This is a genomic window from Pseudomonas sp. 1912-s, from assembly GCF_029269205.1.
GTDB lineage: Bacteria > Pseudomonadota > Gammaproteobacteria > Pseudomonadales > Pseudomonadaceae > Aquipseudomonas.
Genome location: NZ_JARIXR010000022.1, coordinates 57,672 through 115,342, shown reverse-complemented (window position 1 = coordinate 115,342; position 57,671 = coordinate 57,672). Strand labels below are relative to the sequence as shown.

At 62.2% G+C, this 57,671-nt stretch carries 50 protein-coding genes (2 of these 50 cut by a window edge); 20 read left to right on the top strand and 30 right to left on the bottom strand.

The window, feature by feature from the left end; translation table 11 throughout:
• Nucleotides 1-91, bottom strand: partial view of an arginine--tRNA ligase gene (argS, locus tag P3C29_RS23860; protein WP_169386562.1) — the 5' portion only. The gene continues 1,646 nt to the left of window position 1, outside the view; only the first 91 of its 1,737 coding nucleotides appear in the window; its start codon is at nt 89-91; its stop codon lies off the left edge, out of view.
• Between the two features lie 215 nt (nt 92-306).
• Nucleotides 307-2,526, bottom strand: coding sequence for a primosomal protein N' (locus P3C29_RS23855; protein ID WP_201125959.1), 2,220 nt, complete (start codon nt 2,524-2,526; stop codon nt 307-309).
• Between the two features lie 297 nt (nt 2,527-2,823).
• On the opposite strand from P3C29_RS23855, the gene rpmE reads away from it, so the two are divergent.
• From rpmE to P3C29_RS23840, 3 genes are all read left to right on the top strand, one after another.
• Nucleotides 2,824-3,054, top strand: coding sequence for a 50S ribosomal protein L31 (rpmE, locus tag P3C29_RS23850; protein WP_003209330.1), 231 nt, complete (start codon nt 2,824-2,826; stop codon nt 3,052-3,054).
• Between the two features lie 41 nt (nt 3,055-3,095).
• Nucleotides 3,096-3,884, top strand: a complete 789-nt coding sequence (locus P3C29_RS23845; RefSeq protein WP_275965612.1) for a thermonuclease family protein — start codon at nt 3,096-3,098, stop codon at nt 3,882-3,884.
• 182 nt (nt 3,885-4,066) lie between these two features.
• Nucleotides 4,067-5,335 (top strand): malic enzyme-like NAD(P)-binding protein, encoded by a 1,269-nt coding sequence (locus tag P3C29_RS23840; protein WP_275965610.1) that lies wholly within the window; start codon nt 4,067-4,069, stop codon nt 5,333-5,335.
• A 71-nt stretch (nt 5,336-5,406) separates the two neighbouring features.
• On the opposite strand, the gene P3C29_RS23835 is transcribed toward P3C29_RS23840, so the two are convergent.
• Nucleotides 5,407-7,866 carry a penicillin-binding protein 1A gene (locus P3C29_RS23835; RefSeq protein WP_201125960.1) on the bottom strand — a complete coding sequence of 820 codons (2,460 nt, stop codon included), beginning with the start codon at nt 7,864-7,866 and terminating at the stop codon, nt 5,407-5,409.
• 217 nt (nt 7,867-8,083) lie between these two features.
• On the opposite strand from P3C29_RS23835, the gene pilM reads away from it, so the two are divergent.
• From pilM to P3C29_RS23775, 12 genes are all read left to right on the top strand, one after another.
• Nucleotides 8,084-8,737, top strand: a complete 654-nt coding sequence (pilM, locus tag P3C29_RS23830) for a type IV pilus assembly protein PilM (protein WP_201125961.1) — start codon at nt 8,084-8,086, stop codon at nt 8,735-8,737.
• Complete coding sequence (locus tag P3C29_RS23825; protein ID WP_201125962.1) at nt 8,737-9,288, top strand: PilN domain-containing protein; 552 nt, start codon at nt 8,737-8,739, stop codon at nt 9,286-9,288. Before pilM ends, P3C29_RS23825 begins: the two co-directional genes overlap by 1 nt.
• Nucleotides 9,285-10,298, top strand: coding sequence for a pilus assembly protein PilP (locus tag P3C29_RS23820; protein ID WP_275965609.1), 1,014 nt, complete (start codon nt 9,285-9,287; stop codon nt 10,296-10,298). The genes P3C29_RS23825 and P3C29_RS23820 overlap by 4 nt, the downstream gene beginning before the upstream one ends.
• A 69-nt stretch (nt 10,299-10,367) precedes the next feature.
• Nucleotides 10,368-11,705 carry a type IV pilus secretin PilQ family protein gene (locus P3C29_RS23815; RefSeq protein WP_201126264.1) on the top strand — a complete coding sequence of 446 codons (1,338 nt, stop codon included), beginning with the start codon at nt 10,368-10,370 and terminating at the stop codon, nt 11,703-11,705.
• Nucleotides 11,706-11,709: 4 nt separating this feature from the next.
• The gene (aroK, locus tag P3C29_RS23810) at nt 11,710-12,228 is read left to right on the top strand and encodes a shikimate kinase AroK (RefSeq protein WP_003209345.1); all 519 of its coding nucleotides are present in this window, start codon (nt 11,710-11,712) and stop codon (nt 12,226-12,228) included.
• A 147-nt stretch (nt 12,229-12,375) separates the two neighbouring features.
• Entirely contained in the window at nt 12,376-13,476 is a 1,101-nt protein-coding gene (aroB, locus tag P3C29_RS23805; protein WP_169386558.1) for a 3-dehydroquinate synthase, read from the top strand.
• A gap of 10 nt (nt 13,477-13,486) precedes the next feature.
• Complete coding sequence (locus tag P3C29_RS23800) at nt 13,487-15,040, top strand: AAA family ATPase (RefSeq protein ID WP_010169209.1); 1,554 nt, start codon at nt 13,487-13,489, stop codon at nt 15,038-15,040.
• A gap of 350 nt (nt 15,041-15,390) precedes the next feature.
• Entirely contained in the window at nt 15,391-19,836 is a 4,446-nt protein-coding gene (gene gltB, locus P3C29_RS23795; RefSeq protein WP_201125965.1) for a glutamate synthase large subunit, read from the top strand.
• A 32-nt stretch (nt 19,837-19,868) separates the two neighbouring features.
• Nucleotides 19,869-21,287 carry an FAD-dependent oxidoreductase gene (locus P3C29_RS23790; RefSeq protein WP_003209353.1) on the top strand — a complete coding sequence of 473 codons (1,419 nt, stop codon included), beginning with the start codon at nt 19,869-19,871 and terminating at the stop codon, nt 21,285-21,287.
• A 239-nt stretch (nt 21,288-21,526) separates the two neighbouring features.
• Entirely contained in the window at nt 21,527-22,594 is a 1,068-nt protein-coding gene (hemE, locus tag P3C29_RS23785; protein ID WP_003209355.1) for a uroporphyrinogen decarboxylase, read from the top strand.
• A 151-nt stretch (nt 22,595-22,745) separates the two neighbouring features.
• Nucleotides 22,746-22,997: a helix-turn-helix transcriptional regulator gene (locus P3C29_RS23780; RefSeq protein WP_169386556.1), complete on the top strand. Its 252-nt coding sequence runs from the start codon at nt 22,746-22,748 to the stop codon at nt 22,995-22,997.
• Nucleotides 22,990-24,261, top strand: a complete 1,272-nt coding sequence (locus P3C29_RS23775; protein WP_201125966.1) for a type II toxin-antitoxin system HipA family toxin — start codon at nt 22,990-22,992, stop codon at nt 24,259-24,261. Before P3C29_RS23780 ends, P3C29_RS23775 begins: the two co-directional genes overlap by 8 nt.
• 24 nt (nt 24,262-24,285) lie before the next feature.
• Here P3C29_RS23775 and P3C29_RS23770 read toward each other — a convergent pair whose 3' ends face one another.
• On the bottom strand, nt 24,286-25,563 hold the full coding sequence (locus tag P3C29_RS23770; RefSeq protein ID WP_275965608.1) for an MFS transporter: 1,278 nt from the start codon (nt 25,561-25,563) through the stop codon (nt 24,286-24,288).
• Nucleotides 25,564-25,687: 124 nt separating this feature from the next.
• Between P3C29_RS23770 and P3C29_RS23765 the strand changes: the two genes are divergently transcribed.
• The gene (locus tag P3C29_RS23765; RefSeq protein ID WP_275965607.1) at nt 25,688-26,587 is read left to right on the top strand and encodes a LysR family transcriptional regulator; all 900 of its coding nucleotides are present in this window, start codon (nt 25,688-25,690) and stop codon (nt 26,585-26,587) included.
• 103 nt (nt 26,588-26,690) lie between these two features.
• Here P3C29_RS23765 and P3C29_RS23760 read toward each other — a convergent pair whose 3' ends face one another.
• The 19 genes from P3C29_RS23760 to P3C29_RS23670 form a co-directional block, all read right to left on the bottom strand.
• A complete protein-coding gene (locus P3C29_RS23760; protein ID WP_201125969.1) occupies nt 26,691-27,140 on the bottom strand; it encodes a hypothetical protein in 450 nt (149 codons plus the stop codon).
• A 26-nt stretch (nt 27,141-27,166) separates the two neighbouring features.
• Nucleotides 27,167-28,393 carry a beta-ketoacyl-ACP synthase gene (locus P3C29_RS23755; RefSeq protein WP_010169219.1) on the bottom strand — a complete coding sequence of 409 codons (1,227 nt, stop codon included), beginning with the start codon at nt 28,391-28,393 and terminating at the stop codon, nt 27,167-27,169.
• Complete coding sequence (fabG, locus tag P3C29_RS23750; protein ID WP_169386553.1) at nt 28,393-29,121, bottom strand: 3-oxoacyl-ACP reductase FabG; 729 nt, start codon at nt 29,119-29,121, stop codon at nt 28,393-28,395. Before fabG ends, P3C29_RS23755 begins: the two co-directional genes overlap by 1 nt.
• The gene (locus P3C29_RS23745; protein ID WP_275965606.1) at nt 29,118-29,579 is read right to left on the bottom strand and encodes a hotdog family protein; all 462 of its coding nucleotides are present in this window, start codon (nt 29,577-29,579) and stop codon (nt 29,118-29,120) included. Before P3C29_RS23745 ends, fabG begins: the two co-directional genes overlap by 4 nt.
• Nucleotides 29,576-30,742, bottom strand: coding sequence for a beta-ketoacyl-[acyl-carrier-protein] synthase family protein (locus P3C29_RS23740; protein ID WP_275965605.1), 1,167 nt, complete (start codon nt 30,740-30,742; stop codon nt 29,576-29,578). The genes P3C29_RS23745 and P3C29_RS23740 overlap by 4 nt, the downstream gene beginning before the upstream one ends.
• Entirely contained in the window at nt 30,739-31,221 is a 483-nt protein-coding gene (locus P3C29_RS23735) for a hypothetical protein (RefSeq protein ID WP_275965604.1), read from the bottom strand. The genes P3C29_RS23740 and P3C29_RS23735 overlap by 4 nt, the downstream gene beginning before the upstream one ends.
• A complete protein-coding gene (locus tag P3C29_RS23730) occupies nt 31,218-31,952 on the bottom strand; it encodes a class I SAM-dependent methyltransferase (protein WP_275965603.1) in 735 nt (244 codons plus the stop codon). The genes P3C29_RS23735 and P3C29_RS23730 overlap by 4 nt, the downstream gene beginning before the upstream one ends.
• Nucleotides 31,949-34,267, bottom strand: a complete 2,319-nt coding sequence (locus tag P3C29_RS23725) for an MMPL family transporter (protein WP_275965602.1) — start codon at nt 34,265-34,267, stop codon at nt 31,949-31,951. The genes P3C29_RS23730 and P3C29_RS23725 overlap by 4 nt, the downstream gene beginning before the upstream one ends.
• Complete coding sequence (locus P3C29_RS23720; protein WP_275965601.1) at nt 34,257-34,847, bottom strand: outer membrane lipoprotein carrier protein LolA; 591 nt, start codon at nt 34,845-34,847, stop codon at nt 34,257-34,259. Before P3C29_RS23720 ends, P3C29_RS23725 begins: the two co-directional genes overlap by 11 nt.
• Nucleotides 34,844-35,269: an acyl-CoA thioesterase gene (locus P3C29_RS23715; protein WP_010169234.1), complete on the bottom strand. Its 426-nt coding sequence runs from the start codon at nt 35,267-35,269 to the stop codon at nt 34,844-34,846. Before P3C29_RS23715 ends, P3C29_RS23720 begins: the two co-directional genes overlap by 4 nt.
• Nucleotides 35,262-36,803, bottom strand: coding sequence for an aromatic amino acid ammonia-lyase (locus P3C29_RS23710; RefSeq protein ID WP_169386547.1), 1,542 nt, complete (start codon nt 36,801-36,803; stop codon nt 35,262-35,264). The genes P3C29_RS23715 and P3C29_RS23710 overlap by 8 nt, the downstream gene beginning before the upstream one ends.
• Nucleotides 36,787-37,722 carry a glycosyl transferase gene (locus P3C29_RS23705; RefSeq protein WP_010169238.1) on the bottom strand — a complete coding sequence of 312 codons (936 nt, stop codon included), beginning with the start codon at nt 37,720-37,722 and terminating at the stop codon, nt 36,787-36,789. Before P3C29_RS23705 ends, P3C29_RS23710 begins: the two co-directional genes overlap by 17 nt.
• Entirely contained in the window at nt 37,719-38,453 is a 735-nt protein-coding gene (locus P3C29_RS23700; RefSeq protein WP_275965600.1) for a glycosyltransferase family 2 protein, read from the bottom strand. The genes P3C29_RS23705 and P3C29_RS23700 overlap by 4 nt, the downstream gene beginning before the upstream one ends.
• Nucleotides 38,454-38,620: 167 nt before the next feature.
• The gene (locus tag P3C29_RS23695) at nt 38,621-40,291 is read right to left on the bottom strand and encodes an acyl-CoA synthetase family protein (RefSeq protein ID WP_275965599.1); all 1,671 of its coding nucleotides are present in this window, start codon (nt 40,289-40,291) and stop codon (nt 38,621-38,623) included.
• The gene (locus P3C29_RS23690) at nt 40,288-40,833 is read right to left on the bottom strand and encodes a membrane protein (RefSeq protein ID WP_010169241.1); all 546 of its coding nucleotides are present in this window, start codon (nt 40,831-40,833) and stop codon (nt 40,288-40,290) included. Before P3C29_RS23690 ends, P3C29_RS23695 begins: the two co-directional genes overlap by 4 nt.
• The gene (locus P3C29_RS23685) at nt 40,830-41,084 is read right to left on the bottom strand and encodes an acyl carrier protein (protein WP_003209389.1); all 255 of its coding nucleotides are present in this window, start codon (nt 41,082-41,084) and stop codon (nt 40,830-40,832) included. The genes P3C29_RS23690 and P3C29_RS23685 overlap by 4 nt, the downstream gene beginning before the upstream one ends.
• Nucleotides 41,085-41,093: 9 nt before the next feature.
• The gene (locus P3C29_RS23680) at nt 41,094-41,363 is read right to left on the bottom strand and encodes a phosphopantetheine-binding protein (RefSeq protein ID WP_008439197.1); all 270 of its coding nucleotides are present in this window, start codon (nt 41,361-41,363) and stop codon (nt 41,094-41,096) included.
• Entirely contained in the window at nt 41,341-42,153 is an 813-nt protein-coding gene (locus P3C29_RS23675) for a lysophospholipid acyltransferase family protein (RefSeq protein ID WP_201125979.1), read from the bottom strand. The genes P3C29_RS23680 and P3C29_RS23675 overlap by 23 nt, the downstream gene beginning before the upstream one ends.
• On the bottom strand, nt 42,129-42,851 hold the full coding sequence (locus P3C29_RS23670) for a beta-ketoacyl synthase chain length factor (RefSeq protein WP_201125980.1): 723 nt from the start codon (nt 42,849-42,851) through the stop codon (nt 42,129-42,131). Before P3C29_RS23670 ends, P3C29_RS23675 begins: the two co-directional genes overlap by 25 nt.
• A gap of 347 nt (nt 42,852-43,198) precedes the next feature.
• Between P3C29_RS23670 and P3C29_RS23665 the strand changes: the two genes are divergently transcribed.
• Nucleotides 43,199-43,969: a ParA family protein gene (locus P3C29_RS23665; RefSeq protein ID WP_003209397.1), complete on the top strand. Its 771-nt coding sequence runs from the start codon at nt 43,199-43,201 to the stop codon at nt 43,967-43,969.
• A gap of 303 nt (nt 43,970-44,272) precedes the next feature.
• On the top strand, nt 44,273-44,509 hold the full coding sequence (locus tag P3C29_RS23660) for a DUF6124 family protein (RefSeq protein WP_201125981.1): 237 nt from the start codon (nt 44,273-44,275) through the stop codon (nt 44,507-44,509).
• On the opposite strand, the gene trxC is transcribed toward P3C29_RS23660, so the two are convergent.
• From trxC to P3C29_RS23635, 5 genes are all read right to left on the bottom strand, one after another.
• Nucleotides 44,497-44,931, bottom strand: coding sequence for a thioredoxin TrxC (gene trxC, locus P3C29_RS23655; RefSeq protein ID WP_275965598.1), 435 nt, complete (start codon nt 44,929-44,931; stop codon nt 44,497-44,499). The genes P3C29_RS23660 and trxC overlap by 13 nt on opposite strands.
• A 200-nt stretch (nt 44,932-45,131) precedes the next feature.
• Nucleotides 45,132-46,595, bottom strand: coding sequence for a protein adenylyltransferase SelO (locus P3C29_RS23650; RefSeq protein ID WP_275965597.1), 1,464 nt, complete (start codon nt 46,593-46,595; stop codon nt 45,132-45,134).
• Between the two features lie 50 nt (nt 46,596-46,645).
• Nucleotides 46,646-49,996 carry a mechanosensitive channel MscK gene (gene mscK / locus P3C29_RS23645; RefSeq protein ID WP_275965596.1) on the bottom strand — a complete coding sequence of 1,117 codons (3,351 nt, stop codon included), beginning with the start codon at nt 49,994-49,996 and terminating at the stop codon, nt 46,646-46,648.
• 55 nt (nt 49,997-50,051) lie between these two features.
• A complete protein-coding gene (locus P3C29_RS23640; RefSeq protein WP_008439183.1) occupies nt 50,052-51,794 on the bottom strand; it encodes a potassium/proton antiporter in 1,743 nt (580 codons plus the stop codon).
• A 232-nt stretch (nt 51,795-52,026) separates the two neighbouring features.
• Nucleotides 52,027-53,652, bottom strand: coding sequence for a methyl-accepting chemotaxis protein (locus tag P3C29_RS23635; RefSeq protein ID WP_010169254.1), 1,626 nt, complete (start codon nt 53,650-53,652; stop codon nt 52,027-52,029).
• 277 nt (nt 53,653-53,929) lie between these two features.
• On the opposite strand from P3C29_RS23635, the gene P3C29_RS23630 reads away from it, so the two are divergent.
• Both P3C29_RS23630 and P3C29_RS23625 read left to right on the top strand, forming a co-directional pair.
• Entirely contained in the window at nt 53,930-54,160 is a 231-nt protein-coding gene (locus P3C29_RS23630; RefSeq protein WP_010169256.1) for a hypothetical protein, read from the top strand.
• Entirely contained in the window at nt 54,157-54,450 is a 294-nt protein-coding gene (locus tag P3C29_RS23625; RefSeq protein ID WP_003209415.1) for a cell division protein ZapA, read from the top strand. Before P3C29_RS23630 ends, P3C29_RS23625 begins: the two co-directional genes overlap by 4 nt.
• Here the strand turns inward: P3C29_RS23625 and P3C29_RS23620 are convergent.
• Together P3C29_RS23620 and putA are read right to left on the bottom strand one after the other, a co-directional pair.
• The gene (locus tag P3C29_RS23620) at nt 54,447-56,249 is read right to left on the bottom strand and encodes an acyl-CoA dehydrogenase (protein WP_275965595.1); all 1,803 of its coding nucleotides are present in this window, start codon (nt 56,247-56,249) and stop codon (nt 54,447-54,449) included. The two genes, P3C29_RS23625 and P3C29_RS23620, sit on opposite strands and share 4 nt — an antisense overlap.
• Before the next feature lie 255 nt (nt 56,250-56,504).
• Nucleotides 56,505-57,671: the 3' end of a trifunctional transcriptional regulator/proline dehydrogenase/L-glutamate gamma-semialdehyde dehydrogenase gene (gene putA, locus P3C29_RS23615; protein WP_275965594.1), read on the bottom strand. It continues 2,787 nt past the right edge of the window; only the last 1,167 of its 3,954 coding nucleotides appear in the window; its start codon lies off the right edge, out of view; it ends in the stop codon at nt 56,505-56,507.

Here is a 57,671-nt window from a genome sequence, read left to right as displayed (position 1 = left end):
GGATCGCCGGCGTCAGGCCTTCAGGCAACACACCTTCGTTGACGAGTTGGGTGAGGGCTTGTTGGATCAGCTGGCGAATGGTGTCTTTCATCGTGTTCTCTTTCGACCGCAAGCGGTGGCGCGCGATGCGCAGGTGGAAAAACTGGGCATTATCCGTGGCGCGGGCGGGCTTGCCAACCTTCGCTGGACCTTGACGGACGATTAACCTGTGGCGAGGGAGCTTGCTCCCGCTGGGCTGCGAAGCAGCCCCACACTTTTGGGAGCGTTTCGCACTCCAGCGGGAGCAAGCTCCCTCGCCACAGGGGGTTAGTACAAATCTACCGGGTCTACGTCCAACGACCATCTCACCTGGCGACCGCTCGGCATTTGCTCCAGGGCAAGTAACCAGCTGCTTAATAAACGATGCAGCGGGGCACGGGCACTGGCTTGCAAGAGTAGCTGGGCGCGGTAGCGGCCGGCGCGGCGTTCCATCGGAGCGGGCACGGGGCCCAGCAGCTCGATGCCGGTCAGACCCAGTTCCCCCAGTAAACGTTCAGCCTCGCTGCACGCTTCATCGAGGAAACCTTCGGCCTGCCCGGGTTTGTGCGCCTCGGCCCGCAGCAGCGCCAGGTGCGCAAACGGCGGCAAACCGGCGGAGCGGCGTTCGCTCAAGGCTTGTTCGGCGAACGCAAAGTAGCCTTGTTCTGTCAGTTGAATCAGCAATGGATGGTCGGCCAGGTGCGTCTGGATGATCACCTTGCCCGGCTCTTCGGCCCGCCCGGCCCGGCCTGCGACCTGCACGATCAGCTGGGCCATGCGCTCGCTGGCGCGAAAATCTCCGGAGAACAACCCGCCGTCGGCATCCAGGATCGACACCAGGGTCACCCGTGGGAAGTGATGCCCCTTGGCAAGCATCTGGGTGCCCACCAGGATGCACGGCTGGCCTTTCTGGATCGTGGCGAACAGCTGATTCATCGCGTCCTTGCGCGAGGTGCTGTCACGGTCAACCCGCAATACCGGGTAATCCGGGAACAGAATGCCCAAGCGCTCCTCGGCCCGCTCGGTGCCGGCGCCCACCGGCCGCAAGTCCACTTTGCCGCACTGCGGGCAGTGACGCGGCACCCGCTCCACATGGCCGCAGTGATGGCAGCGCAGCTCGCCGGAGCGCTGGTGCACGGTCATCCGCGCATCGCAGCGGTTGCACTCGGACATCCAGCCACAGTCATGGCACAGCAGCGTCGGCGCAAAACCCCGGCGGTTGAGGAACACCAGCACTTGCTGGCCCGCCGCGAGGGTTTGCCCGATGGCTTGTTGCATCGGCCCGGAAATGCCGCTGTCCAGCGGGCGACTTTTTACATCCAGGCGCAGGAAGCGTGGCTGCTTGGCACCGCCGGCCCGCTCGTTGAGGCGCAGCAGGCCGTAGCGGCCGGTGTAGGCGTTGTGCAGGCTTTCCAGGGAGGGAGTGGCCGAACCCAGCACAATCGGGATGTTTTCCTGGCGGGCGCGCACCAGCGCGAGGTCGCGGGCGTGGTAGCGCAGGCCTTCCTGCTGTTTATAGGAGCCGTCGTGTTCTTCGTCGATGATGATCAGCCCGGGATTTTTCATCGGGGTGAACAGCGCCGAACGGGTGCCGATAATAATGTCGGCCTCGCCGTCCCGGGCGGCGAGCCAGGATTCCAGGCGCTCGCGGTCGTTGACCGCCGAGTGCACCAGGGCGATGCGCGCGTTGAAGCGCTGTTCGAAACGCGCCAGGGTTTGCGGGCCGAGGTTGATCTCGGGGATCAGCACCAGCGCCTGTTTGCCGGCTTCGAGGGTTTCGCGGATCAACTGCAAATACACTTCGGTCTTGCCGCTGCCGGTCACGCCGGCCAGCAGGAACGCGTGGAAGCTGTCGAAACCGGCGCGAATCGCCTCGCAGGCGGCGCGTTGTTCCGGGTTGAGTGGCAGCTCCGGCTGGGCCAGCCAGTGTTCGTGGCGCTCACCGGGCGCGTGCTTGCGGATCTCCACTTGCACCATGCCCTTGGCCAGCAGCAAATCCAGGCTGTCCTTGCTCAGCATCAGCTTGCTTAATAGCTGATGGGCGACGCCGTGGGGGTGCTGGGCCAGCGTCGCCAGGGCTTCTCGCTGGCGCGGGGCGCGGGCGATGCGCGGGTCGTCCATGCGCGCGCCCGGCACCATCGACCAGAAACGCTCCTGGCGCGCCTCGGCCAGTTCGCCCTGGCGCAACAGCACCGGCAGCGCCCAGCTCAAGGTGTCGCCGAGGCTGTGCTGGTAATACTGCGAGGTCCACAGGCACAGCTTGAACAGCGCGGGCGGCAGCGGGGGCGTGGTGTCGAGGATGGCCACGGCGGGCTTGAGCTTCTCGGCGGGCACTTCACTGTGATCGGCGACCTCTACCAGGATGCCGATCATCTCCCGGCGGCCAAACGGCACCCGCACGCGCATGCCGGGCTGCAACTGCGACCGCAATACGCCGGCAGGTGCCCGGTAATCGAACAGGCGGCGCAGGGGCGAGGGCAGGGCGAGGCGCAAAATGGCGTCGGGCACGCGGGGGTTCTCATATGACGGGCGGCGAAGAAGGGCGGGAGCCTAGCAGACCAGCGGTGGATGTGGGAGCCGGGCTTGCCCGCGACAGTATCGACACGGTGCGCCTGAGACACCGCAGCGCCTGCATCGCGGGCAAGCCCGGCTCCCACAGTGCCTTGTGTATGCCGCGCTTTTCTGATGAAAGGGGCCGTAGTGCTTCTTGCGCGTTTAAAAAGGTCTGGTAGAATCCGCGGCCTAATTACGTGCGGTATTCAACAATAGTGTTGATTGGCGGCACGCTAGCCTGAGGAATACACCATGAAAGCCGATATCCATCCAAACTATGTTGCCATCGACGTTACCTGCAGTTGCGGTAACAAGTTCGAAACCCGTTCGACTTTCGGCAAAGCTCTGCCAATCGACGTGTGCAACGAGTGCCACCCGTTCTACACCGGCAAGCAGAAGACTCTGGATGTTGGCGGCCGTGTTGATCGCTTCAAGACCCGCTTCGGTGCTTTCGGCGCTAAAGCTGCTCCTAAAGCCGAGTAAGGCTGGTTCGCTTGGATGGCCTGTATGGCTTGTCCTCGCTGATGAAAAAGGCGTCCCTGGTGGGCGCCTTTTTTGTGTCTGCGATTTGGCTCGCGCCCGCCCAGGCCGAGGTGTTCTGCCCGGCGCCCACGACCGTGGCCACGTTCGACGTGCAACGGGTGGTGGATGGCGACACCGTGCGCCTCAAGGACGACCGCAGCGTGCGCATGATCGGCGTCAATGCCCCGGAAACCGGCAAGAAGGGCCGCACTGACGAGCCTTTCGCCGTGGCTGCTCGCGAGCGTTTGCAAAGCCTGGTGGATGCGAGCAACGGGCGAGTGGGCGTGGTGCCCGGCCGTGAGAGCAAGGACCGGTACGGGCGCACCCTGGCCCATCTCTACGGCGCCAACGGTGCGAATCTGGAGGCGCAGTTGCTCGCCGAAGGCCTCGGTTTCCTGGTGGCGGTCGCGCCGAATGTGGAGCTGGTTACCTGCCAGCAGGCCGCGGAACGCAGCGCCCGGCAGGCCCGTTTGGGGGTGTGGCGTCAGTCACCGGTGGTCGATGCGGCGAAGATCCAGCGCTCGGGCTTTGCCGTGGTCAGTGGCCAGGTGAGCAACATCGAGCGCAATCGCGGCGGAATCTGGATTGAGTTGCAGGACTCACTGGTATTACGCATTGCACCCAATCTTGTGGACCAGTTCGACAGCGCGGTGTTAAACGGTTTGCAGGGCCAGTCCATCGAAGCCCGAGGCTGGGTGCTGGACCGTTCCCGACACGGCGGCCTGAAAAATGGCCAGGCGCGCTGGCTGTTGCCACTGACCGATCCCGGCATGCTTCAGCGGATGCCGTAAGAAAAAAATTGTAGACATTTTTTCGTGTGATTGTGAACAGTTGAGCCCTTGTATCCCGTGGCTCTTGGCCAAAAGTCGTAGGGCAGGGCCCTTGACACCTGTGACTGCCCAGTCTTGTGGGGACTTTGCGACACGCGTATCCTCGGCGGTCCGTCGACCAACAGTAAAAGCGGAATGCCGATATGTCTGATTTGAAAACTGCCGCTCTCGAATATCATGCCCATCCTCGTCCAGGAAAGCTGAGTGTAGAGCTCACCAAAGCCACTGCCACCGCCCGCGACCTGTCGCTGGCCTACAGCCCTGGCGTTGCCGAGCCCGTACGTGAAATCGCCCGCGATCCTGAACTGGCTTACAAGTACACCGGCAAAGGCAACCTGGTTGCAGTGATCTCTGATGGCACCGCGATCCTGGGCCTGGGTAACCTCGGCCCATTGGCTTCCAAGCCAGTCATGGAAGGTAAAGGCGTGCTGTTCAAGCGCTTCGCCGGCATTGACGTATTCGACATCGAAGTCGACTCCGAGAGCCCACAGGCTTTCATCGACACCGTAAAACGTATCTCCATTACGTTCGGTGGCATCAACCTGGAAGACATCAAGGCACCTGAGTGCTTCGAGATCGAAAAGGCCCTGATCGAACAGTGCGACATTCCGGTTTTCCACGATGACCAGCACGGCACCGCAATCGTTACTGCGGCCGGCATGATCAACGCCCTGGAAATCGCTGACAAAACCCTCGGCGAAGCCAAGATCGTGTGCCTGGGCGCCGGCGCTGCAGCCATCTCCTGCATGAAGTTGCTGGTGAGCATGGGCGCCAAGCTGGAAAACATCTACATGGTCGACAGCAAGGGCGTTGTTCAGTCCGAGCGTACCGACCTGAACCAGTACAAGGCGATGTTCGCGCATCCGTCCTCCAAGCGTACCCTGGCTGACGCCCTCGACGGTGCAGACGTGTTCGTTGGCCTGTCCGGCCCGAACCTGCTGAGCGCCGAAGGCCTCAAGTCCATGGCGGCCAACCCGATCGTGTTCGCGTGCTCCAACCCGGACCCGGAGATCTCCCCGGAACTGGCCCACGCCACCCGTAGCGACGTGATCATGGCCACCGGCCGTTCGGACTACCCGAACCAGGTCAACAACGTTCTGGGCTTCCCGTTTATCTTCCGTGGTGCCCTGGACGTTCGCGCCAAGCGCATCAACGAAGAGATGAAAGTGGCTGCCGCCAATGCCCTGCGTGAACTGGCCAAGCTGCCGGTGCCTCAGGAAGTGTGCGACGCCTACGGCGGTATCAAGCTGGAATTCGGTCGTGAATACATCATCCCGAAACCAATGGATAAGCGCCTGATCACCCTGATCTCCGATGCCGTGGCCAAAGCCGCGATCGAGACCGGTGTGGCCACCCTGCCGTATCCGAAGCACTACCCGCTGCAAAGCGTGGATGATGTGTTCAACGGCTAAGCCGTTGTAGCGCACCAACAAAAAGCCCCGGCTCTTGCGAGTCGGGGCTTTTTTTGTGGCTGGCGATTACGTCAGAACAAGTCGATCGGCGCCGCCTCATCCGCCGGCAGCGGGCTGCCCGGTGCAACACCGTTGCCCAGTTCGTTGACCGACGGTGGCGTGTCTTCGCTCTTGAACAGCTCGAAGTACGCATTTGGCGTGCTCGGTGCTGCCGCACGACCGCTGACCGGGTCGATCCGCAGGCTGAGAATGCCTTCCGGCTCAGGCTGGGTATGCAGCGGCATATCCTTGAGCGCGGCACCCATGTAGCTCATCCAGATCGGCAGTGCGACAGTACCGCCGAACTCGCGGCGACCGAGGCTTTCCGGCTGGTCGTAACCGGTCCATACGGTGGTCACGTAATCGGCGTTGTAGCCCGAGAACCATGCATCCTTGGAGTCGTTGGTGGTACCGGTTTTACCGGCGATGTCAGCGCGGCCCAGGGCCAGTGCGCGACGGCCAGTACCCTTCTTGATCACGTCTTCCAGGATGCTGTTGAGGATGTAGGTGGTACGGCCATCCACGACACGCTCAGCCACGGCCGGCGCTTGTGGCGCGGCGGGTGCACCGGCGGCCGGGGCTTCGCCTGGCGTCGGCTCGATGGTGATGCCGCCGTTGGTCGGTGCTGCCTGGCCGTCAGTGGCTGCGACGCCATTGACCACGTCGCCCGGAACCCGTGGCGGGTTGGCGGTGAACAGGGTTTCGCCGCTACGGCTTTCGATCTTGTCGATCAGGTACGGCGTGATCTTGTAGCCGCCGTTGGCAAAGGTGCTCCAGCCGGTGGCGATTTCCATCGGCGTCAGCGTGGCCGTACCCAGTGCCAGGGACAGGTTGGGCGGCAGGTCCGACTTGTTGAAGCCGAAGCGGGTGATGTAGTCGATGGTCTTGCCTACACCCATCGCTTGCAGCAGGCGGATCGACACCAGGTTACGCGACTTGTACAGCGCCTCGCGGATGCGGATCGGGCCAAGGAAGGTGTTGGTGTCGTTCTTCGGGCGCCAGACCTTGTCCAGGTACTCGTCGACAAACACGATCGGTGCATCGTTGACCAGGCTGGCGGCGGTGTAGCCGCTGTCCAGGGCGGCGCTGTAGATGAACGGCTTGAAGCTCGAACCTGGCTGGCGCTTGGCTTGGGTGGCGCGGTTGTAGTTGCTCTGCTCGAAGGCAAAGCCGCCGACCAGGGCACGGATTGCACCGTTCTGCGGGTCAAGCGATACCAGTGCGCCCTGTGCCACCGGCACCTGGCTGAATTTCAGGCTGTCGTCTTTCTGGCGCTGCACGCGGATCAGGTCACCGACCTGCGCCACGTCCGACGGCTGCTTGGGCATCGCGCCCATGCTGTTGGTGTTCAGGAACGGGCGAGCCCATTTCATGCTGTCCCACGACACATGTTCTTCGCCAGTGCGGGTCAGTACCTGCACGCCATCTTTCTTCACCTGGGTGACGATGGCGGGCTCAAGGCCGCTGATCGGGCGCTGTTTGCCCAGCTCGACGGTCCAGGCGCTCAGGGTCTTGCCCGGCAGGCGCGATTCAGGGCCACGGTAGCCGTGACGCTGATCGTAGGCGACCAGGCCATCGTGCACCGACTTGTTGGCGATTTCCTGCAGGTTGCTCGGAATCGTGGTGGTCACGCGGAAACCTTCGGTGTACGCCTCGCTGCCGTAACGGCCGACCATCTCGGCACGGGCCATTTCGGCGATATACGGGGCATTCACTTCCGGCGTTGGTACGTGGTAGCTGGCGTTCAACGGCTCGGCCACGGCACTTTCGTACGCGGCCTGGTCGATCTTGCCCAGTTTGTACATGCGGCCCAGGATCCAGTCGCGACGCTCTTTACTGCGCGCCGGGTTGGCCAGCGGGTTGAAGCGTGAAGGCGCCTTTGGCAGGCCGGCAATCATCGCCATCTGCGCCAGGCTGGCGTCACGAATCGACTTGCCGTAGTAAACCTGGGAAGCCGCCTCGATGCCGTAGGCACGGTTGCCGAGGTAGATCTTGTTGACGTACAGCTCAAGGATCTCGTCCTTGGTCAGCTGACGTTCGATCTGCAACGCCAGGAGGATTTCCGTGGCCTTGCGGGAAAAGCTGCGTTCGCTGGTCAGGAAGAAGTTCTTCGCCACCTGCATGGTGATGGTGCTGCCACCGGACTGAATGTGTCCGCTTTTTACCAACTGCGTGGCGGCCCGCACCAGGCTGCTTGGGTCGACGCCATAGTGATTGGCGAAGTTATCGTCTTCAGCCGACAGCAGGGCGTTGATGAAATTGGGTGGAATGTCGGCGAAACGGATCGGGGTGCGGCGCATTTCGCCGAACTCCGCGATCAGTTTTTCATCGCTGCTGTAGACCCGCAAAGGAATCTGCAACTGGATACTTCTCAGGGCCTCTACGGAGGGCAAACCCGGACTAAGGTAGAGATAGGCCCCGCTGAGCACGAGCATCAGCCCGCAGACGATCGCGACAATGGAGTACCCGAAAAACTTCAGCAGACGAATCAAGGCTTTTGGATTTCCAAGGAAAAGAATGGGTTAGGCGTCGGGGCATGCACGGCAAGCGGTGGATCGACCCGGCCAGCAGATAAACGCGGGAAAAAACGCTGGGCATTAAAGCATTTTTCGGCTTCGGGCGTCATTCGCGCCGCTCGTACAAGCCGACCGAATGCATGAAGCCTGGCAACAATCAGTCCGTAAGACAGGGAAAGTTTTGGGGAGTTTTATGCGAAAGGGATTTTTCAGGCGAAAAGCCGATGCCGTCCTCGGTGTTGATATCAATGACGCCGGTGTCAAGTTGGTGGAGCTGGAGGTTTCAGGCGGCGGCTACAGCGTCCGGGCCTATGGCATGCAGCAGTTGCCGGCCCATGCGGTGGTCGACAGCAGCGTGGTCGATTTTGATGCCGTCGCGCAGGCCCTTTCCCGGGCGCTGGCACAGGCCCATACATCACTCAGGCAGGCCGCCGTGGCCGTGGCCGGGCCTTCGGTGATTACCCGGGTGATCGAGATGGAGGTGGGGCTCACCGAGGCTGAAATGACGCGTCGAATCCACGTGGAAGCAGACCAGTACATTCCTTATCCGTTGGAAGATGTGGCCATCGACTTTCAGGTGCAGGGCCCGTCGGCCCATGATCCACAGCGAATCGAGGTGCTGCTGGTTGCCTGCCTCAAGGAGCAGGTGGAGGCCCGTGAGGCGGTTTTGGCCCTGGCCGGGCTGGCGACGCGGATAGTGGATGTCGAAGCATTTGCATTGGCTCGCGCGGGCAGGCAGGCTTCGGGCAGCATCACGCCGGGCCGTCGTGTCGATGGCGCGCGATGGGCCGTGGATGCCCAGGGAATGGGAGTGGCCTGTGGGTTGGCCCTGAGGAGTTTCGACTGATGACACGAATCAACCTGCTGCCGTGGCGCGCAGAACGGAATGAGCGGCGGCGCAAATACTTCCTGGTGTTCTTGCTGGGGGCTGCGGCTGTGGCCCTGGCTGCGGTATGGCTGGCAGACCAGGTGATCGATCGCGCGATTGACCGGCAAATGGCTCGCAACAGCCAGTTGAGCCAGGGTGTCACCGGGCTCGACTCCCGGATCAAGGCCATCGACGAGTTGCATGAACAGCGCCAGCAGTTGATGGAGCGGATGAAGGTCGTGCAGGGTTTGCAGGACGACCGTTCGAAGGGTGCCCAGTTGCTGGACCAGTTGGCCCGTGCCGTGCCGGACGGCGTGCAGTTGCGAGAGGTGAGCGTGGACGGTGGTTCTGTTTCGATCAGCGGCACTGCCGAGTCGAACCAGGACATTGCTCAGTTGATGCGTGGCCTTGAGGCCGCGGATGACTTGCAGGCGCCAAGGCTTCAACGGGTTCGGGGCGCGCAGGGCGGCGATGACAACGGCTTTCAACTGACGGTGCGCCATGGTCATTCGGATGAGGTGCGCCAATGAGAGGGGCGTCAGGCCTGCCAAGGCTGACGGAACTTGAAATTGCCCAGCTCTACCGAAACGCCGCCAACTGGCCCCTGCCTGCCAAGGCGTTGCTGGGTGGCGCGGTTGTTTGCCTGCTGTGGATAGCGGGCAGCACCTTCTACTTGAGCGGGTCACGGGCGCAATTGCACCAGCTAGAGGTGCAGGAAGGGGTACTTGAGCAGCAGGTAGCGCTGAAGACCAGCCAGGCAGCGGGTCTGGAATCTCAGGCCCGCGCACTGGAAACGATGCAAGGCCGTTTCGCCAACCTGTTGCGGCAGTTGCCAGCCGATACCGAAGTGCCCGGCCTGCTTGAAGATATCAGCCGCCTGGGTGCCGCCAATGGCCTGGTACTGGAGAGCATCGAACTTCTGGGTGAGCAGCCTCGGCCCCTCTACATCGAGCTGCCCATGCAGATTGGCGTCACCGGGGCTTTTCCTGATCTGGCGGCGTTCATCAACGGCGTGGCCGGTTTGCCTCGGATTGTTACGGTGCATGACTTGGCGTTCAGCCACGCAAATCCCTCGTTGTTGCGCCTCAGCCTGGTGGCCAAGACTTATCGCTACCACCAGCAGGCGGGTGATGACTTGCGCGATTCATCGCAGGCTTTGGCCGAATCCGGTCCGCCGCCAGTTGCCTACGATTTTGCGTCCTTGCGTGATCCTTTCCAGTCGCCCTCTCGCCAGCGTGTGCGGCCCGTTGGGCGACCGGCGACGGGCCCCGATCTCGCCAGGCCCCGAGGCGTGCTCGAAAGCCTCGCCGTGGAGCAGTTCGAGATGGTCGGCACCTTGTCCCTGGGGACGCAAACCTTCGCGCTGCTGCGTGGAGCCGCGTCTATCCATCGCCTGGCAATCGGCGATTACCTGGGCCCGGACCACGGGCGCATCACTGCGATTCATGACTCCCATGTCGAGCTGGCCGAGCTTTTCCCGGATGGCCAGGGCGCTTGGCTGGAACGCTCGCAAACCCTTGCCCTGAACGTAAACTCATAACGGAAACAAACAATGAAAAGGACTTTTTCGTCCTTCGGTGTGGCGCTATGGATAGCGTTCACGGCACCGATGGTCCTGGCTGTGCCCAATCGAATCGACCTGATTCACCTGCCGCCACCTGGCAACGTGCCCCTGAGCACCGCACGGGTTGCATTTACTGGCGACAAGCTGTCCCTCAATTTCCAGAACATAGAACTGCGTGCGGTGCTGCAGCAGATTGCCGATGTTGCCGGCCTCAATCTGGTGGCCAGCGATGAGGTGCAGGGTTCGATCACCTTGCGGCTCAAGGACGTGCCATGGGACCAGGCCCTGGACCTGGTGCTGCAAACCAAGGGGTTGGATAAGCGTGTGACGGCCAACGTGCTGCTGGTCGCGCCGGCGGAGGAGTTGGCCGCTCGGGAGTTGCTGGTGCTGGAGTCGCGCAAGCAAATGACTGAGTTGGCGCCGCTGCGCCGCGAGTTGTTGCAGGTCAACTATGCCAGGGCGGCGGACCTGGCCAAGCTGTTCCAGTCGGCCGTGGGCCTGGAAGGTGCAACCGATGAGCGCGGCTCGGTGGCGGTGGATGACCGCACCAACAACATCATCGCCTACCAGACCCAGGAGCGCCTGGAGGAGCTGCGCCGGATCGTCGCGCAGCTGGATATACCGGTGCGGCAGGTGATGATCGAGGCGCGGATTGTCGAGGCCAATGTGGATTACGACAAAAGTCTCGGCGTGCGCTGGGGCGGACAGGCCAACCGGGGGAACTGGGGCGCTGGCGGGATCAGAACCCCGCTGGCGGACGGAGCCGAGCCGCCCGAAAGTCCGCCCAGCTCACCGTTTGTCGATCTGGGTACGGTCAACGGCAGCGCCGGCCTGGGTGTCGCCTTCATCACCGACAACCTGCTGCTGGACCTGGAACTGACTGCCATGGAAAAAACCGGCAACGGGGAAATTGTCTCGCAGCCCAAGGTGGTCACCTCCGACAAGGAAACCGCGCGAATCCTAAAGGGTACCGAGATTCCCTATCAGGAGTCCAGTTCTACCGGGGCCACCTCGGTGTCATTCAAGGAGGCCTCGCTGTCGCTGGAAGTGACCCCGCAAATCACCCCGGATGGCTGGGTGATCATGGAGGTCAAGGTTACCAAGGATGAGCCCGACTACCTGAACAAACTCAACGACGTGCCGCCGATCAAGAAAAACGAGGTCAACGCCAAGGTGTTGGTCAAGGATGGGGAGACCATCGTGATTGGCGGGGTTTTCTCCAATACTCAAAGCAAAGTGGTAGATAAAGTGCCATTTTTGGGCGATGTGCCGTATCTTGGCCGCCTTTTCCGGCGGGATGTGGTTTCGGAGAAAAAATCCGAGCTGCTGGTATTCCTGACTCCGCGTATTATGAATAACCAGGCGATTGCTGTGAGTCGTTGATTCTGTGCGAAATTTGATTCTTGTTGGACCGATGGGGGCTGGAAAAAGCACCATCGGCCGTTTGCTGGCCAAAGAGCTGCGCCTGCCATTCAAAGATTCCGACAAGGAAATTGAATTGCGCACGGGCGCCAATATCCCGTGGATCTTCGATAAGGAAGGCGAACTGGGCTTTCGCGACCGCGAGCAGGCGATGATTGCCGAGCTGTGCGGCTGCGATGGCGTGGTATTGGCCACCGGCGGCGGCGCGGTGATGCGCGATGAGAATCGCCGGGCGCTGCACGCCGGCGGTCGCGTGGTTTACCTGCATGCCTCTGTCGAGCAGCAGGTGGGCCGCACCGCTCGCGATCGCAATCGCCCGTTGTTGCGCACCGCCGACCCGGCGAAAACCCTGCGGGACCTGCTGACGCTGCGCGACCCGCTTTATCGGGAAATCGCCGATCTGGTGGTGGAAACCGATGAGCGGCCGCCACGAATGGTCGTTCTCGACATTCTTGAGCGCCTGGCGCAGTTGCCACCCCGTTAAAGCCAGAGCCGAAATGCGCTATTCTCGGCGGCGCGTCATGACCGTCCGAGTTGTGGCGTAGAGCCATCAGGCGGCGTCAGATCCCGACGTTGCCGACAACGTTAATGTAGGGCAATACGCCTGCTTTCATCTTCAACGCGGGGACACATGCAGACACTTAAGGTCGATCTTGGCGAGCGCAGCTACCCGATCCACATTGGCGAAGGTTTGTTGGACCTGCCCGAGTTGCTCGCACCGCATATTGCCGGGCGACAAGTGGCGATCATCTCCAACGAAACGGTCGCGCCGCTGTATCTTGAGCGTCTGAGCCGCAGCCTGGCGGCGTACTCGGTGATCTCGGTGGTGTTGCCTGACGGCGAGGCCTTCAAGACCTGGGAAACCCTGCAACTGATCTTCGATGGCCTGCTGACGGCCCGTCATGACCGGCGCACCACTGTGGTGGCGCTGGGCGGTGGGGTGATCGGCGACATGGCCGGCTTTGCGGCCGCCTGCTATCAGCGCGGCGTGGATTTTATCCAGGTGCCGACCACCTTGCTGTCCCAGGTCGATTCGTCGGTGGGTGGCAAGACCGGCATCAACCACCCGCTGGGCAAGAACATGGTCGGCGCGTTCTATCAGCCGAATGTGGTGCTGATCGACACCGCGACCCTCAATACCCTGCCGCCTCGCGAGTTGTCCGCAGGCCTGGCGGAAGTCATCAAGTACGGGCTGATCTGCGACGAGCCGTTCCTGACCTGGCTTGAAGAGCATGTCGACGCCCTGCGCGCCCTGGACCAGGTGGCACTGACCGAAGCGATTTCCCGCTCCTGCGCCGCCAAGGCACTGGTGGTGAATGCCGACGAGCGTGAGTCCGGCGTACGCGCTACCTTGAACCTCGGCCACACCTTCGGCCATGCGATCGAGACCCACATGGGCTATGGTGTGTGGTTGCATGGAGAGGCCGTAGCGGCTGGCACGGTAATGGCACTTGAGATGTCGCAGCGCCTGGGCTGGATCAGCGCCCAGGAGCGTGATCGCGGGATCCGCCTGTTCCAGCGCGCCGGGTTGCCGGTCATTCCTCCCGAGGAGATGACCGAGGCAGATTTTCTCGAACACATGGCAATAGACAAGAAAGTGATCGACGGTCGACTGCGACTGGTGCTGTTGCGCCGAATGGGCGAAGCGGTAGTGACCGACGATTATCCGAAAGAGATTTTACAGGCCACGCTGGGAGCGGATTACCGCGCCCTGGCCCAGCTTAAAGGTTAATAAGATCCCGATGACTAGTTTGCATGCCGACGAGGCGTTCCTCGGCCATTACCAGTTAAGCCACGACCCTTTTGCTCCACGGGTGCCTGGTTTCAAATTTTTCCCTGCGCAACGCAAGCCGGTGCTGGGGCAATTGCACCACCTGGCGCGCTACAGCCAGCTGTTGCTGGTGGTCACCGGCCCATTGGGCAGCGGCAAGACCTTGCTGCGCCAGGCGCTGGTTGCCAGCACCAACAAGCAATCGGTGCAGAGCGTGGTGGTTTCCGCCCGTGGCGCCGGTGATGCGGCAGGTGTGTTGCGTCAGGTAGCCCAGGCCCTGGACGTGTCCACTGCCGAGCCGAACGCAATCCTCAAGCAAGTGGTGCAACTGGGCCTGACGGGCCAGGAAGTCTACCTGCTGGTGGACGACGCCGAGCAGCTCGACGAATCCGCCCTGGAGGCCTTGCTGGCCCTGGCGGCCGGTACGCCTGAAGGTCGCCCCCATGTGTTCCTGTTTGGCGAGTCTTCGCTGATTGCCGAGCTGGAGCAGATCAGCGGCGAGCAGGAGCTGTTCCACGTCATCGAACTGCAGCCTTACGAAGAGGAAGAAACCCGCGAATACCTGGCCCAACGGCTGGAAGGCGCAGGGCAGGGCATCGAACTTTTCTCTGCTTCGCAGATCTCTGATATTCACGAAAGCTCCGACGGCTGGCCTGGCACCATCAACCAGGTTGCCCGGGATGCAATGATCGAAGCCATGATTGCCAGCCGCTCAGCGGTTAAGCGTCCAAAGATGGGGTTTACTATGCCGAAGAAGCACGTATTGGCAATTTCTGCCGTTGTCGTGGTCGCTGTCGCCGCCGCCTGGTTGATTCCAGGTCGCAACAAGGCCCCGACCACCGCTGGCGCGCCAACCGAACAGGCGCAGTTGCCACTGGGCAAGCCAACACCGAACGTTGAATTTGCCAACTCCGGCCAACCCACCAACCTGCCAATGGTTGGCCAGCCTGTGATGCGTGGCCCGCTGGCCGAGGCTGCGGGCGGTATCAGCGAAGGGGATGACGGCGTGCCGGTTGAAGGCTCCAGCGCCACGCCACCGACCGTCACCACCACTGCACCACCGGCTGGCGTACCAGCGGGTCAGCCGGCTGCCAAGCCTGCGCCTGCACCGGCCCAGGTTGCCACCGCCAAGCCGGCGCCGGTTGCCAAGCCTGTAGCCCCGGCGCCGGTGGCCAAACCGGCTCCAGCCGCCAAGCCTGCTGAAAAACCTGTGACCGTGGCCAAGGCCGGCGCCACCGGCAGCAGCTGGTACAGCAGCCAGCCTACCGGTAACTTCGTGGTGCAGATCCTCGGCACCAGCTCCGAAGCCAACGCCCAGGCGTTCGTGAAAGAGCAGGGCGGCGAGTACCGTTATTTCAAGAAAGTACTCAACGGCAAGCCTCTCTACGTGATCACTTACGGCAACTTCTCCAGCCGTACCGCAGCGGAATCCGCTATCAAGGCCTTGCCAGCGAAGGTTCAGGCTGGTAAACCTTGGCCTCGCACTGTCGCCAGCGTTCAACAAGAACTGGCAACAACTCGCTGAAGATCCGGCGGCCTTACCCAGGCCGCCCTCTCGGCACCTCAAAAAAAACAACACAGCGTGCAGCCCTGAAGGCCGCGCGCTTTGTGGTGTCTGCGTCACAGTAGCTTTTGAGTCGTAGCGGTCAGAATTAAAAAAGTTTTGACTAGCACAGCATATCGCTTTAAACCTTTCATAAATGCGACATAGATTTGCGACATGTCGTCGCTAAATTTGTGAGCGTCTGTGTCGGTGTGTACAATGACCTCCCTTTTGCCCCCGCTAAGCCGGCGTACGTTCGGCGTGGAAGGTAACCGGTTGAATTGAAAAGAAATTTGCCTCGAAATAAGAGGCAGCCTGGTGAGAAAGTGTCTATGAAAGCAGGTCTGTACCAACCCGATGAATTCAAGGATAACTGCGGTTTCGGCCTGATAGCCCATATGCAGGGCGAGCCCAGTCATACCCTTTTGCAAACGGCCATCGAGGCCCTGACCTGCATGACCCACCGCGGTGGGATCAACGCCGACGGCAAGACCGGTGACGGTTGCGGCTTGCTGATTCAAAAGCCCGACCAGTTCCTGCGCGCTGTCGCCAAGGAGCATTTCGGCACCGATTTGCCCAAGCAGTACGCCGTGGGCATGGTGTTCTTCAACCAGGACCCGGTAAAAGCCGAAGCCGCTCGCGAGAACATGAACCGCGAGATCCTGGCCGCCGGCCTGCAGCTCGTCGGCTGGCGCAAAGTGCCAATCGACACCAGCGTACTCGGCCGCCTGGCCCTGGAGCGCCTGCCGCAGATCGAACAAGTGTTCATCGCCGGCGACGGCCTGAGCGACCAGGACATGGCGATCAAGCTGTTCACGTCCCGTCGTCGCTCGTCCGTGGCCAACGCTGCCGACACCGACCACTACATCTGCAGCTTTTCCCACAAGACCATCATTTATAAAGGCCTGATGATGCCGGCGGATTTGACCGCCTTCTATCCAGACCTGAGCGATGAGCGCCTGCAAACCGCAATCTGCGTGTTCCACCAGCGCTTCTCCACCAACACCCTGCCGAAATGGCCGCTGGCCCAGCCATTCCGCTTCCTCGCCCACAATGGCGAGATCAACACCATCACCGGCAACCGCAACTGGGCTGTGGCCCGTCGCACCAAGTTCGCCAACGACCTGATGGACCTGGAAGAGCTCGGCCCGCTGGTCAACCGCGTGGGTTCCGACTCCTCCAGCATGGACAACATGCTCGAGCTGATGGTCACCGGCGGCATCGACCTGTTCCGTGGCGTGCGCATGATCATTCCGCCAGCGTGGCAGAACGTCGAGACCATGGACCCCGACCTGCGGGCGTTCTATGAGTACAACTCGATGCACATGGAACCGTGGGACGGCCCGGCCGGCGTGGTAATGACCGACGGTCGCTACGCCGTGTGCCTGCTTGACCGTAACGGCTTGCGCCCGGCGCGTTGGGTGACCACCACCAACGGCTTCATCACCCTGGCGTCGGAAATCGGCGTGTGGAATTACCAGCCGGAAGACGTGATCGCCAAGGGCCGCGTCGGCCCGGGCCAGATCCTCGCCGTGGACACCGAAACCGGTCAGATCCTCGACACCGATGCGATCGACAACCGCCTGAAGTCCCGTCACCCGTACAAGCAATGGCTGCGCAAGAACGCCCTGCGCATCCAGGCGACCATGGAAGACAACGACCACGGTTCGGCTTTCTACGACGTCGACCAGCTCAAGCAGTACATGAAGATGTACCAGGTCACCTTCGAAGAACGTGACCAGGTGCTGCGTCCATTGGGCGAGCAAGGCTACGAGGCCGTCGGCTCCATGGGCGATGACACGCCAATGGCCGTGCTGTCCCAGCGCGTGCGCACGCCGTACGACTATTTCCGTCAGCAGTTCGCCCAGGTGACCAACCCGCCGATCGACCCGCTGCGTGAAGCCATCGTGATGTCGCTGGAAGTGTGCCTCGGTGCCGAGCGCAACATCTTCCAGGAATCGCCTGAGCACGCTTCCCGCGTGATCCTCAGCTCGCCGGTCATTTCCCCGGCCAAGTGGCGTTCGTTGATGACCCTGGATCGGCCGGGCTTCGACCGGCAGATCATCGACCTGAACTACGACGAGAGCCTCGGCCTGGAAGCCGCTGTGCGCAACGTTGCCGATCAGGCTGAAGAAGCCGTGCGCGCCGGTCGTACCCAGATCGTCCTGACCGACCGCCACATTGCCCCGGGCAAGCTGCCGATCCACGCATCCCTGGCTACCGGTGCGGTGCACCACCGCCTGACCGAAAAAGGCCTGCGTTGCGACTCCAACATCCTGGTTGAAACCGCCACCGCCCGCGACCCGCATCACTTTGCGGTGTTGATCGGCTTCGGCGCCTCCGCGGTGTACCCGTTCCTGGCGTACGAAGTACTCGGCGACCTGATCCGCACCGGTGAAGTCCTGGGCGACCTCTACGAGGTGTTCAAGAACTACCGTAAAGGCATCACCAAGGGCCTGCTGAAGATCCTGTCGAAGATGGGCATCTCCACCGTCACGTCCTACCGCGGCGCTCAATTGTTCGAAGCCATCGGCCTGTCGGAAGAAGTCTGCGAGATGAGCTTCCGTGGTGTGCCGAGCCGCATCAAGGGCGCACGTTTCGTCGACATCGAAGCCGAACAGAAAGCCCTGGCAGCCGAAGCCTGGAGCGCGCGCAAGCCGATCCAGCAAGGCGGCCTGCTGAAGTTCGTGCACGGTGGCGAATACCACGCCTACAACCCGGACGTGGTCAACACCCTGCAAGCTGCCGTACAGCAGGGCGACTACGCCAAGTTCAAGGAATACACCGCGCTGGTGGATAACCGCCCGGTGTCGATGATCCGCGACCTGTTCAAGGTGAAAACCCTGGACACGCCGCTGGCCATCAGCGAGATCGAACCACTGGAGTCGATCCTCAAGCGTTTCGACTCCGCCGGTATTTCCCTGGGCGCCTTGTCGCCTGAGGCTCACGAAGCCCTGGCCGAAGCCATGAACCGCCTGGGTGCGCGTTCCAACTCCGGTGAAGGCGGTGAAGACCCGGCGCGTTACGGCACCATCAAGAGCTCGAAAATCAAGCAGGTTGCCACGGGCCGTTTCGGCGTGACCCCGGAATACCTGGTCAACGCCGAAGTGCTGCAGATCAAGGTGGCCCAGGGCGCCAAGCCGGGTGAAGGCGGACAACTGCCAGGCGGCAAGGTCAACGGCCTGATCGCCAAACTGCGTTACGCAGTGCCGGGCGTGACCCTGATTTCGCCGCCGCCGCACCACGACATCTACTCCATCGAGGATTTGTCGCAGCTGATTTTCGACCTGAAACAAGTCAACCCGCAGGCGCTGGTCTCGGTGAAACTGGTCGCGGAAGCCGGCGTGGGCACCATCGCCGCCGGTGTGGCCAAGGCCTATGCCGACCTGATCACCATCTCCGGCTACGACGGCGGCACCGGCGCTTCGCCGCTGACCTCCATCAAGTACGCTGGCGCGCCGTGGGAACTGGGCCTGGCGGAAACTCACCAGACCCTGCGCGGCAACGACCTGCGCGGCAAGGTCCGGGTGCAGACCGACGGTGGCCTGAAAACCGGCCTCGACGTGATCAAGGCTGCGATCCTCGGCGCCGAAAGCTTCGGCTTCGGCACCGCACCGATGATCGCCCTGGGCTGCAAATACCTGCGCATCTGCCACCTGAACAACTGCGCCACCGGCGTGGCCACTCAGAACGAGAAGCTGCGCAAGGACCACTACATCGGTACTGTCGACATGGTGGTGAATTTCTTCACCTACGTCGCCGAAGAAACCCGTGAGTGGCTGGCCAAGCTGGGCGTGCGCTCCCTGGAAGAGCTGATCGGCCGTACCGATCTGCTGGACATCCTCGAAGGCCAGACCGCCAAGCAGCAGCACCTGGACCTGACGCCGTTGTTGGGCAGCGACCACATCCCGGCCGACAAGCCACAGTTCTGCCAGGTTGACCGCAACCCGCCGTTCGACAAGGGCCTGCTGGCCGAGAAGATGGTCGAGATGGCCAGTTCGTCGATCAACGACGCGAGCGGCGGCGAATTCGCCCTGGATATCTGCAACTGCGACCGTTCCATCGGCGCACGCATCTCCGGCGAAATCGCACGCAAGCACGGCAACCAGGGCATGGCCAAGGCGCCGATCACCTTCCGCTTCAAGGGCACCGCTGGCCAGAGCTTCGGCGTATGGAACGCCGGTGGCCTGAACATGTACCTCGAAGGCGACGCCAACGACTACGTGGGCAAGGGCATGACCGGCGGCAAGCTGGTGATCGTTCCGCCTGCGGGCAGCGTCTACAAGACTCAAGACAGTGCGATCATCGGCAACACCTGCCTGTACGGCGCAACGGGCGGCAAGCTGTTTGCAGCCGGTACGGCGGGTGAGCGTTTCGCGGTGCGTAACTCCGGTGCCCACACCGTGGTTGAAGGCACCGGCGATCACTGCTGCGAGTACATGACCGGTGGCTTTGTCGCGGTGCTGGGCAAGACCGGCTACAACTTCGGTTCGGGCATGACCGGCGGTTTCGCCTACGTGCTCGACCAGGACAACACCTTCGTCGACAAGGTGAACCACGAGTTGGTGGAGATCCAGCGGATCAGCGGCGAAGCGATGGAATCCTATCGCAACCACTTGCAGCATGTGCTGGACGAATATGTCGAGGAAACCAACAGCGAATGGGGTCGTAACCTCGCTGAAAACCTCGATGACTACCTGCGCCGTTTCTGGCTGGTCAAGCCCAAGGCTGCCAACCTGAAATCGTTGCTTTCCAGCATCCGTGCCAACCCGCAGTGATATGCGCCTGAAGAGTTTGATGAGGTTTTAACATGGCTGAACGTCTGAATAACGACTTCCAGTTCATCGATGTCGGGCGCAAAGATCCGAAGAAGAAACTGTTGCGTCAACGCAAGAAAGAGTTCGTGGAAATCTACGAGCCCTTCAAACCCCAGCACTCGGCCGACCAGGCCCACCGCTGCCTGGGGTGCGGTAACCCGTATTGCGAATGGAAGTGCCCGGTGCACAACTTCATTCCCAACTGGTTGAAATTGGTGGCCGAGGGCAACATCCTCGCCGCCGCCGAGCTGTCGCACCAGACCAACACCCTGCCGGAAGTCTGCGGCCGGGTGTGCCCGCAGGATCGTCTGTGCGAGGGTGCGTGCACCCTCAACGACGGCTTCGGCGCGGTGACCATCGGTTCGGTGGAGAAGTACATCACCGACACCGCGTTCGCCATGGGCTGGCGTCCGGACATGTCCAAGGTCAAGCCGACCGGCAAGCGCGTGGCGATCATCGGCGCAGGCCCGGCGGGCTTGGGCTGTGCTGACGTGCTGGTGCGTGGCGGCGTGACCCCGGTGGTGTTCGACAAGAACCCGGAAATCGGTGGCCTGCTGACCTTCGGCATCCCCGAGTTCAAGCTGGAAAAAACCGTACTGAGCCATCGTCGCGAAGTCTTCACCGGCATGGGTATCGAGTTCCGCCTCAATACCGAAATCGGCAAAGACGTGACCATGGAGCAACTGCTCGAAGAATACGATGCCGTGTTCATGGGCATGGGCACCTACACCTACATGAAGGGCGGCTTTGCCGGTGAGGACCTGCCGGGCGTGTACGACGCCCTGGATTTCCTGATCGCCAACGTCAACCGCAACCTGGGCTTTGAAAAGTCGCCGGAAGATTTCGTCGACATGAAAGGCAAGAAGGTCGTGGTGTTGGGCGGTGGTGACACCGCGATGGACTGCAACCGTACGTCGATTCGCCAGGGCGCCAAGTCGGTGACCTGTGCGTACCGTCGTGACGAAGCCAACATGCCGGGCTCGCGCAAAGAGGTGAAGAACGCCAAGGAAGAAGGCGTGAAATTCCTCTACAACCGCCAGCCGATCGCCATTGTCGGCGAGGACCGTGTCGAAGGCGTGAAAGTGGTCGAGACCCGTCTCGGCGAACCGGACGCCCGTGGCCGTCGCAGCCCTGAGCCGATCCCGGGTTCCGAAGAGATCATCCCGGCTGACGCCGTGGTCATCGCCTTCGGTTTCCGCCCAAGCCCGGCGCCGTGGTTCGAGCAGTTCGAGATCCAGACCGACAGCCAGGGCCGCGTCGTCGCCCCGGAACAAGGCCAGTACAAACACCAGACCAGCAACCCGAAAATCTTCGCGGGTGGCGACATGGTTCGCGGTTCTGACCTGGTGGTAACCGCGATCTTCGAAGGGCGCAATGCCGCTGAAGGGATCCTGGATTACCTGCAGGTCTGATCCTGATCCCGAGTTGAAATGGGATCAAAATGTGAGAGCTGGCTTGCCTGCGATAACGATGTTGAATTCACCACCGCCATCGCAGGCAAGCCAGCTCCCACACAAACCCCATTCCACATTGGGGTTTGTGATACCAGTCATTGCGACAAATTGACCCGATAGACAAAAGGCACGGCTCACTCCGTGCCTTTTGCGTCGCGCTCTGAGAAAATGCCCGCACTTTTTTTGCGGATGCCGACATGACTGCCCTCAAGAACGACCGTTTCCTTCGTGCCCTGCTCAAGCAACCCGTGGACGTCACCCCTGTGTGGATGATGCGCCAGGCCGGTCGCTACCTGCCGGAATACCGCGCCAGTCGCGCCCACGCCGGCGACTTCATGAGCCTGTGCATGAACCCGGAGTTCGCCTGCGAAGTCACGATGCAACCGCTGGACCGCTATCCACAGCTGGATGCGGCCATCCTCTTCTCCGATATCCTGACCATCCCCGACGCCATGGGCCAAGGCCTGTACTTCGAAACCGGCGAAGGCCCGCGTTTCAAGAAAGTCGTCAGCACCCTGGCCGACATCGAAGCCCTGCCGATCCCTGATCCGCACAAAGACCTGGGCTACGTGATGGACGCCGTCAGCACCATCCGCCGCGAGTTGAACGGCCGCGTGCCGCTGATCGGCTTCTCCGGCAGCCCTTGGACCCTGGCCACCTACATGGTCGAAGGCGGTTCGTCGAAAGACTTCCGCAAGACCAAGGCCATGCTCTACGACAACCCGCAAGCCATGCACCTGCTGCTGGACAAGCTGGCGCAGTCGGTCACTTCCTACCTCAACGGCCAGATCATGGCCGGCGCCCAGGCGGTGCAGATCTTCGACACCTGGGGCGGTAACCTGTCGGCGGCGGCGTACCAGGAGTTCTCCCTGGCCTACATGCGCAAAATTGTCAGCGGCCTGATCCGTGAGCACGAAGGCCGCAAAGTGCCGGTCATCATGTTCACCAAGGGCGGTGGCCTGTGGCTGGAAAGCATCGCCGACGCCGGCGCCGACGCGCTGGGCCTGGACTGGACCTGCGACCTCGGCGAAGCCCGTCGCCGTGTAGGCAACAAAGTGGCGCTGCAAGGCAACATGGACCCGACCGTGCTGTACGCCAAGCCGGAAGCCATCCGCGCTGAAGTCGGGCGTATCCTCGCCAGCTACGGCAAAGGCAGCGGTCACGTGTTCAACCTTGGCCACGGCATCACCCCGGAAGTCGATCCGGAGCACGCAGGCGCGTTCCTGCGGGCGGTGCATGAATTGTCGGCGCAGTATCACGAGTGATAATGCGGCAATGAAAAAGCCCGGCAGATGCCGGGCTTTTTTGTGGGTGATATTTTTTGCGAGAGCACCGGCAGTCGTATGGTGGTTGAAATGTCCGTAATGAAGGACATAATCGACGTATCAGTTAAAAATGTCCGTTATAGGTAACATTATGCTCATCGCGAATCCAACCGCTCTAGGCGAAAGAATACGCCAGTTGCGTCGCGCCAAGGACTATAGCCAAGAACAGCTTGCGACCAAGGCCAAGTGCAATCGCAAGACCATCATTGGCCTTGAGGCGGGCGAAAATGTAGCGATGTATTCGGTATTCCGGGTTATCGCGGCATTGGGAATGGCTTTGGAAGTGGTGGATAAACGCATCGACCTCAAATCCCTTGCCGACCTGGTAGAGCTTGATGAGTAGGGTCAAGTTGCTCAATGTGACGACCCCGCAAGGGCATTCCGGCGAATTGTCGAAAGGTTCGCAGTTCGCGTTTTCTTACGACTCTGCCGAGGCCGCGCGGGAAGTGTCATTGGTCATGCCCTATGACCCGACGCCCTCGGTCAGTAACGTGCTGCATCCGATTTTCGATATGAACGTGCCGGAAGGGTTTCTGGCCGATCAGATCAAACGGCGGATGGCCAAGCATATGCAGGTGGATGAAATGCGCCTGTTATCGGTCATCGGTGGCAATCAGATTGGGCGCCTCACCTACCAGAATCCCGCTGAGGTATCAGTGGCTGTTCGTGCACAGGTGGGACTCCATGAAATTCTCTCGGCAGATACCTCCCGAGGTGTTTTCGAGTTTCTGGTGGATACCTATTTCGAGTCAGGAATTTCGGGCGTGCAGCCTAAGGTGCTGGTCCCGGATCTGGACAAGCTGACCGGCAGCCGCAAAACCATGCTCAGCTCCGACCTTATCGTAAAGTCCGGTGCTGACGAGTATGCCCACTTGGCACAGAATGAGTTCCTTTGCCTCGAGGCGGCCCGGATGGCAGGTCTGGAGACGCCTCCTTTCTGGCTTTCCGAAAGGGGTGATCTATTTGTCATGGAGCGTTTTGACCTGACCCCGAGCGGCAGGTTGGGCTTCGAAGACATGGCCGTTCTGCTGAGCCTCAACAAAGACCCGCATGACAATTACAAGTACTCCCAAAGTTACGAAACCCTTGCGGCGGTGATCAATGAGGTCTGTCGACATGGGGACCCGTTGCGCGAGCTTGAACGGTTTTTCTCTTCCGTCTGCCTGTCGGTCATGGTGCGTAATGGTGATGCTCACCTGAAAAATTTCGGGGTGACTTACACCCATCCAGAGGCCCGTGAAACGGTGAAGCTGGCACCGGTGTTCGATGTCACCACAACGACGGTGTATGAGAACTACAACCCTAAGTCTGGCCGCTCACTGGTTGATCGGACATTGGCAATCAAGATGAACAAGGTGAAGGCTTATCCTGATCGTCAGCAACTGATTGAATTCGGGCGTAAGCACTGTGTGGTGGACAAACCGGCGTTAATCATTGAGCGCGTCGCGCAGGCGATGTCGCAGGCGTTGGCCACGCATCAAGCACGCATCGATGCGGAGCTGTTTTCGGCAATGCAGGCGGAATGGGATGCAGGGCGTGCCATGGCACTTCATGACTCAGTAACGCCGGGCATGAAGCGAAAGCCTGTCGTGAAAAAGCCGCAGTGACGCGGCTTTTTTATGGGGCACGGTTTAACTAACCTTGGCTTCCTGCAACGGCGGCAACTTCGCCAGCTTCAACGCCACCAGCAGCGCGACGATCAACAGCGCGACGATAAACCCGCCAATCCCGTTCCACCCGCCGTAGTGCCAGAAAAATCCGCCCGCTGTCCCCGCAATACTCGACCCCACGTAATAACTGAACAGGTACAGCGACGATGCCTGGCCCTTGGCTTTCAGCGCGCGGCGGCCGATCCAGCTGCTGGCCACCGAGTGGGCACCGAAGAAGCCGAAGGTGAAGATCAGCATGCCCGGAACCACCAGCCACAGCGGGGTGAACAGGGTCAGGGCGATGCCGCCGAGCATCAGCACGATCGTCCCCCACAGCACGCGACGGCGGCCGAGGCGGTCGGCCAGAGAGCCGATTTTCGCCGAGCTGTAGATACCCGAGAGGTACACCAGAGACAGCAGGCCTACCACCGCCTGGCTCAAATCGTACGGGGCAGCCAGCAAGCGGTAGCCGATGTAGTTGAACATCGTCACAAAGGCGCCCATCAGCACGAAGGCTTCGAGGAACAGCCACGGCAGGCCGGCATCCTTGAAGTGCATGGTGAAGCCGTCCACCAGGCTGCGCGGGTGCAGGGTGCTGGCGCGGAAGTTGCGCGATTCGGGGAGGATTTTCCAGAACACCGTGGCCGCGATCAGCGCCAGGGCGCCGATGATCAGCATCGCGGTGTGCCAGCTGACGAAGTCGATCAGCACGCCGATGATCAAGCGCCCGCTCATCCCGCCAATGGCGTTACCGCCGATGTACAGGCCCATGGCCAGGCCGATGTGTTGTGGGTGAATTTCTTCGCTCAGGTAGGTCATGGCCACCGCTGCCAGGCCGCTGAGGGACAGGCCCACCAGTGCGCGCATCAGCAGGATGCCTTCCCAGCTCGGCATCAGGCCGCTGGCGATGGTGCACAGCGCGGCGCAGAACAGCGCGGCAACCATCACCGGCTTTCGTCCCAGGGTGTCGGAAATCGGCCCGGTGATCAGCAGGCCAATGGCGAGCATGCCGGTGGCGACCGAGAGAATCAGGCTGCTTTGCGCGGCATTGATGGAAAATTCGTGGGACAGCGCCGGCATCATCGGCTGCACGCAGTAGAGCAGGGCGAAGGTGGCGAAACCGCCGGAAAACAGCGCCAGCACCGTGCGCATGAACATCGGGGTGCCTTTTTCGATGAACTGCTCGTTGAGCTGTGCCACCACGTCATCGAGGGCGGTGGGCGGTACTTCTTGAGCGAGCGGAGCGACAGCAGATTTCACGCGGGACCTCGGGGAGGAAAGACTGCCAGGGCTGGCAATGCAAAAAAGAATATAGCTCCCTAATGATTCTTTCCAATATATTGTTCGACCTGTTTAAGAGCTTTTGCGACCTAATGAGGTTTTCATGGAATTGCGCCACCTGCGTTACTTCATCGCCGTGGCTGAAGAGCTGCATTTTGGCCGCGCCGCGCAGGTGCTGGGGATCTCCCAACCGCCCCTGAGCCAGCAGATCCAGGCGCTGGAGCAGGAGATTGGTGCGCGTTTGTTTGAGCGTACCAATCGTCGGGTCGAGCTGAGCGAGGCGGGCCGGTTGTTCCTACAAGAGGCGCGTCTGGTGCTGGCGCAGGTGGATAAAGCCGCGGACGTGGCGCGTCGGGCGCAGCTGGGGGAACTGGGTGAGCTGAAGATTGGCTTCACGTCTTCTGCGCCGTTCAACTCCAGCATCCCGCAGGCGATCTTCGCGTTTCGCCAGGCATTCCCGGCGGTGCATTTGAATCTGCAGGAGATGAGCAGTACGGAAGTGGCCGAGTCGCTGGTGGATGAGTCGATACAGGTGGGGTTGATGCGGCCGTTGCCGTTGCCTGATTCCCTGAGCGTCGTGGAACTGATGCGCGAACCCTTGGTGGCCGTGCTGAACGCCGGGCATCCGTTGGTGGAAGGCAGCGAGCGCGGTTTGCACCTGGCGCAATTGGCTGAAGAGCCGTTTGTGTTTTTCCCGCGGACTTACGGCAGCGGCCTGTATGCCCAGTTGCTGAACCTGGCGCGTGATGCAGGGTTCAGCCCGCACTTCGCCCAGGAGGCCGGAGAGGCGATGACGATCATTGGTCTGGTGGCGGCGGGGCTGGGGATCTCGGTGCTGCCGGCGTCGTATCAGCGGATCCGCATTGATGGCGTGGTGTATCGCACGTTGCTGGACCAGGAAGCGGTGACGGCGGTGTGGCTGGTACAGCGCAAGGGCCAGCAGACGCCGATGGCGAAAGCGTTTGTCGAGTTACTTGTGGCGAGGGGGCTTGTCCCCCGTTAGGCTGCGAAGCAACCTCAATCAGTTATTAGGGCTGCTGTGCAGCCCAACGGGGGACAAGCCCCCTCGCCACAGGACAAGCGCCTGCCACATGGGCGCAAATACATCAGTTCTGCTTCGAAGTCCCGGTCTGCTGGAACAACTGCGCTGCCGACCCGGTGTCACTCACCCCATTGGTGCGCAGCGCCGCCAGGATGTCCTTGTCCAGCATGCTCACCCAGCGGTTGTAGTTGCGATGAATCTTGCCGTCCTTGTAGCCCAGGTCGCGGCTGTCGCGGTAGGTGATGGCGTAGCTGGTCGCGGTGTAGCGGATGTCGATTTCAGCGTGGAACTGGTTGCGCACGTTGATCTCGGCCTGGACCAGTTGCGGGCTCAGGCGCTGCACCACCCATTCGCGCTTGTTCAGGGCAGCCACGATGGTCTGCTTCATTTTTTCTTCGTTGATCTGCGGGTTCGCCGGCAAGTCGTGCTGGGTGTTGAGCACCGGTTTGTTGGTGCAGCCAGCGGTGGTGAGCAGGGCCAAAGCGACCAGTGTTGCGCGTAGCAGGGAAGACATTCCATTTCTCCAGTCAGTAAAAAAACTTACGCCCAGCGGCGGAAAATCAGCGAGGTGTTGACGCCGCCAAAGGCAAAATTGTTGTTCATCACGTAGTCGCTGTGCAGCTCGCGGAACTCACCTTGCAGGTAGTCCAGTTCGCCGCAGCGCGGGTCGATGTCGTCGAGGTTGAAGGTGTGCACGTACTGGTCGCGGTTCATCATCTCGATGCTGAACCACGACTCCAGCGCACCGCACGCGCCCAGGGTATGCCCGAGGAAACTCTTCTGCGAACTGATGGGCATGCGGCTGCCGAACAGGCTGCTGGTGGCCAGGGTTTCGGCGATGTCGCCCTGGTCGGTGGCGGTGCCATGGCCGTTCACGTAGCCGATGGCGTCGGGCTGCAGCCCGGCATCTTCCAGGGCCAGTTCCATGGCACGGCGCATGGTGGCCTGTTCCGGACGCGTGGTGTGCTGGCCGTCGGCGTTGCTGCCGAAGCCGACGATTTCGGCGTGGATATGCGCACCACGGGCCAATGCATGTTCCAGCTCTTCGAGCACCAGGATGCCGCCGCCTTCGCCAATCACCAGGCCGTCGCGCCCACTGTCGTAGGGGCGCGGGCTGGTTTGCGGTGCATCGTTTTTCAGGCTGGTGGCGTACAAGGCATCGAAGACCATGGCTTCAGTGGGGCACAGCTCTTCCGCGCCACCCGCCAGCATCAGTGGCAAGCGGCCAAACTTGATGGCTTCATAGGCGTAGCCGATGCCCTGGCTGCCACTGGTGCACGCGCTGGACGTCGGGATCAGCCGGCCGGTGAGGCCAAAGAAGATGCTGATATTCGCCGCCGTGGTGTGGGGCATCATCCGCACGTAAGAGTTGGCGTTCAGGCCCTCGGCCACCGAGTTCAGCAGCATGTTGCCGAAGGCCTTGATCTCGTCGGTGCTGCCGGTGGACGAGCCGCAGGCCACGCCCATGCGTCCGTCCTTGATCGACTCGTCGCCCAGCAAACCCGCGTCTTTCAGCGCCTGTTCCGCCGCCCATACCGCCAGGCGGGAAACCCGGCCCATGCTGCGCAGTTGCTTGCGGGTCCAGTGGGCGGGCACCACGAAATCATCGATCGGCCCGGCCAATCGCGTGTTCAACTCGGTGAAGCGATCCCACTCGTCCATGCGCCGAATACCGCTGCGGTTGGCGCGGAAGTTGGCCGCGATGGTTGCCCAATCGCTGCCCAGGGACGTAATGCCGGCCATGCCGGTGACCACCACGCGTTTCATCAGCACAGGCCTCCATTCACGGCCAGTACCTGGCGGGTGATGTAGCCGGCTTCCGCCGACATCAGGAAATTCACCGCCCCGGCCACTTCTTCCGGAGTGCCCATGCGTTGGGCCGGGATCATTTTCATCAGCTCTTCCACCGGCACATTTTCATCCAGCATCGCCGTGTCGATCAGCCCGGGGGCCACGCAGTTGACGGTGATCTTGCGCTTGCCCAGCTCGATGGCCAGGGCCTTGGCGGCGCCGATCAAGCCGGCCTTGGACGCGCTGTAGTTGACCTGGCCACGGTTACCGATGAGACCGGACACCGAGGTGATGCACACGATGCGGCCTGCCGCGCGACGACGAATCATCGGCATCATTACCGGGTGCAGTACGTTGTAGAACCCGTCCAGGTTGGTGCGCATCACCACGTCCCAGTCGTCTTCCGAGAGCGCCGGGAACGCGCCGTCGCGGGTCAGCCCGGCGTTGAGGACCACGCCGTAATACGCGCCATGGGCTTCCACGTCGGCTTCAAGGATCTCTTTGCAACTGGCGCGATCCGCCACATCGAATTGCAACACCCGCGCCTTGCGACCCAGGGCTTCGATGTCGACCTGCACTGCATCCGCCTCGGCACGCCCGTTGCGGCAATGCAGCACGATGTCGTGCCCCGCCTGGGCCAGGCGCAAAGCGATAGCGCGGCCGATGCCACGGCTGGAGCCGGTCACCAATACGGATTCAGTCATGGCGTGGTGTCCTTCGATTCATCTAAATAGTTGGCCGCCTGGGGCGGTCGAAATACGTTCAACCGTGCACTCGCCTGGATACCGTCACCGGTGAGGTGGCATTCGAACACACCCATGCCGTTGTCGTCTTCCAGGGAGCGCAGGCCGTGGATGGTCAGCTCGGTGCCGGCGGGAAAGTGCTCGACGTTGCACTCGAATTTGCGCGTGCCCAGCAGGAAGCCCAATTCCACGGCCTCGCCTTTCTGGCGCGCACGGCAACCGGCGTAGGCGGCGACGCTTTGCGCCATCAACTCAACGCCGACCCACGCGGGCAGGCTGCCGTCGGCACGGTTGAAGAGACCGCCGGGCCTGACCGTCAGGCGGGTGCGGATCTGTTCTTCATCAAAGCTCAGGATCTGATCGATCAGGATCATGTCACCGGCGTGGGGCAGCAGGTCGGCGAGCGGCCAATTGATCATGGGGCGTCTCCGATAATCAGGCTGACGTTGTTGCCGCCGAAGGCAAACGAGTTGCTCATCAGGCAGCGTTTTTCCAGGGTGTCGCCGGGCGACGCCCACTTCAGTACGGGCAACTCGGGGTCTGCCTGGCCATCCCAGACATGCGGCGGCACCACCCCTTGCGCCAGGCTCAGCCAGCAGAATGCCGTTTCCAGCGCGCCGGCGGCGCCCAGGGTGTGGCCGCTCATGGGCTTGGTCGACGAACAGGCCACGCCGTCCGGGAACAGGGCCGCGACCGCCAGGGCTTCCATGGCGTCGTTATGCTGCGTGGCGGTGCCGTGCAGGTTCAGGTAGCCGATCTGCCCGGGCGCCAGTTTTGCGCTGGCCAGGGCTTTGCGCATCGCCTGTAGCGCGCCCTTGCCGGTGGGTTCGGGGGCGGAAATATGGTGGGCGTCGCAACTGGCGCCACTGCCCAACAGCGCGACCGGCGCCGGGGTCTTGCTCATCAGGAACAGCACCGCCGCTTCGCCGATATTGATCCCGTTACGGTTCGCCGAGAACGGGTTGCAGCGCTGTGCCGACACCGCTTCCAGCGACGAGAAACCATTGAGGGTCAGCTTGCACAGCGTGTCGACGCCACCGCAGATCACCGCATCGCACACGCCCAGATCCAACAGGCGCTGGGCACTCATCAGCGCCCGGGCGCTGGAGGTGCAGGCAGTAGAAATCACATAGGCCGGGCCGCTCAGTTGCAGCCACTCGGCGAGGAAATTGGCCGGGGCGCCGAGCTCCTGTTGCTGGTAGTCGTAGTTGCCGGGGAACTGCTTCTCCCGCAGGTAGTGGGCGATACCGCGGCTGGCCTCATCGATGCCCGAGGTGCTGGTGCCGAGTACGATGCCGATACGCGACGCACCGAACGTCTGGATGGCATGGCGGATCTCGCCGTCAATCTGCAACGCCGCTTCCAGCAACAGCTGGTTGTTGCGGCTGCGATGGGACTCCAGCCCGGGCGGGATTGCCGCCAGCTCACCGTGTACGCCGGCCACCGGCAACACACGCTCCGGCACCCAGCCGCTTTCGGCGCGCATGCCGGAGCAGTCGCCGGCAAACAGGCTGCGGCTGACTTGGCGCTTGTCACGGCCCAGGGCGCAAATCATGCCAAGGGCATTGAGGTAGGCGGTCATCGGGCGGCCTCAAGGGGCGAGACGCGGTAGGTCAGGTGTTGCCCGATCACGTCCACGCGAAACACCAGGGAGGAGTGATAGGTGATCTTCCAGTGGGACGGCAGGGTACGCGTCAGGTCCATTTCCTGGGTGCCGGGGTACAACGCGGAGACTTCATCCGCCGAGGTCAGGGCGAACAACAGCGCGGCGAACAGCTCCCGCGCCTGTGGATTGGGCGGCAGCAAGCCGTCAGCCTGCCAGGCGCCGTTGATCAACATCTGACGGGCCTGGGGAATGCCCAGCGGGTCCATCATCGACCAGCGGATCCCGCCGCCTTCGCGCTGCATCACCAGCAACCAGTCCTGGCGCTGGCCGTCCTGTTCACGCTGCACGTGCAGTTGCAGCGGCAGGCTCAGCACCGGGCTTTTCGACGGCAGCGGTGGCTGGCTGGCGCACGCACTCAGCAGCAACAGGCAGCCGATCAACAGCATTCGGATCATGTTTCAGGGCTCGCTAAAGGTTTGCGGGCGACCACGTTGACCAGGGTTTCTTCGCGCTGGCCGGCCGGCGGCGGCTGGCGCAGGCCCCAGCGCTCAAGCAGGCCGAAATCGGTGGCGCGGCTCCACCACAGGTAGGGGTATGAGACGTTCTGCGGGCCGAACTCGAAGCCCTGCTCGCGGAGCATCTCAAGGTACTCTTCTGCGCTTTTTTGCACATGCATCGGGTGACGGAACAGCCAGCGAATCACCCAGGTGTCGATGTAGGCTTCGGTGGACTCGGCGAACAGCAAATAGCCGCCCGGCTTGAGCACCCGGTAGAACTCTTTCAGGGCGCGATGTTGTTCCACCAGGTGATGGAAAGTCTGGTGACAGAACAGCACATCGACACTGGCGTCGGGCACATCGAGGGTCGCGCAGTCGCTGCCGATCAACTCGATGGACAAGCCCTGGCGCGCGGCTTCCGCGCGGCTCAGATCGAGACTGTGCGGGTCTGCGTCCAGGCCGATCAGGCGTTCGGGGGCGAACACCTGCTGCAGGTACTGGAACGATTTGCCCTGGCCGCAGCCGGCGTCCAGCAGCACCGGCGCCACCGGCAGCGGATCGCTGAACAGGCTGCGCAGGTCATTGATTGCCACACGCAGCACATGGTGCTGCCAGGTGTGGCTGCGCAGGAACCAGAAGCCGAATTTGGTTTCCTCAACGTAGTTCTTACTTAAATACTGGCTGCTCATCTTTTCTTCCTTGTCCCGGACGGGGCGGCCCACGGCGCCAGCATGAAGCTGAACGCCAGCCCCAGGCTCACCGACAGCCCAAAATTACTCACCGCCGGTGTGCTGGAAATAGCCAGCAGGCCGAACGATAGCCAAGTAGTCACGGCGGCCAACAGTGTGCCCAACAGGCTCACGGCGGCGCCGCCAATTTGTTCACGCATCAGGATCGCGTAGTCGACGCTGATGGCGGTCACCAGCAGCAGGCCAAACAGGCTGAACAACGTCAGTGGCTGCCCCAGCCAACCGAGGCTGGCCAGGCTGCACAGCGCCGCCAGCAGCGGCAGGGCGACGATACGCAGGGCACCGCCGAAGCCGAACGGCAGGATCAGCAACAGCACGATCAACACGCACGACATCAACTTCAATTCGGCCGCGCTGATCTGCGTGGCGGCAAACACCTGGTTCAAGTCGCCCAGGCGGTCCACCAACTGCACGCCAGGCAAATCCAGGGCCTGCACCCGCAGCAGGGCCGGGTTGTTCAAGCCTTGCAGGCTCACCATGGCCGCCACGCCGCCGTCGACGTTGCCCAGCCACAGCGTGCGCCACGGCTCAGCCAACGGGCCAACCAAGGCGGCGTCGATGTCTTCGGTGGGCAGGGCTTGCAACTGGGCCAGCTCGGCTTGCAACGCGCTGGCAGGCACGCCAAGGTCGAGCAATGGCTGCCAGTACTGCGGCAACGTGTTCAGGGCGTCACGCAGTTGCTGTTGCTCGGCCGGCGCGCTGACCAACTGGTTGAGTGCCAGGTAACCCTGGAGCTTGTCCATGTTCACCAACTGATCCAGACGCTGGCTCAGGGCGGCCTGACGCTCCAGCAACTGCGGCTGATTGTCTGCCCGCACCAGGAAAAACTGGCTGGTGGGTTGGAACCCGGTAATGCGCGCAACGGCCTGGGCTTCCTGCAGCAGCTGCGGCGGGGCACCGATCCATTGGCGGATATCATTTTTGCTGTTCAGGTGCCACAGGCCGCCGGCGCAAAACACCAGCACCAGTACCAGCAACACCGGGCTGGGCAGGCGCTTGAGCAGCGACTCGCGCACGCTCAGCAGGAACTCGGCAATGCGCAGCGGCCATTGGGCCGGGCGCAGGTCGACGCCCTTGAGCAGGGCCGGCAGCAGGCACACGGCCGACAGGTAAGCGCCCACCAGGCCCGCTGCCGAGAACACCGCGATTTGCGTCAGCGCCGGGAACGGTGTCCAGGCCAGCGCCAGGTAACCGATGCAACTGGTGGCCAGGCTCAGGCTCAGGCCCGGCAAGGTCAGGCGCAACGCCGGCCAGCTGCGCCACGGGCTCATGCTCCAGCTCTTGGACAGGTAATGCAGCGGGTAATCCACCGCCACGCCGATCAGGCTTGAGCCCAGCACCAGCGTGATGACATGCATATGCCCGAACAGCGCCACACACGCCACCGCGCCAAACAACATGCCCGCCAGCACCGGCACAAACGCCAGCAACACCCGCCAGCGCCGGAAAGCCAGCAGCAACAGCAACAGAATCCCGACTGTCGCGCCGCCGCCAACCCAGGTGATTTCCCGTGTCGCCTGCTGCTGACCGTTGGCCGCATACAACAGGCCGCTGGCCGCGAGCAATTGCGCGCCTTGCTGGTCGGCCTGCCCGCGGCTGGCCTTGAGTAATTCGGCCACTTGCAGCGGCAGTTTCATGTCGAATGCATTGCCGGTGGTGCGCGCCCGCAGCAGCACCCAGCTTTTGCCGTCGGCATCGGCGATCAACGCACCGCTGCCGATATCCAGCTGCACCGAACCGTGCTGCGGCTGGCTGTTCTGGATGCGCCCGGTGAGGCCCAGCCAGTCGTCCTGGCTTGGCACCAGGCTGAAACCGGTGAACGGGTCGAACAGCGCCTGAACGCGCTGCTGGATAAACGCCTGGGGCTCGTCGATCAACTGCTCGCGGTCTTTGGCCGAGAGCATTGCCAGCCGGCCTTGCAGCAACTGCTGGCGCAGGGCCGGGAGGTCGGCTTGCAGGTTCCACTGGACCTTTTCAAACAGGCCGCTGGCTTGCCAGCGCTCACCCAATTGCTGGGCCAGGGCCACGGCTTTTTGCCGGTCGGCATGCCCCACCAGCACCAGCATTTCGCGGTTCAGCGGTTCCTGCATGCGTTGTTCGGCGCGCAGCTCCAAGGCGTCCGGCGCGGTGCCGGGCACCAACTCCATCAGGTTCGCCGACAGCGGCGCGCCATGGCGCCATTGCCAACCCGCCAAGGCCAACACGGCCACCAGCAGGATCAGGAACAGGCGCGGCAACCAGCGTTCACTCGGCAAAGTCGTGTTGCTCCGCGTCGCTCAAGGGTTGGCGGCTGGTGCTGTCCTGCATGCGCAGTACGGTGCTGTCGCCTTGGGTTTCCAGCAGCTCGATTTTTTGCACCAGCTCGCCGCCGTCGATATTGATCCGGGTGAACACCTGCTTGAGCAGGAGCGAGCGTGGGATCAGCGTGAGTTTCCACTGCTGGGCGTCGCCTTGCAGTTGCAGCTCGAAGTCACGTTGCAAGCCGCTGCTGTCGCCCTGCAACACCGCGAGGAACAAACGGTTCTGCTCGGCACCGGCGCTCTTGTTCGGCAGCAGTTGCCAGCCATTGGCGTCACGGCGGGCGATGCCGTTGGCGCTGATGCGGTAGTCCTGTTGCAGCGGGGTTTTCAGCAGCCACAACAGGCCGTGGTCCTTGGCCAGCACGAAGGTGCCCTTGCTGGTCAGTGGCTGCGGCAGGGCGCGCAGGTGTTTTTCCTGGATGAAGTTGCCGTGGATCACCGACGGCTTTGCCAACTGGTCGCTGAGCTGTTGCAGGTCGAAGGCATGGGCGCTGAGGCTCAGCAGCCAGCCCGCCAGAACGATTAACGCTTTCATGCCAACGCCCTCTCGACCGCTTCGACAAACACCTTCGGCGACGCCAGTTGCATCTCGCGGCTGGCAATCTCCACCGCCACTTGCACGGTGCTGGCGCGGGTCAGACGCTCGCCGGTGGCCTTGTCGCTGATCAGGTAATTGACCTTCAAGCGGTTCTCCCACTCCACCAGGCTGGCACGCACCGTGATGGTCTGGCCGAAGGTGGCGCCGCGCACATACCGCAGCTGCATATCGATCACCGGCCAGGCGTAGCCCGACTCCAGCATCGTGGTGTAGTTGTGGCCGAGCTTGTCCAGCAAGGCGCAACGGGCGACTTCCAGGTACTTCACGTAGTGCCCGTGCCACACCACGTTCATGGTGTCGATGTCGAAAAACGGCACGAGGATTTCAGTGTCGCAGTGCAACACGCCCTGGCTACGCATGCAGCCTCCAGTGTTGCTCGGCGATGCGTTTCAGGCACAGGCGCAGTTCGCCTTCCAGGGCGCGGTCTTCGATGACCGGCGGGAAGTCCTTGGCCAATTCTTCGTGCATGGCGGCCAGCGCCGGCGGCAGCGGGCGCGCGTCCTCAGCCTGGGCCCGCAGCCAAACGCCCTGGTTGGCGGCCAGCAAGGTGGCGGCGGCGACTTGTTCGGTCAGTTCCAGCACACGAATCGCATCGCGGGCGGCAATGGTGCCCATGCTCACCTTGTCCTGGTTGTGGCATTCGGTGGAGCGTGAGAACACGCTGGCCGGCATCGTATTTTTCAGCGCCTCGGCGGTCCAGGCGCTGGTGCCGATCTGCACGGCCTTGAAGCCGTGGTTGATCATCGCCCGCTCGGCTGGCGCGCCCGACAGATTGCTCGGCAGGCCGTGGTTGTAACGCACGTCCACCAGCAGGGCGAGCTGGCGGTCCAGCAGGTCGGCGACGTTGGCCACCAGGGTCTTGAGGCTGTCCATGGCGAAGGCAATGTGGCCGCCGTAGAAGTGGCCGCCGTGCAGCACGCGTTCTTCTTCGGCGTCGATGATCGGGTTGTCGTTGGCGCTGTTGAGTTCGATCTCGATGAACGAGCGCAGCCAGTTCAGGCTGTCGGCCAACACGCCCAAAACGTGGGGCGCGCAGCGCAGCGAGTAACGATCTTGCAGGCGATGCAGCGGCGCGGTGGGTGCGTCAATCGCCAGGTCCTTACGCAGCCAGGCGGCAACTTGCATTTGCCCCGGGTGCGGCTTGGCGGCGAACAGGCGCTCGTCGAAATGCTCCGGGTTGCCTTGCAGCGCCACCACGTTCAGCGCGGTGATGCGCGTGGCCAGTTGCAGCAGGTAGTCGGCGCGGGCGAAAGCCAGGCAGGCGAGGCCGGTCATCACCGCGGTGCCGTTCATCAAGGCCAGGGCTTCTTTCGGGCGCAGCACCAGCGGGTCCCAGCCCAGCTCGCGGTGCACGTCGGCGGCCTGGCGACGTTCGCCACGGAACATCACCTCGCGCTCGCCGGACAAGGTCGCAGCCACGTAGGACAGCGGCGTCAAATCACCGCTGGCGCCCACCGAGCCTTCTTCCGGAATCAGCGGCAGCACATCGAATTCGAGGAACGCGTGCAGGCGCTCCAGCAACTCCACGCGTACCCCGGACACGCCGTGGCACAGCGACTGCAATCGCGCGGCCAGCACGGCGCGTGTGGCTTGCGCGTCCAGCAACTTGCCCAGGCCGCAGCCGTGGAAGGTGTAAAGGTGGCGGGGCAGCGCTTCGACGTGCTGCAACGGCACCGCCACCACGCATGAGTCGCCGTAGCCGGTGGTCACACCGTAGATCACGCCTTCCTTGTCCAGCAACGAATCGAGGAACTGCGCGCCCTTGGCGATACGCTGGCGATACGCGGCATCGGCTTGCAGTTGAGTCGGCGCCTGACGGTTGGCCAGGGCCAGCACGTCTTCGATGCGCAGGGGGAGTTCGCCGAAGGTTACCGGCTCAAGATGCGTCGTCATCGGTCTTCCAGAAAGGGTAAAAGTTGAACCATTGTTGGGGCGCTTCCAGGCAGAACTGGCCCAGGCGCTCGGCGTAGCGGGCGGTCCATTGGGCGATCACCTGCTGGCGGTCGCTGCGTTTCCATTCGATCAGGCGGGCGAACGGCTCGATGATCAGGCGGTAACGGCCTTGATGCTTCAAGCACATCAGCAGGTTGACCGGGCATTTCAGCAGGCCGGCCAGCAGCCACGGGCCCTGGGGAAAGGCGGCGTCATGGCCGAGGAAATCCACCCGCACCGTGCGCCCGCCATGCAGCGGCACGCGGTCGCCGGCAATCGCCAGCCACTCGCCGTCGTCCAGGCGCTGGCTGAGCATCATCATTACCGCAGGGTCGAGTTCGCTGACCTGGATCAGGCGCAAATGGGTCGCCCCGGCTTCGCCCAGGATCCGGTTGAAGCGTTCGGCGTGCTTGGTGTGCACCAGCACGTTCATGGTGACCTTTTCGCCCAGTTCGGCGAGGGCGCGGCACACTTCAAGATTGCCCAGGTGGGCGCCCACCAGCATCTGGCCGCGCTCGCTGCGCAGTTGGCCGCGCAGTTGGGCCGAGTCGATGATTTCGATCTGGTCCAGGCGCAGCTTGCCGTTCCACACGTCGAGCTTGTCCAGCAACGCATCGGCGAAGGCCATGAACTGCCCGAAGACCCGTCTGTGGGTGGGGCGCAGGTCGTCGCGCTGGCTCCAGTCGGCCAGCCGCTGCTGGTACTGCCAGGCGCTTTGGCGCGCGGTGCGGCCGAACAGGAAGAAGTAGAAAACGATGCCGTACAGCAGCGGGCTCAACAGTCGGCGCCCGAGGACTTTGGCGGCGAAGGCGGTGAATTTCATCAGCCAGAAACTGCCGCGTTCTTCGCGGTCGGCCCAGTGTTTAGTGTCCTGGGTCATGCTTTCCACCGGTGCCAGAGGATCATCGGGGCGCGTACCAACATGCCGAAGAACAGCCGGGTGTGCATCGAGGAAATCAGGGCGTTGTCGTGGAACAGGCGAAAGTGCGACAGACCGTCGGCGGGGTAGTGCACCTTGGTCGGCAGCCAGCGCATCGGCTGGTTGCGCCATGCCAGGCGCACCAGAATGTCGGAGTCGAAATCCATGCGTTTGCCGATGTTGGCCGAGTCCATCAGCGCCAATACCGGTGGCAAGGGATACACGCGAAAGCCGCACATTGAGTCGCGGATTTGCAGCGACAACGTGTTGATCCACACCCACACGTGGGTCAGGTAGCGCGCGTAAAGGCGGCCCTTGGGCACGCTGTCGTCGTATTCCGGGTAGCCGCAGATCACCGCATTCGGGTGGGTGCGCGAGGCGTCGAGGAAGGTGCCGACTTCCCGCAGGTCGTGTTGGCCATCGGCGTCCACTTGCAGGGCATGGGAGAAGCCCAGGCGCGCGGCTTCGCGAAAGCCGGCCATCACGGCGGCGCCCTTGCCCTGGTTGGTGGGCAGGGTCAGCAGGAAGACGTTGTCGAGGCTTGCCAGTTGCGCCAGCACGGCGGCGCAGGTGGCGCTGCTGCCGTCGTCTACCAGCAGGCACGGCAGGCCGCTGTCCAGCACGGTGCGGACCACGGCGGGCACGGCGGCCTCGTGGTTGTAGACCGGGATCAGGGCGCAGGGGTTATGCATAACAGGTACCCCATTGGCACAAGCACTTGGTGTGGCGAGGGAGCTTGCTCCCGCTGGGCTGCGAAGCGGCCCCAATACAGGCGGCCGAGACCTGCCAGATAAACCGCAGTGCCTGGGTTGGGAATGCTGCGCACTCCAGCGGGAGCAAGCTCCCTCGCCACAAAAGCTTAATCACTGACCCTCTCCAGCACGATCCGCCCACTGGAGCAGGCCGCCGTGTCATTGCGGTAGGCGAAGTACAGCTTGCCGCGCTCCTGATCGAACCGCAGGTGCAGTTCGATCCGGTCGTCCGGGCGCACCAGTTGCTGGAACTTGAGCACTTCCATCCCGGCGAATTGCCCCGGCAGGTTGAGCAGTTGCTGGCCCAGGTTCAGGGCCCAATCCACCTGTACCACACCCGGCAGCACCGGGGTTTGCGGGAAGTGGCCACTGAAGTAGGCGAGGTCCGGCGGGATCGCCAGTTGCAGGGTCCACTCGCCGTTGGCTTCGACGTGCTCCAGCACTTCCGGCGCTTTAGGGCGGGGCGCCAGCAGCAGGGCTTCGACGTCAGCCTGGGGCAACTTGCCCTGGCTGTTCAACGGCAACTGGCGCAACAGGCGCCAGCGGCGGGGCAGGGCCAGGGCTTCGCAGTGTTGGCTCAAGTGCTGGCGCAGGGTTTGGGTGACGGCGCGCCGGCCCTGATTGCGCAGGGCATGCAAGCCTTCAGCACTGAGCACCACGAGGGCACCGAGGGACGCGCGGTTCTCCTGGACCACGCCAAGGCGGGTTTCGGCGACCCAGGCATGGTTCGTCAGCGCTTGTTCGAGCATCGGCAGGGAGATGCGTTTCTCTTCCAGCTTGACGATGCGGTCCAGGCGGCCCAGCAATTCGAAGCGGCCGTCGGCGTGGATGTTCGCGGCGTCGGCGGTGTGTTCGATATGGCCGGCGGGCAGGTACGGTGAGGCAATGCGCAAGGCGCCGTCGGCGTCCTGGGTCAGTTGCACCTCGGCAAACGGCTGCCAGGGTTGGTCGCCCTGGCGCCAGGCGATGCCTCCGGTTTCCGAGCTGCCGAGGATTTCTGTGGGCCACTGTTGCAGGCGCTGATGCAGGCTGCGGGCGGCGTCGAAAGGCAGCGCGCCGCCGGAGGAAAACACTCGCTTGACCGGTGTGAGGGCCGGCCAGTCGAGGTTGTCGCCCATGCGTTTGAGCAGCGCCGGGCTGGCGACCCAGGCGAACTGCGGGTGTTCGCGGCTGGCGCGCTGTAAATCTTCGGGGAACGCCAGTTGCTGACGCACAAACGTACGCCCGGCACACAGCGGCCACAGCACCCGGAACAGCAAACCATAGATATGCTGGGTGGCGACGCTGCCGATGATGCAGGCCTCACCGAGGTCGGCGCCCCACAGGGTTTCCAGCGCCCGGACCTCATTGGCCATCTGGCGCAGGGTTTTGTCGATGCGCTTGGGCTCGCCACTGGAACCGGAGGTGCACAGGCTCAGGCAGCAGGCGTCCAGGTCCAGGGCCGCGGCGCTCAATGGCGCTTGATAGAGCGCTTCCAGCTCGCTGGCCTCGGTCAGCCAGGCGTCGACGGCGTCGTCCCAGCGTTGGCGCGTTTGAGGTTGCAGGTCGGCGGGCAACAACACGTTCACCCCGGCCCGCCATGCACCCAGCAGGGCGATCGCCAGCAAGCCGGCATCTTCCAGGTGCACCGCCAGGCGCTGGATGCCCCGGGCTTGCAACCCGGCGGCCAGGCTCAGGGATTTCTCCCATAACTGTGGGTGATCCAGGGCAGGTTCGGTGGTGACCCAACGCTGACCTACAGGCTCAAGCAACAAGTGCTCAAGATTCAACCAATTCATACGCGGCCTCGAACCCTTTGTCGTACCAGCCATTCCACGGCAAACAACAGCCCCATCAACCCGTAGGCGATCATGCCGTTGTACAACGTCCACCAGCTCAGCGGCGCCCACAGGGTGAGGGCGGCGGCGAGCAGGCCGTTACACAGAAAAAACGCACTCCACACCACGGTGACCTGGCGGGTATACACCACCGCTTTCTCGGGCAGTTGCGGCTCGGTCATGCGTGCCAGGCGTTCGACCATCGGCGGCCCGTATTTCAGGCTCAGGCCGAACAGCGCCAGCATGAACGCACTGACCAGGCTCGGGTACCAACGCAGCATTTGCGGGTTGTCGAACCAGGCGAGTAGCAGGCAAAAGACGATGATCGCCGCCGCCATCCAGCGGCTGCCCGGGCGCCTGGCGCCGGTCAGGGCACGCAACAGCCACAGGCTGCCCAACAGCAGGCCAAACTGCCACGGGGCAAAATGCTCCGTGCCGTAATACACCGCAAAAGGGTACAGCAGCCCCGCCAGCAACAGGCCAAGGCCGATCAGCCGGCTCATGCGGCCGGTTGAACCAGACGGTAGACCGCCTCAACCACGTCGTTCACGGTACGCACGGCCTTGAACTCTTCGGCGGCGATTTTCTTGCCGGTCTGGCGCTTGATGTGGTCGATCAGGTCCACCGCATCAATGCTGTCGATTTCCAGGTCCTGGTACAGGTTGGCGTCAAGGGTGACGCGTTCAGGTTCCAGTTCAAACAGTTCCACCAGGGCGTCGCGCAAGGTGTTGAAAATATCGTCACGAGTTTGCATGGTACGGTCTCAAGCTGCCTGTCGGGCCGTGACGAACGCCGCGAGGCTGGCCACGTTGGTGAAGTGATTGCGGGTGTCCTTGGCGTCGGCATCGATCTTGATGCCGTACTTTTTCTGGATCGCCAGGCCCAATTCCAGGGCGTCGACTGAATCCAGGCCAAGGCCTTCGCCGAACAGGGTTTGCTCGTTGCCGATGTCGCTCTCGCTGATGTCTTCCAGGCCCAGGGCCTCGATGATCAGCGTTTTTATGTCGTGCTCAAGGCGGTGTTGGTCGCTCATCTTCGGCGAGCTCCTTAATAAAATACTGGTGCAGGTAATCGTTAAGCTTGCGTGAAGCCTGGGGCGCGGGCCCTTGTGCGGCAAACGCCTGTGGTTCTATATCGGCACCCACGCGCAAACTGAAGTGAAAACGGCGATTGGGGATGCGATACCAGGGTTCTGCCTTGGTCAGGGTGGTGGGGCTGACCTTGATCACCACCGGAGTAATGATGCTCGCACCTCGCAAGGCAATGGCGGCAGCGCCGCGATGAAAGGTCGGTGCCTGGCCCGGCGAAGTGCGGGTGCCCTCGGGGAAAATGATCAGGGTCTGGCCGTCCCGCAAGGCGTCGGCGGCAGCGTCGAGCATGTCGGCGCTGCCGTCGTTGCTGATGTAGCCGGCGTCGCGCACCGGCCCGCGGGTGAACGGGTTTTGCCACAGGCTCTGCTTGACCACGCAGTTGGTCTGGCGCATCAGGGCGATCAGGAACACCACGTCCACCAGCGACGGGTGGTTGGCGATGATCATCTGGCCGGGACGGCCGAGCTTTTCGGCGCCTTCGACGCTGTAGGTCAGAATGCCCAGGCGCGTCATCATGCGGATAAACAGCCAGAACAGGCAGCTGATGGTGTGGCGGGCGCGCCGCTGATGCCGTTTGGCGTCTCCCGGCAGGCAACTGAGCAGCGGAAACACCAGCACGCGCAGGCACAGGCCGCCGATGCCAAACAGGGCGAAGGCGGCAGCGGTGGCGAACAGGCGCCAGTAATAGGCCTGCCGAGGCTTTTCGGTCAGGGCTTGCGTTGCCAGTTCCATACTCGGTTCTTCCAGGCATGTTGGCAGGCGCCCTGTTCGTTCAGCAGGGTGCGCAGCAGGTTCAGGGCGTGGGGCCACTGGGCTTTGGTGGTGGGTTGGACAGCGGCCGTATTCAGTTCCAGCTGCCACTCGTCGCCCGGCGTCAGCAACAGGCCGAGGGCATAGGGGAAGGGCACGTCGTCGATCCAGCGGGCGTAGGTTTCGGGCGGCTGCTCCTCGGTAATGATCAGCAACACAGCCGGTGCGCCTTCATTGAGCAGGGCGGCGGCTTCGAGCATGCCGTGCTCCAGGCCATCACCGGCGGCGGCGAGGGCGGTCATTTCGCTGGTTTCATTGCGCAGGATCGACCACAGGCCAATCACCGCGTTATGCACCGACAGGCTGAACTGGGTCGGCGACAAGGGCTCGTCGTTGGCCAGGTCGCTGAGAATATCGAGGGTGCGCGGGGTTTCGCCGTGACGGGAAACAAACACCAAGGGCAGCGGTTGCGGGCCTTCGGCCAGTGGCCAGCCCACACTGAAGGCCATGCGCGCCAGGCGGCTCAGGCGCCGGCGCTGCATGGCCGGCAGGAACGACACATCGGGGGCCGCGTCGCTGCTGGCAAGCAACGTCGGCTGCCGGCACCAGGCGCGCCAGTCGTCCGCGCTTTCGAGCCCGGGGGCCCAGGCGCGCCATTGGGCAATGTTGAAATTGATCACTGAGAAGTTATCCCGCCCCTGCGGGCTTCCTTGTGCGGCCTTTGGCCCCGGATTCGGGGACAGGGAGCAATGGCCGAGTGGGGCGCATTATCCCGGTGCCGTGGGGTTCTAGCAAACTTTGGTAAAGAATTGTTCACGACTGATTACAAATTGGTTGTAAAGAATTACAGATTGTCCGTCATGCAGGTGGGGTAGCAGGTGTCAGGCAATTCCTGCTTTGTCGGACGGACGGGAAATTGTTGTGCGAGATAGAGCCTCTGATGCTGTAGTACAGGAACAAACGAGGTAGCTAACCAGCGCTTTTGCCCTCTACACTCGGTCATTCATTGATACACGGAGGTTTTTCCATGCGGCGCGTGGTGTTCAACCAAAAAGGCGGTGTTGGCAAGTCCAGCATTGCCTGTAACCTGGCGGCGGTCAGCGCCAGCGAAGGCTATCGAACCCTGTTGGTGGACCTCGATGCCCAGGCCAACTCAACCCAATACCTCACCGGGCTGACCGGCGATGACATCCCCATGGGCATCGCCGATTTTTTCAAGCAAACCCTGTCTTCCGGGCCGTTTTCGAAGAAAAACCAGGTAGATATCTACGAAACCCCGTTCGACAACCTGCACGTCATCACCGCCACGGCGGAACTGGCGGACTTGCAGCCCAAGCTTGAGGCCAAGCACAAGATTAACAAGCTGCGAAAGCTGCTGGATGAGTTGAGCGAGGACTACGACCGGATTTACCTGGATACGCCGCCGGCGTTGAATTTTTATGCGGTTTCAGCGCTGATTGCCGCTGATCGTGTGTTGATCCCGTTCGATTGCGACAGCTTCTCCCGTCAGGCGTTGTATGGCCTGCTGGCAGAAATTGAAGAATTGAAGGAAGACCACAACGAAGGGCTGGAAGTGGAAGGCATCGTGGTCAACCAGTTCCAGGCCCGGGCGAGCCTGCCGCAGCAGATGCTGGATGAACTGATAGCCGAAGGGTTGCCGGTGCTGCCGGTGTACCTGACCAGTTCGGTGCGCATGCGTGAGTCGCACCAGGCGAATATGCCGCTGATCCACCTGGACCCACGGCACAAGCTGACGCAGCAGTTTGTGGAGTTGCATAACCTGCTGGAGAACGCGTGATTTAGCAGGCAATACATATCACCCATGTGGGAGCCTGCTTGTGTGGGAGCCGGGCTTGCCCGCGATGCAGTCAACTCGGTTTGTCAGTTACACCGAGGTGATGCTATCGCAGGCAAGCCAGCTCCCACATTGGTCTCTGTTCCTACAGAGAAATCGTCGTCTCGCGCCGTTGCCTACAGTTACGCCAGAATCCGCCGGCTTGTGCGTCTGGATGGGCGTCTCTAAGGTTGCCCGGTCGCTGAATTCTCGGTGATCGGGTTTAGTAGCCTGTGAGAGGCGTCGTTCAATCCAGGAGCGTCGATTATGCTTAGAACTACCCCCAGCCTTTTCACAGTTACGCCCGGCCAAACCACCGAAACCCTGATCCTCAACACCTACGAAACCTTCTCCTCAGTCACCACCCTCTTGCTCGACCTTTCCGACGACCTCACCGGCAAGCAGCGCGATGTCGCGTTGGCCATTCACCAACTGAGCGAATTGGGCGTATTGCTGATGGGGCAAGTGATGGACCGGGGCGTTCCGCTACCTCAAATGCCCTGACTGCGCAGCCAGCTCATCAACTGCGGCAACGGAAACGCTCCGCTCTGACGCGCCACTTCCCGGCCATTCTTGAACAGGATCAGGCTGGGAATCGAGCGAATGCCCAACTGAGCGGATAACTGCTGATTGGCCTCGCTATCGAGCTTGGCCAACCGGCATTTCCCGGCTAACTGCCCGGCGGCTTGCTCAAACACCGGCGCAAACGATTTGCACGGCCCGCACCATTCGGCCCACACATCCACCAGCAACGGCAGGTCGCCCTTGATCTGGCTGGCGTAATCGCCCTGTTTCAGCTCAAAGGATTTGCTCAACAGCACCGACTGCTTGCAGCGCCCGCACTTCGGCGCATCGCCCAGGCGTTCATTGGGGATACGGTTAAGACCGTTGCAGTGGGGGCAGGGGATGACGAGAGAGTCGGACATGGTGGGCTCCGTGAAAGTGGCCAATGGATTCTATTTGGAGCCTGTTCCGAGGTTTATCAAGGAGCGCTAAGGCACCTATTGTGGCGAGGGAGCTTGCTCCCGCTGGGCTGCGAAGCGGCCCCAAAAAATCGGGAGCGCTGCGCACTGGAGCGCCAGCCCGGTCCAACGGGAGCAAGCTCCCTCGCCACATTGGCTCACTCCTACGATGAACAACTAATCTCCAAATGCTTCCCCCAGTCCGGCGGCCGCTGGGCGTATTGTTCCATCCCCGGCTGCTCTTCAAAGGGTTTGCTCAGCACTTCATGCAGCCGGCGCACTTCGCTGTAATCCCCAAGCTCCGCCGCCTGGATAGCGTTCTGCGCCAGGTAATTGCGCAGGATATAAAGCGGGTTCACCGCATGCATCCGCTCACGTCGCTGCTCTTCTGTGCCGCTGGCTTCGCGCTCCACGCGGGCCTTGTACAGATCCGCCCACTCATCAAATCCCTTGAGGTCGACAAAGTCGTCGCGCAGTCGCGCCACAGCCAGCGCGGCTGATTCATCCCCCAGTCGGCGGAAGAACAGGGTGTAGTCGACGCCGCTGTTCTGCATCAGTTGCAGCAGGCGTTCCACCAGCTTTTGATCGTCATCTTCCGCGGTGGTGAGGCCCAAGCGGCGGCGCATCAGGTCCAGGTAGTGCGCCTGGAACAACGGCAGATACAGCCCGAGGGTTTCCCGCAGCGCTTCAACAGTGATGAACGGCGTCAACGCCTGCGCCAGCGCGCTCAAATTCCACTGCCCGATCGGCACCTGATTACTGAAGGAATAACGCCCTTCATGATCCGAGTGGTTGCAGATGAACTGCGCGTCAAAATCATCGAGGAACGCAAAGGGTCCAAAGTCGAAGGTGATGCCAAGGATCGACATGTTGTCGGTGTTCATCACGCCGTGGCAGAACCCATAGGCCTGCCATTTGGCGATCAGCTCGGCATTGCGTTCGACGATTTCGCGGAACATCGCCAGGTATGGCTCGGGCTGTTCCAGGCACTCCGGGAAGTGCAACGACAACACGTGCTCCGCCAACGCCTTCTGCAACTCGGGCTTCTTGGTGTAGTAGAAATATTCGAAATGCCCAAAGCGCACATGGCTGTGGGCCAGGCGCAGTACCATGGCGGCGCGCTCCTGTTTCTCGCGCCACACCGGAGTGTCAGAGCCGATCACACACAGTGCCCGACTGCTGGGAATGCCCAGTGCATGCAACGCTTCCGACGCCAGAAATTCCCGAATCGACGAGCGCAGCACCGCGCGCCCATCGCCCATGCGCGAGTACGGGGTTTGCCCGGCACCCTTGAGGTGCAGGTCCCAATGCTCGCCCGCCTGGTTATATACCTCACCCAGCAACAACCCGCGGCCATCACCCAGTTGGGGGTTGTACGAGCCAAACTGATGCCCGGAATAGATCATCGCCCGCGGCTCGGCCTCGGCCCACAGCTTGTGCCCGCCGAACAGCTCGGCGAATACCGGTGTCTCGGCCACGGCGGGGTCGAGGTCCAGCAACGCCATGGCCGCCTCGCTCGCCACCACCAAACGCGGTTCGTCGATGGGCTCGGGCAGTACGTGGGTTGAGAAACCGTCGCCCAGGCGGGCGAAGCGGTTGTCGAAGGTCAGTTCGTCGAGGGCTTTCAACGGCCATCTCCTGAGCAGAATGTCCGACCATTCTGCTGGGGATAGCGCGTTTAGTCGAGTTTGGCGGGCGGCGGCTCGGGCAGGTCCTGGTCCTGGGCGGGCGGCAGGATGGTCCGGTTTTCTTCCTCTACCGGCACCAGCTTGTATTCCTGGCCGTGCAGGTTTTTCAGGTAAACCTCCATCTGCCGGAACGAGATGTTGATGTGGTGGTTCTTGAACTCGCGGTTGATGAAGCGGTTGACTTCATCGATCACCGGGTTGCGGTCACCAAGATCCCGTACATGCATGCGCAGTTCGTGGTCGAGGGTGCTTTCGCCGAAGTTGAGGAAGTACACGTGGGGCGCCGGGTCCTTCAGGACTCGCGGGTTTTCGGCGGCGGCCTTGAGCAGCAATTCCTTCACCAGGTCCAGGTCCGAGCCGTAGTCCACGCCCAGTTTCAGGGTGACCCGGGTGATGGTGTCGGTCAGCGACCAGTTGATCAGTTGCCCGGTGATGAACGTTTTGTTCGGGACAATGATGTCCTTGCGGTCGAAGTCGGTGATGGTGGTGGCGCGGATGCGGATCTTGCTCACCGTGCCCGACAGGTTGCCGATGGTGATGGTGTCGCCGATCCGTACCGGACGCTCGAACAGGATCATGATGCCGGAGATAAAGTTGGCGAAGATCTCCTGCATCCCGAAGCCCAACCCCACCGACAGCGCAGCCACCAGCCACTGCAACTTGTCCCAGCTCACGCCGAGGGTCGACAGGGTGGAGACAAAACCGACGCCGGCAATCACGTACGACAGCAGCGTGGTGGTGGCGTAGGCGCTGCCCTGGGCCAGGTCGAGCTTGGACAGCACCAACACCTCCAGCAGGCCGGGCAGGTTGCGCGCCAGTGCGAAGGTGATGCCGACGATGATCAGGGCGCCGAGCAAGTCGCCGATGCTGATGGGCACCATGCTGATATTGGCGCCGGTGCCGCTGGTGTATTCGTAGAGGGTGACGTTGTCCAGGTAGGAAAATACCGAGATCAAGTCAGACCACACCCAATACAGTGCGGCGATAAAGCCGCCGAGCAAGGCCAGGCGAATCAGTCGCATCGACTGTTCGTTGACCTGTTCGATGTCCAGGGTCGGCTCTTCGATCACCGCTTCGCCATCACCCGCTTCCTTGGCGGCCTGGCGTTTGGCCAGGGCCCGCGCGTAGGCCAGGCGCCGTGCGGCAACCCCGAGGCCGCGCACGAAGGTGGCTTCAATCACCAGCCAGAACATCAGCAGGTACAGGGTGTTGATCAACCGGTCGCTGAGTTTGAGGGCGGTGTAGTAGTAGCCAAAACACACGGCAATAAACAGCGCGACCGGCAGCGCGGTAAACACCAGGCCGACGGCTTTGCGAAACAGCGAGGCTTTTTCGTGGGTCGGGCTATTGAGCAGCAGGCGCCCGAGCAGCCACGCCATCAAGGCGTAGCAGGTCAGTACCACACCGATGCCCAGCACGTCGTTTGCCAGGGCCTCTGGCTGGTGTTCGGCGACAGCCACCACGGCCACCAGCGCCAGCACCACCAGCCCGAGCTTGCGTATCCAGCCCTGGAGGAATTCGACCTGGGGTTTTTCCCAGCGGAAATGCAGCTCCGCCACACCGCCGGGCGCAAGGATTCGGTAGGCGGTGTAGAACACCAGCCATGCCTGGGCGATCTGTAGCAGGGCCGCGCCGAGGTTGGCGTTTTGCCCGCGGGCGTCGATCTGCAGCGCATAGCCGCACAGCGCCAGGCCCAGCGCCACCGGCATCGCCAGCGCGATATTCACCAGAATCGCCACCGGCGTATGCCACTGGCTGTCGCGCTTGAAGTGGCCTATGTCCTGGTGGATTTTTTTCAGCCGGGCATACAGGGCGTTGCGGCGCCACAGCAGTGCACCAATCAACAGCAGCAGGGGCAGGAACAGCAGCGGGCGCTGGGTCAGGCCGTCATACAGTTCGCTGACGCTGGACGCCCACGGCAGGGTCGTGACCTGCTTGCTCAGGTGCGCCGGTACGGTTTCCAGCCATTCGGTGTCCAGCGGCTTGTTGCTGGGAATCCAGAACATCTGCTCGTCGAGGGTCGCCCGCAACGTGGTGGCGGTGCTCAGCAGTTGTTTCTGGTTCAGTTGCAGGGTAATGGATTCGTTGAGCAGCGCGCTCAGTTCCCGGCTCAGGCGTTCCAGCAGGTCGCTGCGGGTGATCGCCAGCTCCAGCAGGGTGCGCCGCAGTTGTGGCGTCACCTGATCGGCCGGCTGGTTGGCCAGCAGGCTGTCGACGTAGGTACTCGGGGTGCTGATCAGTTCGCGCTGTTGGTTGACCTCGAACTGGTACAGGCGAATGTTGGCGATGTCGTCCGCCAGGTCGCGGTCGACGGTCAGGCGCGGCAAGGCCTGCTTCTGTTTGTAGAGGATCTTGGACAGCAACAGGCTGCCCTTGAGTACGTTGATTTGCTCGTCCAGCGCCGAGTCGCTTTGGGTCACGCTGTCCAGTTGCTGCTTGGTTTGCAGGTTTTTCTGGGTCAGTTCGTTGAGCCGGTCGGTGCTTTTGAGCAGGTAGTCGGACAGTTTCAGGTTGGCCGCGCTTTCCGTGGCCAACAGGCTGCTGCCACCGGCCTTTTGGGCTTCGATGGATTGCTGGGTTACGGTTTCCTGGGATTGGGCCAGGCGCTTCTGGTTGATCAGGGTTTGCAGGTCCTGGATTTCCTGCTCCAGGCGGGCGGTTTTTTCCAGCACCAGGTCGTGCTGGCTGTTGCCCAGGTCTTGCAGCTGGCTGTTGCCGGCCAGTTCCTGGCGGCGCAAAGGAATCAGCGCGTTGAGGGCGGCCAACTCGGCGTTCAGCTGGTTGCGCTGGTCACCGCTGAGGGTCTTGCCGTTGTCTTTACCGGCCTTGAGGGTCGAGTTGATCTGCTGGATACGCGTCTGGCTGCTGCTGATTTCGGTCTGGGCGCGTTCCGGGCGGGTCTGGGCCGCAATGGTCAGGCTGTTGGCGTCGGCCAGCTCTTTTTGCAGGTCACCTTGCTGGGTAGTGCGTTGCACCAGCAGTTGTTCAAGTTGCGGCACCGGCAAGGTGGCGTAGCGCTGGGCGACCGGAATGACCTTGGTGGCCTTGAGCCGGGTCAGTTCGCGCTGGTTGTCGACGGTCTGGCGCGGCGCGTCTTCCAGCTGGCGCTTGAGGTCCGTCAGGCGCTGCTGGTAGTCCTGCTGGTTGCCGAGGAAGGTGAGGGTCTGCTGCAGGATGGATTGCAGCGCCTTCATGTCGGCGTCGGGCAGCTTGCGGTCCGGCAGCTTGTCCAGGGTTTGCTGGACGGAGTCGATGCTGGGCGGGTCAGCCGCGTGTACGGTGCCGACGCAGAGAGTCAGGCCCAGCAGGGCAGTGGCGAGAAAAGTGCGCAGGGTTGTCATAGAGACCGGTCGAGCAAGGTGATAAATAGGGGGGCGGGCGCCGTCGCCCCGCAGTTTAGAGGAAGAGTCCGGGGCCCGGGCGACTTCCTTCGGGGAATCTGACGCCGACTTTGCCGATCTTGTTCCCGTCCATGACCGCGACGGTCCAGATGGTGTTGTTCCATTCCACCTGGTCGCCGACCACTGGCGCACCGCCGACTTTCTGGGTGATGAAACGGCTCAGCGGCATGTCCGGGTCGATGCCTTCGAGCTTGAGCCCGTACAGCGCCGAAACCGCGCCCAGCTGGGCGTCGCCTTCCAGCACGAAGTCGCCGAAGAAACGCAGGTCGAGGCCGCGTTGTGGTGCCTGGCTGAACAGTTTGCCGAGGGCCGGCAGGTTGTGTTCATGGCCGATTACGCAGAGCAGATCGTCGACTTCGAGCACGGTACTACCCGACGGATGGAGCAGTTGCTGGCCACGAAACAGCGCGGCGATCCGCGTTCCTTCGGGCATTTTCAGCTCGCGCAAGGCCGCGCCGATGCACCATTTCTCGGCGCCCAGGCGGTAGACGAACAGCTCCCACTCGCTGGTGACGTGCACTTCCAGGGCCGCCCGGGAAATCGGCGCAGGCTCGGGCGGTACCGTCACTTTCAACAATTTGGCGACCCACGGCAGGCTCGTGCCCTGCACCAGCAACGACACCAGCACGATAAAGAACGCCAGGTTGAAGTACAGCTGGGCATGGGGCAGGCCGGCCATCAGCGGGAACACCGCCAGGATGATCGGTACCGCGCCGCGCAGGCCCACCCAGGCGATAAAGGCTTTTTCTCGACCATGGAAGGCTTTGAACGGCAGCAGGCCGACGATCACCGACAGCGGCCGTGCGAAGAGGATCATCCACAGCGCCAGGCCCAGGGCCGGCAGCGCGATGGGCAGCAGATCGTGGGGCGTGACCAGCAGGCCCAGCACCAGGAACATGCCGATCTGTGCCAGCCAGGCCATGCCGTCGAGCATATGCAAAATGCCATGACGGCTGCGCACCGGGCGGTTGCCGATCACCAGGCCGCACAGGTACACCGCGAGGAAGCCGCTGCCGTGCAAGGCGTTGGTCAGGGCGAACACCACCAGGCCGCCGGAAATCACCAGGATCGGGTACAGGCCGTTGGCCAGGTTGATCCGGTTGACCATCTGCAGCATCAACCAGCCGCCGCCCAGGCCGATGATGCCACCGATGCCGAACTCGCGGATCAGGTGGCCCAGCAGGCTCCAGTGCAGGCCGGTCTGGCCGCTGGCGAGCATGTCGATCAGGGTGACAGTCAGGAACACGGCCATCGGATCGTTACTGCCGGATTCGATTTCCAGGCTGGCGGTGACCCGTTCGTTCAAGCCTTTGCCGCCCAGCAGCGAGAACACGGCGGCGGCGTCCGTGGAGCCGACGATGGCGCCGATCAGCAGGCCTTGAATGATATTGAGGTTGAACAGCCAGGCGGCCGCCATGCCGGTGAGGCCGGTGGTGATCAGTACGCCGACCGTCGCCAGGGACAACGCGGGCCAGAGCGCCACGCGAAAACTCGCCACCCGCGTTCGCAAGCCGCCATCGAGCAGGATCACGGCCAGTGCGAGGTTGCCCACGAGGTAGGCGGTGGGGTAGTTATCGAAGATGATGCCGCCGCCGTCGACGCCGGCGATCATGCCCACGGCCAGGATGATCACCAGGATCGGGATCCCCAGGCGGGACGAAAGAGAACTCACCAGAATGCTCGCACCTACCAGCAACGCGCCGATCAAGAACAGGCTGTTGATGGTCGTCGCATTCAAAGGCAGTACTCCATGAGCAGGAAAGACGAGGCGCAAACTGACCATGCAGTCTGCGTGCCAGCGATTCTAACCTGTTGAATTGCTGTGCTGTCAAAAAAGGTGCTGGGGATGTACACGGGTCAAATGTGGGAGCTGGCTTGCCTGCGATTGCGGTGTTTCAGTCACTGGAGATCGTGGCTGTCAGATTGCTATCGCAGGCAAGCCAGCTCCCACAAGGGATCGCCGGTGTCAGTTAGAGCCTGAACCGCCCCACCATCCCGTTCAGATCCACCGCCAACCGCGACAGCTCGCTGCTCGCCGCACTGGTCTGGCTGGCGCCGGTGGCCGATTGCACCGACAAATCACGAATGTTCACCAGGTTGCGATCCACTTCCCGCGCCACTTGTGCCTGCTCTTCAGCGGCACTGGCGATCACCAGGTTGCGCTCGTTGATTTCAACGATGGCGGTATTGATCGTATCCAGCGACATCCCCGCGCCCTTGGCGATGTTCAACGTCGACTCCGCCCGCTCCGTGCTGTTGCGCATCGAATCCACCGCATGCTCGGTGCCGGCCTGAATGCTGCCGATCATCCGCTCGATTTCGCTGGTGGACTGCTGGGTGCGATGGGCCAGGGCCCGCACTTCATCCGCCACCACCGCAAAACCACGCCCGGCTTCACCGGCGCGCGCCGCTTCAATCGCCGCGTTCAAGGCCAGCAGGTTGGTCTGGTCCGCCAGGCCGCGAATCACGTCCAGCACCTTGCCGATGTCCCGGGATTCTTCCGCCAGGTTGCCGATCAGGGTGGCAGTGGCTTGCACGTCGCTGCTCATGCGTTCGATGGCGCTGACGGTTTCCTGCACCAGATCACGGCCATCGCCTGCAGACGAAGTGGCGTTCTTCGAGGCTTCGGAAGTGCTGACCGCATTGCGGGCCACTTCTTCAACCGCGCTGGTCATCTCGTTCACCGCCGTGGCGGCCTGTTCGATTTCGTTGTTTTGCTGGGTCAGGCCACGGGCGCTTTCGTCGGTCACGGCGTTCAGCTCTTCCGCGGCGGAGGCCAGTTGGGTGGCCGAGCCGGAAATGCGCTGCAAGGTGTCCTTCAATTTGTCCTGCATCTTGGCCATCGCCAACAGCAGCCGGCCGGCTTCGTCGTTGCCTTCCACCTTGATCGGGCGGGTCAGGTTGCCTTCGGCGATTTCCTCGGCGGCGTCCAGGGCCTGGGCGATCGGCTGGGTGATGCTGCGGGTCAGCAGCCAGGCGAACAGCATGGTCAACGCAGTGGCCAGGATCAGCAGGATCACCACCAGCTCAAACGCCAGGTCGTACTGGTCGGCAGCTTGCTGGTTGGTGGCGAGGGCCATCTTGTTGTTGATGTCCAGCAGGCGGTTCAAGACGGCATTGACCTGATCCGAGTTGTTCAGCAACTCGGTGTTCAGCAGCGTGCGCAGCTCTTCCACCTGGTTGGCCCGGGACAGGCTCTTCATGCGCTCTTCGATCTGGTGGTACTGGGCCAGCAGACGCACGTATTCGTCGTAGGCTGCACGTTCCTCGCTGCTGTCGATCAGCTTCTCGTAGACCGCCTGGGCCGTACGAATCTGCTGATTGCGCACGTCAAACGACTCAAGGGTTTTTTGCTGGACGTCGGGCTCGCGGTTGGTCAGCAGGCGATAGGACAGTACCCGCAGGCGCAGGGTCAACTGGGTGAATTCGTCCAGGGCGCGAATGCTTGGCACGCTGCTCAGGGTGATGTCTTCCGTCGCCGCGCGAATCTTGCTCATCTGGTTCAGCGCGAACACGCCGAGAAACAACATCAGCGCACCAATCAACGCGAAGCCGAGGAAGGCCCGCGGCGCGATATTCATATTACGAAGAGACATGCTGTGATCCTGGGGAGAAGCGCGATCCATGCGGGGTTTGGGCGGGGTGTCCATGACCTATCGGTCATACGACTAAAGTCTTGAGGGGGTGCGCGCTTTTGTCGCAGAGTGGGGCGGCCCGACGGGATTCAGGAACCAGATGCCATAAATGCAGTCACTAAGGCTCGAAAGCGTGGCCTGCCCCATGAAATCAAGGCCCCGCGCCAGGGATAACCCTGGCATCCGAGGTGAATTTTCTTTATCGTCACCGCCCTTTGAAAAAGCCCGAGAAATCAAAATGTTAGAAGCATCCCTCAGCCAATTGGAACAACTGGTCAGCGACCTGGTACAGCAGAACCAGGATCTACTGGGCACCAACGAATCCCTCAAGGCCGAACTGGCTCGCGCCAAGGATGAAAACGACAGCTTGCAGCTGAACCTGATGGAACAGGAAGAAAAGCAGGGCGCTACCGCTGCCCGTATCCAGGCGTTGGTTGAGCGTGTGAGCGCAGGTCCTGTCGGCGCATGAATGAAGGGATAAAGGTCGTTTCGATTCTCGGTGAGGATTACTCGATCAAGGCGCCGGAAGGGGAAGACAACACCCTGATGAGCGCCGTGACGATGCTCAAGGCATCCCTGGCCACCACCAAGAAAAAGTACCCGACGCTGATCGGTGACAAGCTATTGGTGCTGGCGGCGCTGAACCTGTGCGCCGAGCAGATCGAAATGCAAAAGCATCACCAGCAGGAACTCGACCGTTACCAAGAGCAAGTCAGCGCCACGGTCGAGGTGATTTCCAAGGCGATCGGAACGCCTTAGAACCACTCATCCTGCATCCCCAGGCACGTGTCATCGCGTGCCTCGAGAATCGCCAGTTCATGATGGCAGCCCGGTATTTCCCACGTCAGGAAGTACCGGGCGGCCTGGAGCTTGCCCTTATAGAAGGCGACATCGGCAGCGTTGCCTTTGGCCAGCCCTTCCTCGGCGCGAATCGCCTGCTCCAGCCAGCGCCAGCCAATCACCGTATGCCCAAACACTTTCAGGTACAGCGCCGAATTCGCCAGGCTGCTGTTGACCTTGCCCTGGGCGAGATCCGTCAGCAGGCCGAGGGTGACGCTTTGCAGGCGTGCCACCAACTGTTCCAGCGGTTCCCGCAACGCGGTCAGCGACGGGTATTCCTGTGCCCGCGCGCCGGTCTCGGCGATCAGGCGAATCAGTTGTTTCAAACCCGCGCCGCCGTTCTGCGCCAGTTTGCGACCCAATAGATCCAGCGATTGGATGCCGTGGGTGCCTTCATGGATCGGGTTCAGGCGGTTGTCGCGGTAGTACTGCTCCACCGGGTACTCGCGGGTGTAGCCGTGACCGCCGAGGATCTGGATCGCCAGTTCGTTGGCCTTGAGGCAAAACTCCGACGGCCAGGATTTGACGATCGGCGTCAGCAGGTCCAGCAGTTCGTGCGCCTGTTTGCGCGCCGCTTCGGTTTCCAGCGTGGTGGTGTCGTCGAACAGGCGAGCAGCGTACAGGCCGAGGTCAAAGGCGCCTTCCACGTAGGCTTTTTGCGTCAACAGCATGCGCTTGATATCGGCGTGCTGGATGATCGACACCGGCGCGGTGTTCGGGTCCTTGCTGTCGGGCAGGCGGCCTTGCGGACGTTCGCGGGCGTACTCCAGGGAATACAGGTAGCCCGCGTAACCGAGCATCACCGCGCCCATGCCGACGCCGATCCGCGCTTCGTTCATCATCTGGAACATGCAGCTCAGGCCCTGGTGCGGCTTACCCACCAGATAGCCGACGCAGTCACCGTTATCGCCGAAATTCAGCGCGGTCGAGGTGGTGCCGCGCCAGCCCATCTTGTGAAACAGCCCGGCCAGCAGTACATCGTTGCGTTTGCCCAGGCTGCCGTCGTCGTTGACCAGGAATTTGGGCACGATAAACAGCGAAATGCCCTTCACCCCGGCGGGTGCGTCCGGCAGCTTGGCCAGCACCATGTGCACGATGTTCTCCGACAGCGAGTGATCGCCGCCGGAAATGAAGATCTTGTTGCCCTTGAGGCGATAGCTGCCGTCAGCCGCCGGCTCTGCGCGGGTACGAATATCCGACAGTGAGGAGCCTGCATGGGGCTCGGTCAGGGCCATGGTGCCGAAGAACCGCCCTTCGATCATCGGTTGCAGGAAGCGTTGTTTCTGTTCTTCGGTGCCGAAGCTTTCGATCAGGTTGGCGGCGCCCATGGTCAGGAACGGGTAGGACGTAGACGCGGCGTTGGCTGACTGGAAGTGCGCGAAACAGGCTTGGGAGAGCAGGGTTGGCAGCTGCATGCCACCGGCTTCGAAACTGCGGGCGGCGTTAAGGAAGCCGGCTTCAAGGAAAGCATCCACGGCCGGTTTCACTTCAGGAATCAGAATCGCCTGACCGTTCTCGTAGCGTGGCTCGTTCTCGTCGCCCTTGCGGTTATGCGGGGCGAAGAACTTCTCGGCAATGCTGCGGGCGGTGCCGATGGCGGCGTCGAAGGTTTCGCGGTTGTGTTCGGCAAACCGCTCGCGCTGCGTCAGGCCCTCGGCATCGAGGACTTCGTACAGCTCGAAAGCCAGATTGCGGGAACTGAGCAGCGTCTCGGACATGGCGGCTTACCTGTGTGGGAATGGGCCTGAGTCTAAGTGCGCAAATAGAGGCTGGATAGCAAGATTGATCTGGGTGATGGAGGGGCCAAACAACAGCGGTGAGTTGCAAACACGGTCAGTGTGGGAGCTTTTGTGGGAGCCGGGCTTGCCCGCGATGCAGGCACCTCGATGTGTCAGATACACCGAGGTGATGCCATCGCAGGCAAGCCAGCTCCCACATAAGCCCGCTCCCACATTTTGACCGCGTTCCGTCAGTTAGCCGATCGTCATCAGGCTGGCGTTACCACCCGCCGCAGCGGTGTTGACGCTCAACGCGCGCTCGATCACCAGGCGCTCCAGGGCAATCCCGGTTTCGCCCGAAGACAAGCCATGAACCCCGACAATCGCCCCGCCACGCTTGGCCACTTGCTGGCAAACCCCGCGCAGTTGGTCGGAATCGCCGTGATGCAGTACGGCATCAAACACGGTTTCATCCTTGGTCCAGTCAGCCACTCGCGTGATCTTCGCCTGAATATCCTTCGGCAAGCGTGGGAACACGGCCTTGGTCAATTCAGTGTCCGGCCATACCGCCGAGCTGCCGACTGCCAGTACGGCAGCCAGTTGCGTCAGCAGGTCGCTTTCCGCTTCCGCCAGGCACAACACGTGCTCGCGGGGCAGGATGGCGTAGCTGTTGCGCTCGCCGGTCGGGCCAGCCAGTTGGCGGGTGATACCGCTTTGGGATTGCGCGGCGAACTGCACGCACAGGGCGCTCAAGTCGCTGAGCTTGTTGCTGTCGGCCCAGGCTTGCAGAGCGGTCAGCGGCTTGCTCATGGCGTCCCGCAGGCGAACATCCGGTGCGGCCAGTGCATCACCGCGAACGAAAGATTGCTCGATGGCATCCGTAGGACGGGTCGACAGCAGGCGGTACAGATACAACGGGCCGCCAGCTTTCGGGCCAGTCCCCGACAAACCTTCGCCGCCGAACGGCTGCACGCCCACCACGGCACCCACGATGTTGCGGTTCACGTAGACGTTACCGGCATGGACGTTGTCGATCACCTTGGCGATGGTCTCGTCGATACGGGTGTGCACGCCCAGGGTCAGGCCGTAGCCGGAAGCGTTGATCTGGCCGATAAGCTGGTCGATCTCTTTACGCTTGTAGCGCACCACGTGCAGCACCGGGCCGAAGATCTCCCGCTGCAGTTCGTCGAAGCTTTCCAGCTCGATCAGGGTTGGCATCACGAAGGTGCCGCGCTTGATCTCTTCGCTGTCGGCAATGGCAACCTGGTAAACGTTGCGGCCTTTGTCGCGCATGGCCTGGATGTGTTTCTCGATGCCAGCCTTGGCTTCGGCGTCGATCACCGGGCCAATATCCACCGACAGGCGCTCCGGGTTGCCGAGGCGGCATTCAGCCATCGCCCCTTTGAGCATTTCGATTACACG

Coding starts and splice junctions, on each gene's coding strand:
- P3C29_RS23760 (WP_201125969.1), bottom strand. CDS start 27,140: ATGTCTTCCCTGCTACGCGCAACACTGGTCGCTTTGGCCCTGCTCACC.
- pilM (WP_201125961.1), top strand. CDS start 8,084: ATGCGAAAGGGATTTTTCAGGCGAAAAGCCGATGCCGTCCTCGGTGTT.
- P3C29_RS23620 (WP_275965595.1), bottom strand. CDS start 56,249: ATGTCCGAGACGCTGCTCAGTTCCCGCAATCTGGCTTTCGAGCTGTAC.
- P3C29_RS23715 (WP_010169234.1), bottom strand. CDS start 35,269: ATGCGTAGCCAGGGCGTGTTGCACTGCGACACTGAAATCCTCGTGCCG.
- trxC (WP_275965598.1), bottom strand. CDS start 44,931: ATGTCCGACTCTCTCGTCATCCCCTGCCCCCACTGCAACGGTCTTAAC.
- P3C29_RS23780 (WP_169386556.1), top strand. CDS start 22,746: ATGCTCATCGCGAATCCAACCGCTCTAGGCGAAAGAATACGCCAGTTG.
- P3C29_RS23730 (WP_275965603.1), bottom strand. CDS start 31,952: ATGAGCAGCCAGTATTTAAGTAAGAACTACGTTGAGGAAACCAAATTC.
- hemE (WP_003209355.1), top strand. CDS start 21,527: ATGACTGCCCTCAAGAACGACCGTTTCCTTCGTGCCCTGCTCAAGCAA.
- P3C29_RS23815 (WP_201126264.1), top strand. CDS start 10,368: ATGGTCCTGGCTGTGCCCAATCGAATCGACCTGATTCACCTGCCGCCA.
- P3C29_RS23840 (WP_275965610.1), top strand. CDS start 4,067: ATGTCTGATTTGAAAACTGCCGCTCTCGAATATCATGCCCATCCTCGT.
- P3C29_RS23680 (WP_008439197.1), bottom strand. CDS start 41,363: ATGAGCGACCAACACCGCCTTGAGCACGACATAAAAACGCTGATCATC.
- rpmE (WP_003209330.1), top strand. CDS start 2,824: ATGAAAGCCGATATCCATCCAAACTATGTTGCCATCGACGTTACCTGC.
- P3C29_RS23720 (WP_275965601.1), bottom strand. CDS start 34,847: ATGAAAGCGTTAATCGTTCTGGCGGGCTGGCTGCTGAGCCTCAGCGCC.
- P3C29_RS23710 (WP_169386547.1), bottom strand. CDS start 36,803: ATGACGACGCATCTTGAGCCGGTAACCTTCGGCGAACTCCCCCTGCGC.
- P3C29_RS23765 (WP_275965607.1), top strand. CDS start 25,688: ATGGAATTGCGCCACCTGCGTTACTTCATCGCCGTGGCTGAAGAGCTG.
- P3C29_RS23625 (WP_003209415.1), top strand. CDS start 54,157: ATGAATGAAGGGATAAAGGTCGTTTCGATTCTCGGTGAGGATTACTCG.
- P3C29_RS23660 (WP_201125981.1), top strand. CDS start 44,273: ATGCTTAGAACTACCCCCAGCCTTTTCACAGTTACGCCCGGCCAAACC.
- P3C29_RS23685 (WP_003209389.1), bottom strand. CDS start 41,084: ATGCAAACTCGTGACGATATTTTCAACACCTTGCGCGACGCCCTGGTG.
- gltB (WP_201125965.1), top strand. CDS start 15,391: ATGAAAGCAGGTCTGTACCAACCCGATGAATTCAAGGATAACTGCGGT.
- P3C29_RS23665 (WP_003209397.1), top strand. CDS start 43,199: ATGCGGCGCGTGGTGTTCAACCAAAAAGGCGGTGTTGGCAAGTCCAGC.
- P3C29_RS23755 (WP_010169219.1), bottom strand. CDS start 28,393: ATGAAACGCGTGGTGGTCACCGGCATGGCCGGCATTACGTCCCTGGGC.
- P3C29_RS23745 (WP_275965606.1), bottom strand. CDS start 29,579: ATGATCAATTGGCCGCTCGCCGACCTGCTGCCCCACGCCGGTGACATG.
- mscK (WP_275965596.1), bottom strand. CDS start 49,996: ATGACAACCCTGCGCACTTTTCTCGCCACTGCCCTGCTGGGCCTGACT.
- P3C29_RS23845 (WP_275965612.1), top strand. CDS start 3,096: ATGAAAAAGGCGTCCCTGGTGGGCGCCTTTTTTGTGTCTGCGATTTGG.
- P3C29_RS23635 (WP_010169254.1), bottom strand. CDS start 53,652: ATGTCTCTTCGTAATATGAATATCGCGCCGCGGGCCTTCCTCGGCTTC.
- P3C29_RS23630 (WP_010169256.1), top strand. CDS start 53,930: ATGTTAGAAGCATCCCTCAGCCAATTGGAACAACTGGTCAGCGACCTG.
- aroB (WP_169386558.1), top strand. CDS start 12,376: ATGCAGACACTTAAGGTCGATCTTGGCGAGCGCAGCTACCCGATCCAC.
- P3C29_RS23790 (WP_003209353.1), top strand. CDS start 19,869: ATGGCTGAACGTCTGAATAACGACTTCCAGTTCATCGATGTCGGGCGC.
- P3C29_RS23695 (WP_275965599.1), bottom strand. CDS start 40,291: ATGAATTGGTTGAATCTTGAGCACTTGTTGCTTGAGCCTGTAGGTCAG.
- P3C29_RS23705 (WP_010169238.1), bottom strand. CDS start 37,722: ATGACCCAGGACACTAAACACTGGGCCGACCGCGAAGAACGCGGCAGT.
- P3C29_RS23735 (WP_275965604.1), bottom strand. CDS start 31,221: ATGATCCGAATGCTGTTGATCGGCTGCCTGTTGCTGCTGAGTGCGTGC.
- P3C29_RS23740 (WP_275965605.1), bottom strand. CDS start 30,742: ATGACCGCCTACCTCAATGCCCTTGGCATGATTTGCGCCCTGGGCCGT.
- P3C29_RS23820 (WP_275965609.1), top strand. CDS start 9,285: ATGAGAGGGGCGTCAGGCCTGCCAAGGCTGACGGAACTTGAAATTGCC.
- P3C29_RS23775 (WP_201125966.1), top strand. CDS start 22,990: ATGAGTAGGGTCAAGTTGCTCAATGTGACGACCCCGCAAGGGCATTCC.
- P3C29_RS23675 (WP_201125979.1), bottom strand. CDS start 42,153: ATGGAACTGGCAACGCAAGCCCTGACCGAAAAGCCTCGGCAGGCCTAT.
- P3C29_RS23800 (WP_010169209.1), top strand. CDS start 13,487: ATGACTAGTTTGCATGCCGACGAGGCGTTCCTCGGCCATTACCAGTTA.
- fabG (WP_169386553.1), bottom strand. CDS start 29,121: ATGACTGAATCCGTATTGGTGACCGGCTCCAGCCGTGGCATCGGCCGC.
- P3C29_RS23690 (WP_010169241.1), bottom strand. CDS start 40,833: ATGAGCCGGCTGATCGGCCTTGGCCTGTTGCTGGCGGGGCTGCTGTAC.
- P3C29_RS23700 (WP_275965600.1), bottom strand. CDS start 38,453: ATGCATAACCCCTGCGCCCTGATCCCGGTCTACAACCACGAGGCCGCC.
- P3C29_RS23825 (WP_201125962.1), top strand. CDS start 8,737: ATGACACGAATCAACCTGCTGCCGTGGCGCGCAGAACGGAATGAGCGG.